The organism is Pseudomonas duriflava, assembly GCF_007830155.1.
Taxonomy (GTDB): domain Bacteria; phylum Pseudomonadota; class Gammaproteobacteria; order Pseudomonadales; family Pseudomonadaceae; genus Chryseomonas; species Chryseomonas duriflava.
Genome location: NZ_VLKY01000006.1, coordinates 229,724 through 287,394, shown reverse-complemented (window position 1 = coordinate 287,394; position 57,671 = coordinate 229,724). Strand labels below are relative to the sequence as shown.

Below are 57,671 nucleotides of genomic sequence, written 5' to 3'. Positions count from 1 at the left end.
TCCTGTTTTTATATCGGCCCCTTTCGCTTTGACTTGAGGAAAATCTCTAACTGCTTGCGCTAAGCGCTTTCCTATCAACTGCTGACAAAGGATTGTCTCGGTGCTTTAGCATCAATCTTCCTACCATCTGAGAACCCACACTATTCAAATGGTTACCATCCATATACACAGGCGTATCGTCCAGCGCGGAATAACAGCGCTCGCTATCGCACAAGGTTTCTTTCGGGTCTAATGTGATAAGAGCAGGATGCTTGCGTTTGAGCTCGGCCAGCAACGCATCGAACCGTGCCTGCCGCTCCGAGATGGCGGCTCGTGGCACAGAGCAATCGTGCCGCGCATCGAACAACCGGTTCTTGATCACGCAGGTATTCTGGCCTACGCCGATTTCCGGGATGCCTTCAATGATGACCGGTATGGCTCCAGACGCCTCAACAATCTTCAGAGCATTCTCTAACCCGGTCCGCAACAGGGCCACACTTTGCTCCGTTGTTGTCAGCGGACCCTGCTGCAGACGATTGAACGCACTTAAACCTGGCTCGTTCATGCCCTGAAGGTACATAGGCCAGCGTCCGCCCATGATGACGTACTTGTACCCTCCGGACCGTATGGCTTCAGTGATGACCGGATGGGTCAACTCGATGGAAGGATCCATTCGGTTACCCGGACGCGTAATGTAGACCTTGTCCAAACCGGGCAGATAAACAGTACCGCTGCGGGTCATATCATACCCACGCAAACCTGCATCCTTGAGCAAGACATCAATCATGCCCAGACTGGCAGCAGCATGGGAATCGCCAACTAACAGGACATCAGGCTTGGGACGCTCAACGTCCCCCAATCTGCACTTTTCGGGCGACCACCGTTGAAGCACTGCCGTACCGAACTCATCGACGAAACAGTTGCCCGGCCGGGTCTCGAAACGCTGATTCACTGCATCGATCATACGCCAGGTTGCCGTATCGTAGCGCTGCGGCAGACCTTGAGTCTGCCAGACTGCCAAGACCAACACAGCTCCCAGACACAGCGGTGTACCGTACAGCAGTGTATAGGTACGAAGAGGCGGAAACTTGTATTTGAACCGGAACGGCAGCTCAACGAACTTCCAGCTAAGAATAGCCACGCCAATCGACAGGATGACCAAGGCGATTTGAGTAGCGGCCTGCCAGGGCAGCTCGATGTAATGGGCAAAGGCGATCAGCGGCCAGTGCCAGAGATACAGTGAATAGGAAATGATTCCGATGAAGACCAGTGGGCGTAGCGACAGCAGACGCCGGGCCATTGTCAGGTGGGACTCACCAGCCCAGATCAATAGAGCGGCTCCCAGACACGGCCAAAGCGCATTTAGGCCAGGAAAGCGACTGCCCTCGCTCAAGGTAAAGCCAGCGCCCAGGATCAGGCCCAGCCCGACCAGCGAGACCGCCTCGCTGGCCAACCGGCCCAGCGCAGGAAGACGCGCGCCATAGAGCGCCAGTACACTGCCGATCAACAGCTCGAACATTCGGGCCGGCAACAGATAATACGCCGCATCAGGACTGGATCGAGCCATCCACTCGGATAGGACAATAGCAGCCAGCAGGCCGACACCCGTCAGATAGGTAAAGGTACGCCGGCTCAGGAAACGGTACCCAAGTACCAGACACACCGGCCACAGGATGTAGTACTGCTCTTCGACAGCCAGTGACCAGGTATGCAGAAGCGGTAACTCATCAGCAGTCGGTGAGAAATACCCTCCGCTGGAATGCCAGAAATAGACATTCGATACCGACAGCAGAGCGGCTATCAGGCTACGGCTGTAATGGGCAAGATCGTTGGGTAAAAGAATCACCAGCGCCATAAGGCTGGTAACCAGGGCAACAACGACAAAGGCTGGCAGCAGCCGTCGCACGCGTCGAACATAAAAGGAGGTAAAACTGAACGCTTGGCTTTCTAACTCCAGTACGGTCTTTTTCGTAATCAGGTAGCCTGAAATCACAAAAAAGACATCTACACCGATATAGCCTCCTGCAAAAAGATCCATACCGACGTGGTTCAGGACCACGAACAAGACGGCAAGGGCCCGAAGACCGTCAATATCCCTGCGATATCCGATATCCATGCAACTCACTCCCGGCTACGTCATTTACTTCATTCCGGTGACTGCATTCGAAGCGACGAACACAGGCGTCTGCTCCTAGAGGCGGATCTGTCGCTCATGCAAAGAAGTGGAGGAGCTGCTCCCACACGCCTGTACTACGCGACTAGCCACCTCGCGGCGTCGCCTTTAGATATCGGACCCAGCCGTCAGTTCCTTTCTATCCCCTTGATTAATAACAATAAATATTGATGAAGCGCACAATTTTATAGAATTTAGGCGCTCTTATATTTGTCACTGATGAAAACGCTTGGGCAGTAACCTTTTCGATAAGCAAGGGTTAGATAAAGGTTTACGTTCGACATCAAAGGTTATAATCGGGTAAGGTATCTTTTTATACATTGACTATCAGATCGCATGACTGTGTTGTCCTTCTGCTGGCTGCCTACGCCGCCATAGCCTTTCCTGCCCTCCCGCCTCATGACTTTCATGAAGCATGCGTGCGCCTGCCTTTCGACAGGTAGCGATTTCATCCTACCCGCACACTTTTCAATGCCTCGACACTGTGGCGTGTCGTACGGGTTGGCTTAACGTTCATTGTTTTCCAGGCTATTACCACTATGCTGCAGACACTCAAGACCCACTGGCTTTACAACCTACGCGGGGATTTACTCGCCGGATTGGTTGTAGCCCTTGCCCTGATCCCAGAGGCCATTGCCTTTTCCATCATTGCCGGGGTCGACCCAAAGATCGGTCTGTACGCTTCGTTCTGTATTGCCGTCACCATTGCCTTTGCAGGTGGACGTCCGGGCATGATCTCCGCAGCAACCGGCGCTACGGCACTCCTGATGGTTACACTGGTACGTGATCATGGTTTGCAATATTTGCTAGCCGCTACCGTCCTCACCGGCCTGTTACAAATCATTGTCGGCTATCTCAGGCTAGGCTCGCTGATGCGCTTCGTGTCACGCTCGGTAGTTACCGGGTTCGTCAATGCCTTGGCCATTCTTATTTTCATGGCTCAGTTGCCGGAACTGACCCACGTGACCTGGCATGTCTATGCTCTGACCGCAGCGGGTCTGGGTATTATTTACCTGTTCCCTTACGTACCTGTAGTAGGCAAGGTCATTCCTTCTCCACTGGTCTGTATCCTGCTTCTAACTGCCGTCTCGATGATAATGGGCCTGGACGTACGTACCGTAGGCGACATGGGCGAGCTGCCTGATAGCCTGCCGGTTTTCCTACTCCCTGACGTGCCGCTCACCCTGGATACGCTACTAATCATCTTTCCTTATTCTGCCGCCATTGCCGTGGTAGGCCTGCTGGAATCGATGATGACCGCGACCATTGTTGACGATCTAACCGATACGCCCAGCGACAAGAACCGTGAATGTAAGGGGCAAGGCGTAGCCAACATCGTGTCCGGTCTGCTGGGAGGCATGGCGGGGTGCGCCATGATCGGACAGTCTGTAATCAACGTGAAATCCGGTGGCCGCTCACGTCTGTCCACCTTGGTCGCGGGCGTGTTTCTGCTGATCCTGGTAGTTTTTCTGGGTGACTGGGTTTCGCAAATTCCCATGGCGGCGCTAGTAGCCGTGATGATCATGGTGTCCATTGGTACCTTCAGTTGGGATTCGATTCGTAACCTGAGTAAGTATCCCCTTTCCACAAACATTGTGATGCTGGTTACCGTGGCCGTAGTGGTATTTACCCATAACCTGGCGTTTGGCGTATTGAGCGGTGTTCTGCTGGCCGCGCTGTTCTTTGCTAACAAGGTCGCGTTTTACTTGCAGATAGAGCCGCGCAAGGAAGGCGACACGCGCATATATGCAGTAAAAGGTCAGGTATTCTTTGCCTCGACGACCCGTTTCACGGCGGCCTTCGATTTCAAGGAAGCGGCTTCGCATGTAGTAATCGACCTTACTCATGCCCACTTCTGGGATATCACGGCTGTGTCGGCGCTGGACAGTATCGTTCTCAAGTTCCGCCGGGAGGGTACGTTAGTCGAGGTGATTGGCCTGAACCAGGCCAGCGCCACGCTGGTCGACCGCTTTGGCGTCCATGACAAGCCAGACGCCCCGGATACGCTACCTGGGCACTAAGCCGACGCCTTTAGCATCAGGCATGCAGGTACAGTCGTTACCTGCATCGTTGGCTCATCAGCTATCCAGGAGGCGTGTAAACAGGCCCCCTGGGTCAGCCAGACTGATCTCAAGCTCCCAACAACAGAGCCAGCGCTGCCCAGGATACTGCCATCTGGCACCCGCGTAGCCACCATCATCCTCATTCGGCAGACGTATCAACCTAGTTCATCGAGCGCCGCCGTGTAGAGCGCAGTCAAACGAACCAAATCACGCGCACCAACCTGAATATGGCTAAACATGCTCTGGTTTCTCCTGTTCGCTTCGTGAAAACTATCAGCAATAGGCATACTGCCTTCCCCCTTTTACTCAGGAGAACGTCATGCCTGTCTGGCTTCTTGCCCTTCCCTTCTTCGCCGGTGCCTGCCTGCCCCTTCAGGCTGGCATCAATGGACAGCTGGCACGCCAGCTCTCTAGTACTTTTGCAGCAGCCACGGTTTCCTTCGCGGTCGGCTTGCTTGCTCTTTGCCTTCTAACAGCCTCACAGCGTGAACTTCCTTCTCTAAGCGCCTTAAAGGATCTCTCATGGTGGCATTGGAGCGGCGGCCTGCTGGGCATGTGCTTTATTGCCGTAGCAGCTTATGCCGGGCCTCGCATTGGCGCCACGCTGTTTATGGCCATCGTAATCGCTGGCCAGCTGGTTATGTCTTTAACCTTGGACCACTTCGGTTGGGCCGGCTTTCGTGAAGCGCCGGTCACCTTGGGCAAGGCGGCCGGCGTGTTATTAATTGGCGGTGGCGTCTGGCTGATTAGCCGTAACTGATTGGTTAATAACAGGTGCGACGCGTCCTCAACGGTTCACGACCTTTGGCGGCAGGGCAATTACCAGTAGACAACTAAGCAACAGGCACGCTGCAAACAACCATAAGGCAATGGCACTGCTCTGGGTCAGGTCCATGACAAAGCCCATCAGGGAATTACTGACCAGACCGGCAATATTGGCCAGCGAGCATGCCAGCGCAAACCCCGTCGCAGCAGCAGTCCCTTTAAGAAAGGTCGCGGGCAGGCTGAAAAATACCGGCACCGCACCGATGACGGCGCCGGATGCGATCGAGAACAGGACAACTAACAGGGTTACGTCATCGGCAAAGAACGTACTTAGAAACAGCGCTGCCGCCCCGACCAGAAACGGCACAATGATGTGCCAGCGACGCTCCCTATAACGGTCGGAGCTGGCTCCGATCACCAGCATGCCAATCAACCCTGCCAGACTGGGAATAGCCGTTAATACGCCAATTTCGAAGGTGTCAGTCACACCGGCACCTTTGATAAAGGTGGGCAGCCAGAAGCCAATGGCATAAGCGCAAAGCAGAATGGAAAAATCGATTCCGCCAAGCATCCAGACCTTGATACTCCAAAAGCCGTCCTTGAACGATGTGCGGGTGCTGGGATTGGAGGCTTCATCCTCGGCTAGACGAGCCTCCAGAATACGTTTCTGTTCATCCGTCAGCCACTTTGCCTCATGGATTCCGTTGGGCAGAACAACGAGCGTAGCCAGTCCGAGCAGAACGGTTGGCGCTGCCTCAAGCAGGAATAGCCACTGCCAGCCTTCCAGACCTGAAACGTCATCGAAACGACTCATGATCCACCCGGAGACCGGAGCGCCAATCAGACTGGACAAGGGTAGGCCGATCATAAACAACGCGATGACGCGACTCCTGCGATAAGACGGAAACCAGCGCGTCAGGTAATACAAGACTCCGGGTAGGAATCCAGCCTCTGCGGCACCCAGCAGAAAGCGGACAAGATAGAAATGCCACGTCTCAGTTACAAACATCGTGGCGCCTGACAGAAGCCCCCAGGTAATCATGATCCGCGCGATCCAGAGTCGTGCCCCTACCCGCTCGAGCACAAGATTACTGGGCACTTCGAACAGGATATAGCCCACAAAGAATAAGCCAGCGCCCAACCCATAGGCAGTCTGGGAGAACTGGAGTTGATCAAGCATCTGTAGCTTGGCGAAACCTATATTGATTCGATCGAGATAGGCCGCCAGGTAGCAGAAGCACAGGAACGGTATGAGGCGCCAGATAACCTTGCGATAAAGCGCTGACTCATCGATAGCCGGGGCGGTAGTAGCCTGCTGGGCTGGGGCATGGGGCATGTACGTGTCCTGATCAATAAGCGCTGTTATCCATATGGCCTCGTACCTGCCACCCTTGTGCAGACACGAGACCCCAGAAGGAAAAATTCTGCCGAGTATTCCTTTTTATATTGCTATAACCACTGAGAGACATGCGGCCCTGGCAGTTCCCCTGGCCGCACCGGGATGTTCTTAATAAACATCCCGCTTGTAGCGACCCTCCTCAAGAAGCTGCTCAACCTGCTCCTCTCCCAACACCTTAATCAACATGGCATGCACGCCTTTTGCCATGCCCTGTAAACTGCCGCACACATACAGCGAAGCCCCTTGCGCGATCCATTTACGCAACTCCTCCGAGGACTCGTACAAGCGATCCTGCACATAAATCTTTTCCGCCTGATCTCGGGAAAAGGCCAGATCCAGACGGGCCAGCTGCCCCTGGTCCCACCAGCGCTCGATGTCTTCCCTGAAGTAGTAATCGTGCTGTGCATTACGCTCACCAAAAATTAGCCAGTTATGCGTATACCCTGCTTCGATTCGGGCTTTCAGTAGGCTGCGTAGTCCTGCCATGCCTGTGCCGTTACCAATCAGAATGACAGGTCGATCATCTGCCGGAATATGAAAAGCCGGGTTGGGACGTATCCGCGCCCATACCACATCGTTGAGTGCTGTATGCAATGTCAGCCCGCCCGAGGCGATGCCCCACTCACCACTGGACTTTTTTTCCTGCCGAACCAGCAGAGTTGCCAGCCCCTCGGCAGGTACCGAAGCAATCGAATATTGCCGTACGGACAAGGGTATAAGAGCCTCGACCAAGGCCTGTGCATGCATGCCAATCAGATGTTGCGGGTTATCAGGCAATAATCGGGCAGCCAGTGCCTGCCCCAGCGTTAAGTCCAGCCCGTCCACGCATACGAGGGTCTGCGGATCGAGCCCTAACGGCGCCAGCCAACAGGCTACGTGCTCCTCAGGATGTCGGGGTAGGATCTCTATCAGATCGCCTGCTGCCCACTGCGCGCCGGAAACAGACTGCAATGCCAACCGGTAGGTACGCCAGCCCTCTCCCTGAGAGTTCAGGCATGTCCGACTCACTAACCGCCATTCCTCTAAAGGCACCGAGGCCGGTGTAGCTAACGGTGCCCCTAGATCAATCAACCCCTGATTCCAGCGGGCTAGCGCTATAGCGTCGTCTCTGTCGACCTCAACGGTTTCGAACAAAGTTTGCGCTCCGCGACTGCCTAACCACGCTTGTAATCGCCTGCCAAATCCACAGAACGCGGGATACTGTCGATCACCTAATGCCAACACGGCGTATTTCAAACGATCCAGCGTTAGGTCTTGGCCCAATAGCCTGCGCTCAAAACGGCGGGCGCTGTCAGGCGCCTCACCATCGCCAAACGTACTGACCACAAATAATGCGCGGTTTGCTTGAGCTAAACGCTCGGCCGTCAACTGTGCCAACGAGAGGACGCTGACAGCCTGTCCTGCCGTTTGTAAGCGATAAGCAGTTTGCCAGGCTAATTGCTCAGCCGTACCGCTCTGGCTCGCGAAGCCAATCAGCCAGTCGCTATTGTGGTCAACGCTTGCCACTACCCCACGTGCGGCACGTATCTCCCGCTTCTTACGACGGCGGTCCAGGTAGAGCAGCCATCCTGTAATAAAGAACAACGGTACAAGCAGACTGGCCAGAAACATAAGAATGCGTCCGGTTAGGCCAAAGTATTCACCCGAATGCAAGACATAAACGCTGGCGAGCAGCTGACTCTTTAGGCTCTTCTCGGTATAGCGCTCGTGACGACGAACCTCGCCCGTCAGCGGATCAATCTCCAGCTGGTTAAAGGCACGCGGATGCGCAGCTCCTTCCAGGCGATAGAGCACGGTAACCGGCTGCCCCTCCGCCGGAGGAAAACGCAGGTTATAGGCCTCTAGACCAGGGCCTGTGGATACCTGCACGCTTGCCCAGAGCTTGTCATAATCGATATCAGTTGATGTTCCTCCTGGTTTCTGGCGACCGGGGCCGTGCTCGCCACGCGACTGCGCGGGGCCATCGCTTAACACATGAATCAGGCCGTTACGGTACCACTCATAGGACCAGAACAATCCAGTCAAAGCGGCCAGGAGATAGAGCGCCAGACACCATGTGCCAGCGACAGAATGCAGGTCCCAGTTAAAACTACGCCCTCTCTTGGCCCAGTCCAGCGTTAACCAGACACGCCAATTCAAGGCTTTTCGAGGCCAGCGCAAATAAAGCCCGGACAAGCAGAAAAAGACCAGCGCCAAGGTGCTAGCCCCTGTGATGGCCTTTCCCGTCTCACCCATTGCGAGGAAACGGTGCAGTTGCAGCATCAACCCAAAAAAAGCGGCCCCTCGCGGCGGTCCTAGTACATCGGCAGTAAACGGGTCCACCAAGCGCATGGGACCCCGCCGCTCGCCTGGAGGCGGCATAAAAAACACGCGCCCTGCTTTTCCGTCCTGTAACTCCATGGCCAGGCCAGTCACACGCTTCTGCTCGGATGCCTCTACGCGACGCACAAGCTCTCCGGGTGACAGAATTCCGGTTCCCTGCGTATCGACCCGAACGCTTTGCGGATTGAGCAGTTGCAAGATCTCGCTCTCAAAGCTGTAGGCGGCGCCTGTAACCCCTACAACAGCCAGAACCAGACCCGCTGTAATGCCCAGAAGCCAGTGCAACTGAAACAGGATCTTTTTCATATCCGTACTATTCGCCTTATCGAGCCGCCGGTTCAACTGAGTGGATCTACCAGAAAAACATTTTCTCTTTGCACAAAAAACCCGACTCACCGGAGCCGGGTTTCAAGACATTGAGTCTTTCTTAGAAGTGGAAGTTAGTGCTTAACAGAACGGTACGCCCCGGAGCAACATGCGCCATGTGAGTACTGAAGACTTGATCGTAGTAACGCTTGTCAGTCAGGTTTTGCACGTTGAGCTGCAGGTCGAAGTGCTTGTTGATGCGGTAGGCGGCCATGGCGTCATAGCGCACATAAGACGGGATATACACCGAGTTGGCTGTATTGCCGAACTGCTGATCAACATAGGTTGCGCCGCCACCAAAGGTGAAGTCTTGCGTCAGGTCATAGGTCGTCCACAGCGTGGCATTGTTTTCCGGCGTTTGCGGCATCTGGTTGCCTACATCGGAGGCCGTCGTTGAACTACGGATCTCGCTGTCTAGATAGGTGTAACCACCAAAGACCTTCCAGTGAGGCGTCAGTTTACCGCTGAAGCCCAGCTCTACCCCTTGTACGCGTTGCTCGCCATCCAATACCTGAGAAACGCTGGCATCGGCGCTGGCTACGCGAGCATTGGTTTTGTCAGTACGGAAGATCGCGGCGTTTAGCGACAGCGCCTCGTTAAAGAAGTCCCACTTCGTCCCGATCTCATAGTTACGGTTACGCTCGGGGTCGAGCCCGTTGTTGGCTGCGGATATGTCCGATAGCCCCTCGCCAGCAGTTTCACCTGATGGATTGCTGGAGGTCGACCACGCAACATAAATGCTGCCGTTGGGCCGCGGTTTATAAACTACACCGGCTTGGTAGTTCCAAAAGTGCGAATTGTTTTCATTGGAGAAGTTACTGCTGGCCGCGCCACGTATACCATTATTGCCAAAGCCACTGCTCTTCACCTGATAGTCGTCATAACGCAGTCCCAGATTCACGGACCATTGCTCGTTGAGCTTCAGGGTATCAAACACATAGGCTGCGCTCGTTTTGATATCCGTATCGGTATACGACGTGCCTTCAGCAATGGTTCCGTCCCAACCGTCGTGATAGGACGGGTTAGACAGGCTGGTGCAGTCACCACTAGTAAACAGTGCCGCATTGGCCAGGCAGTTACTGCCTGTGGCGCTGGACGTGAACGTATAAGGACGGCTGTGAACGTCTTCGTAGCTGAACTCCAAGCCCGTCACCAGCGTATGCTCAACAGAGCCTGTATTGAAAAGCGCTTTCAGATCAGTCTGGTTGACCCAGCCTTCAGAAACCGAATTACGGCTCTTGGGCGAACGATAGACGTAACCATTTACAACGTTACCCTTACTGTCGTCCGGGTTGGTAGCAACATAATCCAATGTTGTACGTACCATCCGGAAACTGTTGGACAAGGTCAGGCTGTCATTCAAGTCATGCTCGATCCGGAACGTGCCACTGTCCGTTGTGCTCTCACGGTAGTCACGGCTCGACCCGTACCAGTTATCCTTGTCAACATGGGCCGGTCGGCTCGGATTGGCCTCACTGCGGTTCACGTTGGTTAGCGGAATGCCATAATCAGGCGTGTCATCCGTTTCCAGGTGGTAATAGGAGAAGGTCGCACGTGTAGGTGTGCCCAGCCCAAAACTGATCGAAGGTGCTACCCCCCAACGGCTGACATCAACACCATCACGACCTGCAACATTGGCGTCGTGCTTCATCAGATTCAGGCGGAAGGCAGCCGAATCGGTCAGTACATGGTTAACATCTAATGTAGTGCGGCGTGTCTGATCGGAACCATAAGTAAAGCCGCCGTCGACGAAATCATGCAGCTTAGGCGTCTTGGAGATCAGGTTAAGGCTGCCGCCAGTCGAGCCAGCACCTGTATAGGCCGAGCCCGGGCCTTTACTGACTTCGATGCTTTCCAGATTAAAGACTTCACGCGTTTGCGAGGCAACGTCGCGCAAACCATCAACGAATGTGTCGCTTTCTGCACTGAAACCGCGAATGAAAGGCCGATCACCCTGGGGGTTACCGCCTTCACCGGCCCCAAAGGTAATGCCAGGGACGGTACGCAGAGCATCAGTCAAGCTTAGTGCACCCGTGTCCTTGATGACTTGGGTCGGAATAACCGTAACAGACTTGGGCGTGTCACGCAGGGGAGCAGTATATTTGGAGGAAGCCGACTCCTTGGTCTGATAGCTGCCAGCATCCGTCTGTTCCCCAACGACGGTAGTACTGCTCAGATCGACCACAGAAGCGTCCTGCGAGGCGCTGCCAGCCTGCTGGGCAAAAGATGTATTCGAAAAAGCGGTAATGGCTACGCCAACGGCCGAAGCCAGAAGCTTGGGCGTAGCGCTTAATTCTAATTGTCGCGTCATTGCTATGATCCCCACAAACGAGGCGGGAAACATACAGGCAAACAGGAATTACTATCAATATCATTAGTGGAAAATTGTACCTATTTTGTTACCTTATGGATGAATAGATACAACCCGTGATATTAAACTTATACAACGTTGAGAACTAATATCATTTAACCACCACATAGCTTTTGAGCCTCCTATGCTGTTAGCGATTCCCCAAGTCTTTACGCTTGAAGAAACAACGCGTATCCGTGAGGCCCTTGAGCAGACGGAATGGGAGGACGGCAAGGCCACGGCTGGCTATCAATCCGCCAGGGCAAAGCACAATTTACAACTTCCCGAGGATCATCCGCTTACCCGCGAAATCGGCGAAGCAATCGTGCATCGCCTGTGGCAGCATCCCCTGTTCATGTCCGCTGCCTTGCCAAACAAGATCTTTCCTCCTCTTATAAATTGCTATACCGCTGGGGGAGCATTCGATTTTCATATCGACAATGCCGTACGCAATGTACGGAACGGCGTTGAACGTGTCCGTACTGACCTATCAACAACCGTGTTTCTCAGCGATCCTGACACCTACGATGGGGGCGAACTCGTTATCCAGGACACGTTTGGAACACAGCGTGTGAAACTGGCAGCCGGCGATGCCGTAATCTACCCCGGAACCAGCCTTCACAAGGTCGAGCCAGTTACGCGAGGGGCACGCTATGCCGCGTTCTTCTGGACTCAAAGCCTGGTACGCGAGGACAGCCAGCGAGCCCTTCTATTCGAAATGGATACAGCCATCCAGAACCTGACACGCGATGTTCCAGACCATCCTTCTCTCGTTCAGCTGACCGGGGCTTACCATAACCTCTTGCGCCGCTGGGTGGATGTCTGACCAATGAGCTATCTTTTGAAGCGCCAGGAAACGTTGACCAGCGATGACCTCCAGGCCGCCTTGGAGTCGGGCAACCCGCGTGAAGCCGCTCGAGTAATCCTCTCTGCAGCCAAGGAAGGACTAGCAGATGGCCAGGCGTTACTTGGTCAAATTTTGCTCGACGGGCATGGCATCCAGAAGGATCCAGCCCTGGCACTTACCTGGTTCAGAATTGCTGCTGACAATGGCCATGTTATGGCACGCAACATGATGGGGCGCTGTTTGGAGCACGGCTGGGGTTGCGAGCCAGACGCAACCGCTGCAGCCCAAGCCTACCGGATGGCTGCCGAACAAGGGCTGGACTGGGGAGTCTATAACTATGCCAACCTACTTGCTACCGGACGCGGCATTCCTCAAGACCCATACAAAGCCTTTCTCTTTTACCGGAGGGCTGCAGAACAAGGTCATGCTAAATCCATGAACCTGGTTGGCCGTTATTATGAAGAAGGCGTGGTTGTAACGGCCGATGTGTCTGCTGCCTTCGACTGGTACAAACGCTCGGCCCTAGGCGGTGATTTTCGAGGTCAATACAGCTACGCCGCCGTACTGGCCAGCCAGGGACAGCTAGACGAGGCCCAGTATTGGCTGTGTGAAGCCTTAAAAGGCGGAAACCTCAAATTTCTCCGCGCGGCCCGCCAGGCCTTAGTAGAGTCAACCCATGAAACGCTGCGGCAGATCGGGCGCGACTATTATCAACGTAGCGTAGAACTGGGCGATGAAACAGACCGTGCAGCCTACGAACAAATCCGCTTACTACACACATTTGTCTAGCTGCATTAGTCATTTGCTAAAAACCCCGCCGAGGCGGGGGTTTTAATACATCAGATATAGAATGCCTTGAGCGGCGGGAAACCGTTGAACTCCACCGCGCTATAGCTGGTGGTATAGGCGCCCGTCGATAACCAGTACAGCCGGTCGCCACTTGCCAAGTTCAACGGCAGGCCATAGCGATAGTGCTCGTACATGATATCGGCGCTGTCGCAGGTAGGACCGGCGATGACCACTTCTTCCATCTCGCCCTTCTTCTCAGTCCAGATCGGAAACTTGATGGACTCGTCCATGGTTTCGATCAGACCGGAAAACTTGCCAACGTCGGTATAGACCCAACGCTCGACAGCTGTGCGTGATTTACGCGATACCAGCACGACTTCGCTCACCAGAATGCCCGCATTGGCAATCAATGACCGGCCAGGCTCTAGGATGATTTCCGGCAGATCATCGCCAAAGTCTTCCTTCAGGAAGCGAATAATCTCGTCGGCATACGTTTCCAGGCTGTTGGTGCGCTGGATGTAGTTAGCCGGGAAACCACCCCCCATGTTGATCATTTGCAGCGTAATGCCGTCTTCTTCCTTCAAACGCTCAAAGATCACTTTGACCTTGGCAACAGCGGCGTCCCACACGTCAATATCCCGCTGTTGAGAGCCTACATGGAACGATACGCCGTATGGAACCAAGCCAAGCTGGTTGGCCAGAATCAGCAGATCCAGCGCCATGTCTGGCTGGCAACCGAATTTGCGCGACAACGGCCAATCAGCAGACGTTGACCCTTCGGTCAGAATGCGTACATAGATTCGCGATCCTGGCGCGGCCTTGGCAATATTACGCAGGTCAGCTTCCGAATCGGTGGCGAACATACGCACACCTTTCTCGTAGAAATAACGGATGTCCTTGGCTTTCTTGATGGTATTGCCGTAACTGATACGGTCTGGACTCACGCCCGTGCTGAGTACCTTGTCCAACTCATAGATCGACGCAATATCGAAGTTAGAGCCTTTATCACGCAGCAACTCGGTAATTTCGATCGCCGGGTTGGCTTTGACAGCGTAATAGATCTTGGCGAACGGGAAATTGTTGACCAGTTCGTCATAGGCTTTGGCAATAGTCGCCTTGTCGATAACAACGAAGGGGGTTTCCTGCTGGTCGGCGAATGCCTTCATCTTTTGGAAGGTTTCGCGAGAATAATAATCTTCGACCTGTATGGACATGCGTCGGACTCCCGATTGGCAGAACAAATGGATTCGTAGGGTGTTGCTGAACGCCTAATCCGTTTCCCCACTTTGGTTCGCCTACTTCCCAAGGCATGTCGCCGAAAGCAAAAAGGTCAACGCGCGGCGGTGCGGTTGACCTTGCTGTCTCGTCGTCAGTACTTGAGCCGGATGGATCGTTTCCAGCATGGACGTTCGGGCGCGCACTTTAGGACTACGCGCTCGCAAGATCAATCAAAATCCCATACGACCGTCTGATTCTTCGAAACCGGAGCGAACCGTTCCTGCATAAACCGACCGGCGCATGAGACCGATGTTCAATATCTCAGACGAGACGCTGGCACGACCCAAAGGGCTGGCGCGGCCCGGCCTGGCTGATATGCGCCCTGTCACGTTACAGAAGCATTAAGGCAGCTTCTTAAGGAAAACATCCAAATTTGTAACCCACCACGCAGGACGAGGCGTGAAAAAAACGTTTCAAGGCGTAAAATCTATCGCGACATTGATTGTCAATCTTAGCCGCCATGCAGTGCCTAACTTAAAGGAAGGCTATGGCCAAATAAATAAGAATGGCTTGTACTTCATAGGGATATTTAGCGTGAATGGCATCAAATTAGACGGCAGTTTGGAATCCTCATCCTTCATCGATACGTTTCAGAACGCCCTCAAGGAGACGTGGGCGGTGTTCTATTCCCATGGCGGTATCATTGCCGAATTCGACAGTGAGCCTGAAGCCCGGGAAGAAGCGGAACGCTGGACTGGGGTGTGCTTCCGCTTGAATGCCGGCTAAGCAAGGAAACCAGGCCTATAGTTTGATACGGCTATAGGCCTGCCGAGCCATGTACTCCATGCCTGCCTGTCTCCATTACAAAGGCAATCCGGCTCTGCTGCGCAGCAACTTGCCGGCACGTCCAGCCTGAATGCTTTTATCTTTCTACTGCTTTATCCAAGACATGCATGGATATGCTGTTGGCCTCCGCAGGGTACCAGCCATGGTCTGGTGTATCTCGCCCAAGATTTTCTCATAGGCATATAACCAATGACTCAAGCCAGGCTTTTTCCACGTCGACTCAAGCAATACGCCTTTCTGGCGTTAACTTCCCTCTTTCTTGCTCCACATGCCCAAGCCGAAACATTTCCGTCCCATCTGATCGGCTTAAACTTTTCGGGAGCCGGCTTTGCCGCTCAGGTATTACCAGGTGTACACGGTACCAATTATTTCTTCCCTGACGACTCCTATTTCAGACGCTGGGGATATCGGGGCGTGCGCGTGGTTCGTCTTCCCATTACCTGGGAGCGTTTGCAACCCCAGCTTAATGGCGAGCTAGACCAGCAGTATGCCGAGCTGATTACCAAGGCTTTGGACTCAGCCAAACGCTACAAGATGCGTGTCGTGCTCGACATTCATAATTATGGACGTTACCGGGACCAGATCGTAGGATCTGATGCAGTTCCCTACTCGGCCTACCAGAACGCCTTGCAACGTGTCGCCAAGGCCTGGAATCAACATCCAGCCCTGCTTGCCTACGACATCATGAACGAGCCCCATGACGTCGGTGATCACTGGGCTTCAGCGGCGCAACATGGCATCGACGGAATACGCTCGGTGGACAAGAGCAGGCCTATTCTTATTGAAGGCAACTCGTGGTCGAGCAGTGCCCGTTGGCCGCAGGTTAACAAGGAACTCCTCGATCTCAAGGACCCGGCGGACAACCTGATCTTTTCAGCACACCTTTATTTCGACGAGGACGGCGGTGGTCGCTACGAGTCCAAGGATACAAGCAAGCTGGACCCGATGATTGGCGTCAAACGCGCAGAGCCCTTTATCGAATGGCTGAAAGCCAATAACAAGAAAGGGCACATCGGTGAGTTCGGCGTGCCGGATGACGACCCACGCTGGCTGGAAGCAATGGACAATCTGCTGAAATACCTCAAGCAGCATTGTGTTCCAGCCACTTACTGGGCAGCCGGCCCGGGCTGGGGTAACTATCCCCTTGCAATCGAGCCTATTAATAACAAGGAGCGTCCACAATGGCGCATCCTGAAAAAATATGTAAAGGACGAAAGCTGTTCGGCAATCGGCCCTAAATAAGCGATGCAGGGTAGCCCGGTAAAGGCTGCCCTTACCTCCTTGCGTTTCGCGCCTATCGGTCATTGATCATTGCCAGGCGAATCAATGGCTTCAGCTTGCTATAATCGCGGGTTTACGAAAACCATCGGACATTCGTCTCCATGACCAAACAGGCTGTCGAAGTCGCCAAACGGCGCACGTTCGCCATCATTTCCCACCCGGACGCCGGTAAGACCACTATCACCGAAAAGCTTCTGCTGATGGGACAGGCCATCGCCGTAGCCGGTACGGTCAAGTCGCGTAAATCCGACCGCCATGCCACCTCCGACTGGATGGAGATGGAAAAGCAGCGTGGTATCTCTATCACCACGTCGGTTATGCAGTTCCCCTACCGGGAGCACATGATCAACCTGCTCGACACCCCCGGCCACGAAGACTTTTCTGAGGACACCTACCGAACCCTGACGGCAGTGGACTCGGCCTTGATGGTGCTCGACGGCGGTAAGGGCGTCGAGCCGCGTACCATCGCCCTGATGGATGTCTGCCGCCTGCGTGATACTCCAATCGTTAGTTTCGTCAACAAGCTGGACCGCGACATTCGCGATCCGATCGAGCTTCTAGACGAGATCGAGGCGGTCTTGAAAATCAAAGCGGCTCCAATCACCTGGCCGATCGGCTCCTATCGAGACTTCAAAGGTGTCTATCACCTGGCGGAAGACAGAATCATTGTCTATACCCCTGGCCATGGCCACGAGCGCACCGAAACCAAGGTTATCGACAAGCTGGACTCGGACGAGGCCCGTGCCCATCTCGCGGACTTGTACGATGATTTCGTCGAGCAGCTGGAGCTAGTCCAAGGGGCCTGCCATGAGTTCAACAACGATGAGTTCCTCAAAGGCCAGATGACACCGGTTTTCTTTGGTACGGCCTTAGGTAACTTTGGTGTGGATCAGGTGCTTGATGCGGTAGTCGACTGGGCACCGCCGCCGCTGTCTCGCGCTTCCAACGAGCGCGATGTGCAGCCCGTGGAAGAGAAATTTACCGGCTTCGTGTTCAAGATCCAGGCGAACATGGATCCGAAACACCGCGACCGGATCGCCTTTATGCGGATTTGTTCGGGCAAGTACGAAAAAGGCATGAAACTGCGCCATGTGCGCCTGGGTAAAGATATCAAGATTGCTGATGCCCTCACCTTCTTCTCGTCCGAGCGCGAGCAATTAGAGGAGGCGTTTGCCGGTGACATCATCGGTTTGCACAATCACGGCACTATTCAGATTGGCGACACGTTTACCGAAGGTGAAAGCCTCGGCTTTACCGGCATCCCCCATTTCGCTCCAGAACTGTTCCGCCGCGTACGCCTGAAGGACCCACTCAAGTCCAAGCAGCTACGCCAAGGTTTGCAGGAACTGGCGGAGGAAGGTGCCACCCAGGTGTTCTTCCCCGAGCGCAACAACGACATCATCCTTGGTGCCGTCGGCGTGCTGCAGTTCGACGTCGTGGCGAGCCGTTTGAAGGAAGAATACAAGGTCGAGTGTGTCTACGAGCCGATCAACGTCTGGTCTGCCCGTTGGATCGAGTGTGCTGACAAGAAAAAGCTCGAGGACTTCAAGAATAAAGCTTTCGAAAATTTGGCCATCGACGGTGGTGGTCATTTGACCTACCTCGCCCCGACCCGTGTCAACCTGAGCCTAATGGAAGAACGCTGGCCCGACGTTAAATTCCGCGCAACGCGGGAGCATCACTAAGGAAGCAAACGAGGCCGATTTGTTATCGGCCTCGTTGCCTTACCCTACGTTACGCTGGTTGCAACGCTTTCTCATATACCGCTTTTCCATCCAGATCCCTTAGAGTCACGGTCAGCTCTCCGCTGTGCCCTTCGATGTTCACTTCACCAAAGAACTGAAAGCCGGATAGCGGCGAGCTATTGGCAACTGGAGGGGCTTTTACGAATACCGCTTCAGGGCCAAACGTCTTGTCCAGAGTATTCGGCCCAAAGGCGCCAGCGTTCAGTGGGCCGGCGACGAATTCCCAAAAGGGCTCGAAGTCTTGAAAGGCCGCCCGGTTCGGGTCGTAGTGGTGCGCCGCGCAATAATGCACATCGGCTGTCAGCCAAACGGTATTCTGGATTTTTGTCTGGCGGATATAGTGCAGCAGGTGGGCAATTTCCAGCTCACGCCCCAACGCCGTACCATCGTTGCCGTTGGCAATCGCCTCCCAACGTGCCTGCCCCGTTGCGTCGGTACCATCCTGTACATTGAGACCGATCGGCATATCTGCCGCGATCACTTTCCATGTTGCCCTGGACTGCTTTAGCTCACGCTTGAGCCAGTCAAGCTGAGTACGCCCCAGAAAAGCCGTTTCCGGTCCCATTTCGGACTGCACGTTAGTGCTGTTGCCGCCTCGGTAGCTGCGCATGTCCAGCACAAAGATATCCAGGCGCGGACCATAACTGATCTTACGGTAGATACGTCCTTCGTCATCGCCCCGCTGCAACCGCATCGGTGCATATTCGAGGTAGGCCTTGCGTGATCGCTGGGCCAGGACATTGATATCCTTTTCGGTATAGCGCTCGTCCAGCACTTTGGTAGAAGACCAGTTATTGGTTGTCTCATGATCATCCCACTGCCAGATCTGCGGTACTTCAGCATTGAAGCGACGCAGGTTTTCATCCATAAGGTTGTAGCGATAGTTACCACGGTATTCGTCTAGCGCTTCAGCTACCTTGCTTTTGGCCTCGGTAGTGATATTGCGCCATACCTTGCCCTCAACCGTAGTCAGTTGTGCCTCGAGCGGACCGTCGGAATAAATGGTGTCTCCACTGTGCAGAAAAAAGTCCGGATGCCGTTGGCGCATCGCTTCATAGATACGCATGCCGCCGATATCAGGATTGATGCCAAACCCCTGGCCGACCGTATCACCGCTCCAGACGAAACGAATATCCGTACGTTTGGCCGGAGCGCTACGCAGATGGCCAAATACCGGCTCGCTCCAGGTGCCGTCCTGCAAACTTTCGAAGCGCACCCGGTAGAAAATCGACTGGTCTGCAGGCAGGCCACGCAAGTCTACCCGCGCCGTGAAATCAGATTGGGCGGTTGCAACAGGCGACACCAGACGCCGCGCATGCCGGAAGCTTTCCCGCGTATCCCACTCTACGATCATGCGGGCGTCGCGGTCGCAGCGGCTCCAAACGATAGCCTGATCACCCTGGATATCACCGGATTGAACGCCTTCAAGCAATTTGGGCCGTTGTTTTGGGCTGGCGATGACGGCTGGCGCCACACTGGGCAGCAATAAACCCACGCCTATTCCCTGAATCAGCCGGCGCCTTCCGCTGTCGATCGTGCTCATGGTTCGCTCCTGTGTGAGTGGAGCGAACCGGTTTAGCCCATCAGCCTGACAGGGCTATGACAGTGCCGCGCCTGCCTACCAGCATGTGAGCTATTTCTCTTTTTTAGCAGACTCTTCAGCTACTTCAGCTGCGCCCAAAAGTTGCTCGGCCAAGGCGTGATACAGCGATGTGGGCGAGATCCAACCGGATACGCCTGTGGACACCAGACAGGCTGCCAGGACGGGAATAGCCATGTCCGGGCTATGAGCCAGTTCCAGAGTAATGACCGTTGAGGTCAAGGGCGTACGGGTTACACCAGCCAGATATGCGGCCATGCCCAGCAACGCACCGGTCTTAAGCGTTACGCCGGGCAGCCAATCCGCTATCCAGGGCGCAAAACTGGCTCCTACCGTCAGCGAAGGTGAAAAAAGTCCTCCGGGAATGCCAGCTAGATAGGAAACAACATTTGCCAGGAATTTCCATACCAGGAAACCATGCCCTGTCAGCGGCTCGCCCTCCAGGATTGCTCGCGTCTCGTCATACCCCGTACCAAACACGTGCTGACCTGACAGGAGCCCCAGCACGGCCATTAACAGACCGCAGATGAAGGCAAAGCGCACCGGGAAGCGGGCACGAACAGCGCCTAATCGGCCCAGCCATCCGCGCTTCGTTGGAATAACCAAACGGGCATAACTGCCACCCAGCAGCCCTCCCAACAGTCCGCACGCTATCACAGCGCTCCATGCGCTTCCCCAAGGCAAGCTCGCGCTGACCACACCAAAATAGCTGTATGGCCCTACTAAGCCGAGCGTTACCATTCCGCCAATGACCACAGCCGTCAGGACCAATCCGCTAAACCGCTGCTCGAAGGTATGACTGAGTTCTTCGATGGCAAAAACCACCCCAGCCAGCGGCGTGTTAAATGCCGCCGCGATACCGGCTGCGCCACCGGCTAGAATCAGGCCTGATACTGTCTTGCGGCCATATAGCCCCAGCCGCCGCCCAAAGGCATACATTAAGGCCGCGCCAACATGTACGGTAGGGCCTTCTCGACCAACTGACCCACCAGCCAGCAGCGCAATGACCGTCAGCCCCATTTTGGCCGCCGCGATAGGCAGCGCCAGTAGTTGGCTACGAAACCTACTTGTAGGCCGCTCCAGGGCTGCAATCACCTGTGGAATACCACTACCTCGCGCAGGGCGTAGCAAGCCTTCGGTCAGCCACACCAGCAGAGCGAACCCGAGCGGTGTAATCAACCACGGCCACCACGCACTTTGGTCCAGCAAGGCCTGAAACAGGCCGAATGCCTTGTCTGCCAACCAGGCAAACGCTAGTGCCGCCAACCCCACGAGCAACGCGCCCATCCAGAAGGCCAGCCGCTGACGCACACTGCGCAATCGTTGTCTTCGAGCACGCCGGACCTGATGCTGTGCTTTACGACACGCGTAATCACTAGGAGAAAAATTAGAAGAATCGGACATGATAAAAATTAGAGCAGCCTGTAAAAAGAATCCCTCACTTTAAAGCAAGGGTCTGCTCTCAATAGACGGTTTTGTCTGCAATACGGTTTTGTCTGAGATAAAAAAATAGGCTTGTCTTCAAGACAAGCCTATTTAACTGAAGCTGTAATGCAATCACGTGAGCTTACGCAGCAGGCACCAATTCCTGTTGCGCTTCGCCCCGCTTGATTACGGCATATACCACTCCGGTCAATACGCTACCTGCTGCGATGGCAGCCAGGTACAGCCAGGCATGATTGATAGCATTAGGAATCAACAGGACGAACAGGCCGCCATGAGGCGCCATCAATTTGCAGTTAAGTAGCATGACCAACCCGCCAGTCAGTGCACCACCCGCGATACTGGCCGGAATCACCCGAAGCGGATCTTTAGCGGCGAATGGAATCGCACCCTCGGATATAAAGCACAGCCCCAAGACAAACGCAGCCTTACCGGCTTCTCGTTCGCTTTGAGCGAACTTACGTCGTGCCAGGACAGTAGCGATTCCCATGCCAATCGCTGGCACCATACCAGCTGCCATTGTGGCCGCCATAGGGCCATAAGTTTTGGAAGCCAATAGACCCACGGTGAAGGCATAGGCGGCCTTGTTGATCGGCCCACCCAGGTCTACACACATCATCGCACCCAATACCACACCCAGGAGTACGGCATTGGAGGTTCCCATGTTTTCCAGGAAGCCTGTCAAAGCTGTCAACGCTTGAGCAACAGGAGCGCCAACGATATAGATCATAGCCAGACCGGTAATCAGGCTCGCCAATAAGGGAATGATCAGAATCGGCTTAAGCGCCTCGACACTCGCCGGCAAGCGGACCCATTGGGCAATCGCCTTCGCCACATAACCAGCAATGAAGCCCGCCACAATGCCGCCAATAAAGCCAGCACCTAGATTACTGGCCAGCAGACCACCAATCATGCCAGGAGCAAGCCCCGGCCGGTCAGCAATAGAGTAAGCGATGTAACCTGCCAGTACGGGTACCATCAGCTTGAAGGCTGCATCACCCCCAATCTGCATCAGTGCTGCTGCCAGCGTGCCCTCTTCCTTGAAGGCTTCGATGCCAAAGACAAAGGACAAGGCGATCAAAAGACCACCTGCCACTACCATCGGCAACATGTAGGAGACCCCGGTCAACAGATGCTTGTAGACGCCCGTCTTTTCTTTCTTCGCACCGGATACATCCTGTGCAGATGCCGTAGACGAAGCATCTCCCCGTAATACTTCACCTTCGGTCAGTGCCCGCTTGAGCGTGGCCTCCGGCTGTTTGAGCGCAACGCCCGTACCACAGCGAAAGACTTTCTTGCCGGCAAACCGGTCCGTATTTACCTCGATATCCGTAGCCAGCAGAACAGCATCCGCGGCAGCAATCGCTTCCTGACTCAAGGGGTTACGTGCCCCAACCGATCCCTGCGTTTCCAGGTCCAGCTGATAGCCCAGCTTTTTGGCAGTCTGTATCAAGGCCTCCGCAGCCATGAACGTATGGGCTACTCCAGTCGGGCAAGCAGTAATAGCAACCAGGCGCGGCTGCTTCGATACAGCTGCCGCCTGGGCCGGCTCGGCACTGGCTTCGTAGACCTTGGCTTCCTGCTCGGCACGTAATAGGAAAGCATCTACGTCCCGCAAGGCTTCCGCTGGCGAAGCCCGGTAGACACGCTTGCCGACGAAACGACGTAAATCAACAGCGCCGGTATGCACAACGATAATGAGCTCGGAGCGTGCGATCTGATCATCGGACAGCATGGTGGCTTCCGGACCATCGTGAATTTCGACGCTGGTGCTCCAGCCACGACGTTGTGCCGCCGCGTCCAGCAGGCGTGCACTGAGCACGCTGGTAACCATGCCGGTTGGGCAGGTAGTAATGATTGAGATATTCATGTGCTGTCCTGAATTATTGTTCTGTGATGGCCTGGACGTGTACGCCCCCGGCCAGCTCCGCCAAACGAGCGGGATCATTGATACCGAAACCAATCTGCGTCACAGCCAGAGCGGCAATGGCCGTCGCGTGACGCAAGGTATCGTCAGGGGACCATCCGGAAAGCAGGCCATGCACCATGCCTGCTAACAGTGAATCCCCCGCGCCTACAGTACTGGCGACCTGTACCGTGGGCGGCGTGGACTGCCATACCTGCGGGCCGAACCAGCGAACACCTGCGCTGCCCTGAGAAATTACAATATGCGCAATCCCCTGAGCCTTTAGCCGCTCAACCAGTGCTGCCTGCTGCTCAGCTGACTCGGCAGGCTCCGAACAAGCCTCTGATAATTCCTCAGTGTTAGGCTTGATCAACCAGGGGCCTGCTGCCAAGCCAGCCCGCAAGGCCGCTCCACTGGTATCCAGCGCTACACGAACGCCCATTGAGTTCAACCGCTGTATCAGGGCAGCCAGCCATTCAGGCGTTACACCACGAGGCAGACTACCAGCTACAACTACCAGATCGTGACCGGGGACGATCTGATCCAGTTTGGCCAGCAGGTCTGCTTGTGCTTCTGCGGTTACTTCCGGGCCGGGCCCGTTGATGTCAGTAACGCAACCGCTCTGCTCGGCCAGCTTGATATTGCTACGCGTCTCGCCAGGCACACGGACAAACGCATCCGCGAAGCCACGCCGGGCAAACAGCGCATCAAATGCCTCGGCATTATCCGCCCCGAGAAAGCCGCTCACAGTCAAGGTATGCCCCAGATCGGCCAGCACTTGGGCTACGTTCAGTCCCTTACCCGCGGCATGAGTAATCACCGCCTCACTGCGGTTTACCTCACCCAGACGCAAATCCAGCAAGCGCACAGTCAGGTCCAGGGCCGGGTTCAGGGTTAATGTCAGAATACGGCTCATTACAAACTCTCCACGCTGGCGCGTACATCATCGGCCGAGGCCAGTCCCAGCGCCTGCCGGGCACAAACTTGGGCTGTACTGAAATCCAGTTCTCGAACGCGCGCCTTGACCAGCGGTACGCTTCGCGCCGAAACACTCAACTCGTCGACCCCTAAGCCCAACAGCAGTGGTACGGCCAGTGGATCAGCCGCCAGCTCACCACATACACCTACCCACTTGCCATGGGCATGTGCAGCCTGCACAGTCATGTCGATCAGACGCAGTACGCTAGGGTGTAAGCCATCGGCCTCGCCGGAAAGCAAGGGATGGCCTCGATCAATCGCCAGGGTGTACTGCGTCAGGTCATTCGTACCGACACTGAAGAAGTCCACTTCCTGTGCCAATACCGGTGCCAGCAGAGCGGCCGATGGCACTTCGATCATGATACCGACCTGCAGGTCCGCAACAGGTATCTCCTGGCGAAGTCGGGCCAGGATGTCTCGGGCCTGCCGCCACTCTTCCACACGCCCCACCATTGGAAACATGATGCGCAGCGGACGCCCGTCGGCAGCACGCAGCAGGGCTCGCAATTGGGTTTCCAACACCTCGGGGCAGCGCAAGGTCAACCGAATTCCGCGTATGCCCAGAAAAGGGTTTTCTTCGGCCGGAATCGGCATATAGGGCAACGGCTTGTCACCACCAACGTCCAGGGTACGCACAACCAGCGGACGGCCATCGAGAGCATCCAGGACCCGACGATAATCACGCTCCTGCTGTGCTTCGTCAGGCGCCGCGTCATGGCTCATGAAGACCAGCTCGGTCCGTAACAGACCAACCGCCTCAGCGCCTTGCTCTACCACAGCGGCTGCATCAGCCGTGTTTCCTAGATTCGCTGCGACTTCAATACGCTTGCCGTCTCGGGTTATCGCCGGCTCGAAGCGTCTGGCTTCGGCCTCCTTACGCTGACGTTCGCGTACTTGGCGCTCGACCTGTACCTGCTCGATACGCGTCGCATCTGGAGCAATTTCCACATGGCCATGATCGCCATCCACCAACAGAGCGGTTTTGGGAGCCAATGCCAGTACACGCGAACCAGCACCGACCACAGCAGGAATACCAAGCGCACGCGAGACGATTGCACTGTGTGAGCTGGCGCCGCCCCGCGCAGTTAGAATCCCACAGACCCGAGCCCGATCCAGCCGGGCCACATCACCCGGCCCAACTTCATCCATAACCAATACATAAGGTTCGTCCGGCTCGCTGGCCAAAGCGACACCACAAATATGCCCCAGCACACGCCGGCCTACGTCGCGCAGATCCGCCGCTCGCTCGGCCAACAAGGCATCTTTCAAGGCTTCCTGTTGAGCAGCCGCCTCATCGATCTGAGCGCTCCAGGCTGCCGCCGCGCTAGCGTTGCGCTTCATCCGCAGCTGAACACCTTCACGCAAATCCGGATCGTCCAGCATCTCCAGATGGGTCAGGAAAATATCGCGAATCGGACCGGCTTCGCTGCGTGTAATCAGTGCGTCGATTTCGGTACGAACCGCCGCCAGCGCGCGCTCTAGGCGCTCCATTTCTACCGCAACGCCTTCACCTTCAGCAGCAAAATCAAAGCGCTGCTCGGCGATCACATACGCTGGCCCCACCGCCAGGCCCGGAGCGGCTGCAATAGCGCTAAAGGTATCGCCTGCTGTCAGTGGCGAGGTATTTTCGCCACGCGCGAGAATATTGGTTTCAATCACTGGAGTAGCTGTCAGCGGAGCCGCTGAGGCAGCACTGATCGGCTCTACCTCTTCACCCAAACCTGCTTCGACGGCCGCGACAAGGTCGGACAATGCCGCCTCGGCATCCGTACCGGGTTCGGCTAAAAACTCCAGCACCTGCCCACGCCGTGCCCCTAATGCCAACAACCGTGACAGGCTTTTAGCGGATACGGGAGCCCCTTCATCTACACGCACACGAATGTCACCGCTTGAAGCTTTGGCTAGACGTGCCAGCTCTTTGGCCGGACGTGCATGCAGACCATGAGCGTTGGGCAGCACAACCCGGGCACTTGGCCAATCAGGCGCTACCTCCCCGCCCAAAGCCTCCAGCACCGCACGGCTGGAGGTCGCGTGACTGAGCTCTTGTCCGCGACCGGCAATCAGCAGCTCACACAAACGCTCTAGCAGGTCCCGATGCGCTTCACCCAGACTTGCCAGGCAGAACAGCCCCTCCAGCGGCTGCCCTTCAAACGTCAACGGCTGCTCAGGCGTCACAAAGGCAAGACCGGGGCGCGTTACCGAGTGATCACTGTGCAACCACCACAAACCATCACCCAGCGGCAGCGGTACATTGGTCTGTAAGGCTCCGGCAAATCCAGTTTCGACACACTGCGTCTGCTTGAGCAGACGAGCCCCCTGCCAGGCCAGCTCCTCCAGATCATTCACCTCGACATGCAAGCGCACCAGTTGATCATCAAGCTCCAGCTCCTGAGGCGCCCCATGCAGTAGCTGCACAATCGCTTCAGCGCTATCGGCACGGCGAATCGCCTCATCGAGTGACTTCTCACCCAGCGCACGGGTCAGCAGCTGCAGAATACGTAGGTGCTCATCGGACTTGGCAGCGATGGCAATCGCCAAATAGGCTGTCTGCCCCTCGCCCCAACTAACGCCTTCGGGAAACTGCATGATTCGCACACCCGTGGTGAATACCTGATCACGGGTCTGTGGCGTACCATGAGGGATCGCAATCCCTTGCCCCAGGTAGGTAGAACCTTGAGCTTCACGCGCACGCAGGCCATCAATATAGCCGGGCGCCACCAGCCCGTCCTGAACCAGCGCCTCGCCCAGCATAGCCAACGCACTGTCCTTGTCCGCCGCCTGCTGTCCCATGCGGATATGCTGCGCATCAAGTTCGAACATCTAAATCCTCCGTGGCACCCGGTGCGCCTCTACAAGACGCCGTGCCTTTCTTGTAATGGTTTTCCCGGCAGTCAGTAGGTAGAAATGACGACCGGGAAGATCTTTGAACAGCGATATGACACTATATTGCTGAAACGTTTCACCAAATCAGAGTGGCACGTTACTCGATAATCGTTGATCCTTGAAGCAGCACACACAATAAAGGTCGATCAGCGGGTTCTGTCCACGAGGCAAAGGGCAAAAAGAGTCCAATATCTCAAGAAAAAAAGGACAGCCGGGATGGCGTTATGCAAGACCGGCATTCCAGACTGCGCGGCCACAAGAGGACTTGTCTTGAAGCTCAGTGATATAGCCCGACTGGCAGGCGTCTCCGTGACGACGGCCAGCTACGTCATCAACGGAAAAGCCGACCAACGGCGCATCAGTCCAGCCACTGTCGCCCGGGTGCAACAGGTGGTTGATCAATACGGCTATCAGCCCGACCAACGTGCAGCCGGACTACGGAGAGGGCAAACGCTTACCCTTGGCTTTATTCTTCCAGACCTGGAGAACCCGAGCTACGCCCGCCTGGCCAAGCAGCTTGAGATCCGTGCTCGCCTACGGGGCTACCAGTTGCTTATTGCCTGCACCGACGACGAGCCGGATACCGAGCGCCAGTTGCTGTCTCTGTTTCGGGCCCGCCGGTGTGACGGCCTGATCACTGCCAGTTGCCTGGCTAATGACGATACGCCCTATCGTCGACTGCAAGCCGAGGGCTTGCCTGTCGTGGCTGTAGACCGGCAGCTCGACCCCACACAGTTCAGCTCGGTTATCAGCGACGATCGTACGGCCAGTACGCTGCTGACCCAGACCCTGCTCGATCATCCGCCCCAAGAGATCGCTCTGATCACTGCACGCCCTGAGTTAGTGATCAGCCGTGAGCGCGAGGCCGGTTTCGAGGCGGCTCTTGCCCACTACACAGGAGTCAAACTGATCCGTTACGGTGAACATTTCAGCCGGGCCTGTGGACGCGAATGTATGCTCGAACTGATGGAAGAGCTGGGCCATATGCCTGAAGCATTGATCACTACGGCTTATGTTCTATTAGAGGGCGTGTTTGATGTACTCCAGAGCCAACCGGACGGCTGGCCGTACCTGCGCCTTGCCACGTTCGGTGATGCGCAGCTGCTCGATTTCGTTCCGCTTAAAGTGAATGGCCTCTCGCAGCAGCATGAGCTCATCGCAGAACAGGCGCTTTCGCTCATGCTGAACGCAATCGAGCATCAACAGTATGCTCCAGGCATTCATGCTATTCCCCGGCAACTGAAAAGACGCTAACCGGAGCGAACAATGCTAATCGACACTCACAATCACCTGGATTATCCCGACTTCGACCATGACCGAGAAACGCTGCTAAATACCTGTGGGCAGCTTGGCGTCAAACGTCAGGTAGTGATTGGTGTTGAACAGTCCCAATGGGCACGGCTATGGGCAACTGTGCTAGCCCATGAAGAACTCTATGCGGCCCTGGCGCTTCACCCCTGCTATCTTCATACCCATGCAGCCGAGCACATCGATGATTTGAAACAGTGGCTAGAGCGCCACGCTTCCCATCCGAAGCTGTGTGCACTCGGCGAGTGCGGCCTCGATTATTACATCGACACGCCCGATAAAGCCCGACAGCAGATAGTATTTGAAGAGCATTTGAAACTTGCCACGGCGTTCGAGCTTCCCGTGCTGCTTCACGTTCGCAGAGCACATGCGGACGTCATCGCCATCCTTAAGCGTTACAAACTCTCACGCGCCGGTATTGTGCATGCCTTTTCCGGCAGTTATGAGGAGGCACGAGAATACCTCAAGCTGGGCTTCAAGCTAGGCTTGGGCGGCGCGCCAACCTGGCCTCAGGCCAACCGCATGCGCAGGGTCTTACCTCGTCTGCCCTTGGACGGCATTGTGTTGGAAACTGACGCTCCTGACATGGCGCCTGCCATGTACCCGGGCATTCGCAACAGCCCTACTCACTTACCAGATATCTGCGCCGCCCTGGCTGAAGTAATTGGCATCACTCCAGACACCTTGGCTCAGGCCAGTACACGCAACGCCTGTGACTTATTCGGCTGGAACCTTTCCGAATAACAGACCTGCCTCATGCTAGGCGGCTCTAAGCAGCGTCCAACACGCTACAACGACGTACCACAAAACCGCTGATCGTACGAGCAACTGCCAGAACACATCCAGGCTCTGGGCACCGTTCTCTCCGCTTGAAAGGAGCGGCACATTTGTTGAAGCACGTCCCGCCTCCGAAAGCAGACGCGCTGCTGGAATATCCCAATTGAACAGATCCGCCAGTACCGCCCGGCTAGCCGCTAAAAAATCACCAACTACAGCAAAGCTACCCGTTAAGATCCTGACCGGAATCCAATCCAGGGTATGCGCCAATTGAAGAGCGTGGCTACGCAAGACGGGATGGGTGGTTTGCTCAGCGGTTAGCACCACCAGGCGGTAAGCCAAAGTCATCAATGGCCCCAGCAGCACATACCAGAAAATAACGGCAAAGAACCCCTGGTAGCCTCGCCATAGCAGTTGATCCTGTACGCGGTTCAATAGTGCTTCTGGCGTCTCGGCCTGCAGCCCTAGCGTTTGCTCGGCACGCAATGCCGCAGCCTCTAGATCACCTCGCTGCCAGCTATCCCTAAAGCCTTCAAGAGCAGCTCGAGGGTCGTGCCGCCCCAAGCTGTACACCAACACAATCACATGAACAGGAAGTACCAGCCAGCCGTACATCACAGGCTGCAAAATCGTTAGAGTCAGCATGAGCAGAATCAGCGGCACCACAAGCAGCACCGTCAAGGCCAGCCAAGACCGCCTAGGCATATGGCGTTCGGTTTCCCGCAGCAATGCCAGCCACCAGCCGTCATACTGAAGACGGGTCCGCCAGGTCGCTGTCCAAGCGATACCCAACATGAGCAGTAATACCAGGAACGTCATGTTTTTTCCTTAACCAGCTCGTTTAGAAAACGGGCCCACTCAAAAAAGGGCCCTGGATCAGTCTTGCGCGCTGGAGCGATATCGGAATGCCCGCAGATACGCTCATACGTTATCTCGGGATACTGTACGCGTAATGCCTGGGTCAGCCGCACCAGTGCCTTGTATTGCTCATTCGTGTACGGCTCAAAATCCGTTCCTTCAAGCTCTATGCCGATCGAAAAATCATTACACCCGGCACGTTCTCCATAACAGGACACACCTGCATGCCAGGCTCGATCATTACACGAAACGAACTGAACAACGCACCCATCGCGTTCGATGAAAAAGTGGGCCGATACCTTGAGCGTGGCTATTTCCTGAAAAAAAGGATGCTCACGGCAGTCGAGTTGATTCTGGAAAAACGCTTCCACCTTACCTGTACCAAACTGGCCAGGCGGTAGGCTGATATTATGAATCACTAGGAGAGAAACGACTTCTCCCTCCGGGCGCTCATTAAAATTAGGTGAAGGGCTACGGCGCGCCTCGCGCCACCATCCCTCTTGAAAGCCTGAACGCATAAGAACTCCTGTGCCACCATTACTGTAATGCAGCCCAAGAGACGAACCAAGCTATGAAAAGCACCCAGCGGAGGCCTTACATCACTCCACCAGTATCGCAGCGCATTCAGCTGCGCTTGAGATTACGCAGATTACCGATTACCGATTCGAGCGCTCGGTCAAACAACAGGGCATCGTCCAGAATACGTAAACGTCCCTGCCCTAAATCCACGGCCAAAGCTTCCCGTGTTTTTTCGAGCACCTTCATGCCTGCCCGGTTAACGAAGATGTAACGCCCCGCCGGCCGAATCACAGCCGCTAGTTTGCAGCGCAACTTATGATCATCCGCTTCGGTCAACTCTATCCAGCTACCAACATGGATAGCCTCAACGGTTCGGAGGGACTCCTCGTCGGGCTGAACACTCTCATCCCTCGGCTCAACCGGCACGTCCGGCAGGGGCCGAACAGCCTCTTCCGCAACCTCGACCATCTGCGCCAGCGTATCGCTGCCAACCTTGACCTCCGAGTGAACCTCATCGGTGCCGCGGATGCCCTGGAAGGTTTGTACGTGCAATGCTTCAAGCTGCGTAAAGAACTCACTGGTCGAAAAGGGATCGAAAGCGGCACTGGTAAGCCCTTCCCTCAAGGCCTTGAGTAGCCTTGGTACCATTTCGAGCAGCTTCTGACGCGCCTCGGCATCTTCATGTGGCTCCACGCTCCAGATCAGGTCATCCATGGTCTGTAATGCTGTATGCCACTCATCCGAACCATGGCCGTGCTTTAGGCAGGTCAGTAGCAGCACCTGGCTCCAGGCTTCGCGAATAACCCGGATGACCACTTGCGGCAGGGTTCGTCCAATCAGTCGCTCACCTAGAGCTGCTTCTACCTGCCGCCGCGCCAGCTCTGCCCGTGCTCGTCCCTCTTCAGCATCACGCGTACGTTGCTCCAGTAACTCACTACGTCGACGCTCGTCACTGATATACGCCAGGAAGTCAGTTAAGAGTTCACTGAAAATTTCGGGATCATCCACAAAGTCGTTCAGTAACCGCTGAACGACCTGCTCGATTTTCTGATACAGGCCATCTCGCTGGAATTCGCTCTGCTCTTCCCAGCCTAATGATGCGGCAGCGATTTCATTGAGTAGTCGCCGTGCTGGATGATTCGGACGGCTGAAGAAGGCCTTGTCCAGCACAGCCACCTTGAGCATGGGAATCTGCAAGCGGGCAATCAAGGCCTTGAGCGAAGCCGGTAGGGTCAGGTCGTCCAGGATAAACTCGAACAGCATCGATACGAGGTTGATGACGTCTTCATCTACCTGGCCGACCACCCGCTTTCGACCACTGCGCGCACTGATCCGCCCTAACGCATCATCCAGCATGCCACGTAAATCGTACTGGTCGTCTACCTGTCCCGGCACTTGCTGCTGCAAGTGGGATAGCAAGCGCATCAAATCATAACTGGTAATGGGATACAGCTCAGCGCCACCCAACTCGGTATTCTGCGCGCCAATATTTCCGCGTCGTACCTGAGCCAACAACCCCTGAATAGTACCGAATAGTTCTTGAGTTTCCTCAGCACCCGGCGCGGTAGCTGCCGTTCGGCCAGTGTATCCCGACGCTGTTCGTGTACCCGTACGAACAGGCGCAACCTTGAGCTGAGGCAGGATACCCGCCCCGATCAACTGCTGGTTGGCCTCGGCATAAACACGGTCCAACCCGTTGAGCACAAACCGCTCGAACAGCTTAAGGATGATCAGCTTGACCTTAATCTCAACGCCTAGCCCGCGACAGGCATCTAGAAAAGCCTCACACAAGGGCCGGGGCGCCAGGGGATTACTGTTCTCGTCTACGGCTCGACTAAGCTGCGTATTGAAGCGGATACATAAATGACTGAGCGCCAAAGAATTACGTGTGACCGCTTTGGCCACCATCGTATCGAGCGCGACGGACTCCTCGAGTTGGTCGTTTTGAACCAAACTCAAATCTTCAAAGGAGATAGCGTCCAGTGGTGCGCTCGGCTTAGACGCTTCTGGCTGAATCAGGCCAGTAAAGCGCTCGAAATACTTCTGTAAAAAACTACGCTCGATATTCTTGCGCTTGAGGCGCAAGTCACGCATGGCCTCGAAGAAAAGGTTCTGCTCGTTGTTGCTCGTGGCACGATCAGCCATTTCGAACAGAGCATCGTCGGCATTGTCGAACAGGTGTTGAAGCGCAGCGTTGAGCCGTTGAGCCGCTTTATCCCGCACCGGCATAAGGGCGGCAGGAATCCGTAACGCAGCATCACTTAGCGTTTTGAAGTGAATCACATTAGCGTCATTCTGCATTGCCCGCCTCCTGCAGCGTACCGCTATGACCAGCCTGCCTGCATACCACGCTACGAGCCTTGAACAACGTCGATTCCATAGTGTTGATAAGAAAGCGCTGCGTTGATCATTATTCGCACGGTAGCCATACCGGCCAACCGCAACCGTCGTATGATATGACCTTGATCACATTTATGGTTGAGCTACAGCGAGTTCCGTATCCTGACGGAATCAGATTAGCTTTAACACATAAAGTTGCCCTTATCCGCTAATCGTACTCGCAGACGGATAGTCAAACCATGGGAATTTATACAATTCGTAACCGAATTGGTGATTAATTTTGGCCGGTCACAAATCTATAAAGAAGAAGAGAAGGCAGCGACAAGAGCGACCTTACCCGTATGGCTTTGCGTAAAAGCTGCTAACGAATCTTTTCTGCTTGAATACAAGTATTAACGGCAAGCCATTCTATTGAAAATGGCCCGCCCCGAGGTTAATCAGGCCTGTCGCGGCTGGCCATTGGAGGCAGAAAGCCCGCCATCTACCGGCAGGTTTACCCCATTGACGAAACGGGCATCTTCACTGGCCAAAAAAGCGATCACATCGGCTACCTCTTCCGGCTCTGCAGGGCGTCCTAGCGGGATGCGCTCCTTGAAGCTGGCCATTAACGCTGCATTGCCCAGCATATCTTCCGTCATTTCGCTTTTGGTCAGGCTGGGGCAAACAGCATTAACCCGTACGCCCTCCTCACCAAAGTCCATTGCCAGCGCACGCGTGAAATTGGTTACCGCGCCCTTGGCCGCGTTGTAGATACTCATACCCCAGTCGCCACCCAACCCAGACACCGAGGAAACATTAACAATACAGCCCTTCTGCTTGATCAGTTCAGGCAATGCGCTGCGGCTACAAAAGAACACGCCATCAAGATCGGTCGACATCACTTTCTGCCAATCCTCGACACCTACCTCTGTGATCTTGCCTTCCGTAGCCGTACCCGCATTATTGACGAGTACATCAAAGCGTCCATATTTTGACACCACATCCTTAACCAGCCGTTCAACCGCCTGGTTATTTGACACATCAGCCGGGTACACATAGCTAATTTCGGCGGGCAGCGTTTGAGCAACCTTTTCCAGCTTCTCCTTTGTACGCCCTACTAACACTACATAAGCGCCTTCCTTGGCAAAACGCCGCGCCGTAGCCGCTCCAATACCTGAGCCTGCCCCTGTTACCAGAACGACTTTGCCAACAAAACGGTTCATAAGCACTCTCCTCTATCAACAGTTTGATGCGCATTGAATAAATAGAAGAAAGGGATACGAAGAGAGTTCCTGGAAATAAGATACTAATGTGGTGAATCATAACTACTAAGCATAAGTATGGTCTGGATGACTAATCACTGAGCTCTAATTGAAGAGAAATGTGACGAGAGCAGGCCGTCCTGCTGTACCGATCCTGCCTACCAAGTAAGAATATGCCGCATTCGATATAAAAGATCGGCTGATCTAGGCTACGCGCTTCTCAACCGATCCGATGTTCGTTGATAATGCCCATGACATAGCTGGGCTGTATCTGAACCTACCGAATAAAGCCCTGGCTTTTGTAGGTAGAGCAGCACAGGTCTTTCACAGAAATTAATCAAATATACTTGTTATTCACTATGCTAAGTCATGCCTGGTAAGTCTTTTTATCTGGGCTATAGCCTCTTTTAGAATCTTACCGCTCAGTCCAGTCAATTAGCTAGAAGGCAGGTCAAGCAACTCACAGTAGCAAACACAGAAAATGCCAATACAAATATTAATGAACCAAGTGAAAATAATACAAAAAAAGAACCTAGTTTATTTAGTCCTTTTTATACTCTTGCAATATGCATAAAATAAAGTAAAAACCCCTGATATCACAGCAATCAGCTTTCCTAGTAAAAGCGGGTCTCCTAAAGAAATAATCAAAGGTTGCAATGGTGGCCAAAAGTTTGACGCCCAGCCTTTATAGGAAAAACTGCTCCAAAAAAATCCACTAAAGAAATGCATGACACCATCCCATTCTTCGAAAACGTCATGCTTTAAAACAACCCAACCCATATTTCTATAGAAAAAAGGAATAATCCAATCCCAAATAAATTTAATAAACCTTTTCTAACCATAATTAATCTATATCAAACTTTGTAAAAGTCACCTGAACGTATCAAAATATATCCATTATCAACTGAAGTAAGAAGCGGGATATCTGCTAAAGCATCGCCATAGGCAAATGTTTCTATTGACCCAAGTCCCTCTCGCCACTTATTTACTCTTTTCAACTTTTCTTCTCCATGACAGTTCTTACCTCGGATCTTTCCCGAAACATAACCATCAGTGTCATTTTCAAGCTTTGTACAGATAACTTCCAAGAACCCCTCTTGCTTTGCCCAAGCACTTAAATACACGTCAATCGAGGCACTTACCAAAACACATCGATGCCCCTGCGCCTGGTGCCATCTGAGACACTCCATACCCTTTGGACGTAGCATGGATGAGATCACTTCTTCGCTAAAGCGTTGGCCTAGTTCAAAGAGATCATTGATCTGGTAACCATCTAAGTAATGCTTGAGCACAATCTGCTTGGCAATGTCATTGCGTAGCAGCTTAGCGAAGTAGGCCGCCAGTACAGGGCTAATTAAGACTAGCTTAGTATAGTAAGCTGGCGTACCGACGACGAATTTGAGAAATGGCATCAGGGTATCGCCAGTCGTCAGAGTACCATCGAAGTCGAAGAACGCCACGGGTACGGTGTCGATGGTAACACTCTGGCTCATAACGACATCCGCTTGAAGATAAGTTCAGGAATATGCTTGATTATCAGCATAATGCCCTGCCAAAACCACGGTAGGTACACCTCGCTCTTACCGTCCTGCATAGCCTTGATAATACCTTTAGCGATCTGCTCGGGTTTGGCCCATAGTAGTCCAGACCTATCGAACTTAGCGGTCATAGGAGTATCGACGAAGCCAGGCTTGATGGTTACCACGTCGACGTTGGCTTTGGCTAACCGGTTGCGTAGCCCTTGAAGGAACAGCGTGAGCATGCCCTTGGCAGCACCATAGACGTAATTGCTCTGCCGCCCTCGGTCACCGGCCACCGAGCTGATCACAGCAATCACCCCGCGTTGTTGATTTTCAAATTCATTAGCCAGCAGGGTTAGCAGGTTGATCACGCTCAAGGCATTAGTCTCGATCTCCTGACGGGTCATTGAAGCGTTCAGTTGGCAGGCCTTTTGGTCCGGCAGGGTGCCATAGGCAATCAGTACACTGTCAATACCACCCAAGATGTGCTCGGCGGCTTCGATAAGATGGGCATGCTGAGCTATATCGGTCAAGTCTGCCACACACCCATAGATACGCTGATGGTCGATAGCTCGCACCTTAAGGTCGTCGATAAGAGCAGTAAGTTTGTCGCGGTTGCGCCCTACACAATAGAGGGAAGCACCCTGGGCAACCAGCTGCCGAGCGGTCTGCTCCGCAATGGCAGAAGTCGCTCCGAAGAGAACTACACGTTTAAGAGAGTTCATAAGGTCACACGCTGCCAGAATCGGGAGGAAAAGCCGGGATCGATGTACTTGTCAAAGGCTTCCCATTGAGGATAGCCGGACTGGAACAGGCTTGCCGGCATACGAGCATCCTTGCCGGGGTAGAGGGCTCCACCAGCCTCACGTACGATAGCATCCAGCCTCTCAAAAAGGCGTAGGGTTTTGTCACCCCGGTTGGGGAAGTCTAAGGCTAAGGTGGTGCCAGGGCGTGGAAAGGACAGCATACCCAATGAGGGCTTGCTCCCAAAGGTCTTGAGTACGGCTAGAAACGAGCCCTCTCCATACCTTGCGATGGTGTCGAGCAACGACGCTATAGCCGCCTCGGCCTCGCAAGGCGGAATCACACACTGGTATTGGTAGAAGCCGTTCCGTCCATAGATGCGATTCCAATTTTGGATGGCATCGAGCGGGTAGAAGTACGGCACATAGTGGGTCAGCACCTGCCGCTTCAGCGGCTGCCAGTAATAGAGGGTATTAAAGGCACGTAGACTCAGGCCGTTAATCATAGAGAACGGAAGATCAACGGGAATTCGCTTGCTGTATTCCTTGAATACTGGCAGCTCGGCCTGGGCTGGTGCATGCTGGCCGGTCAGCAGGATTCCCCGCCCCTGAGCTTTGCCTTGGGCCAAGCAGTCTATCCAGGCCACACTATAGGGCCAGCTTGCCTCAGCTCGCCGATTAAGTGCCCAGAACTCTTCGAGATTAGCGAAACGCTGCGATTCAACCCACATCCAAGGATTATGGATAGGCATCAGCTGAAGTTCGACCCAGCGAATCAAACCGGTCAAACCTAGCCCGCCGATAGTCGCCGAGAACAAGCCAACACTATCCCCGGGACGGCACTCTATTACGCTGCCATCGCTTCGCCATAGCTCCAAAGCACGAACATGATGACCAAAACTACCCATAGCATGGTGATTTTTGCCATGCACGTCGTTGGCCACTGAACCGCCTACTGTGGCAAGCCGTGTACCTGGTGTGCTAGGTAGAAACCAGCCATGAGGTACTACTAGGGCAAGGATCTCGGCTAAAGTCACGCCCGCCTCGCAACATAAAATGCCTTGCTTCCGGTCGAACACGATGAAGCGGTCAAGACCTCTCGTGAGCAGCAGCGTGCCCTGTTCAGTTAGGCAAACATCACCGTAGCTACGGCCGTTTCCGTAGGCTAGCAGCGGCCTAGGTAGAGTATCTAACATGCAGTCTCCACGCTGACTCAGCGCATAGACTGCATTAGGCTTCACTCGTGGCAGGCGATTCCAAGAGCGAGGAGTACTCATGTAATCTCTTCCGTAAGGACTTCTCCATGGCAGCTGCGGATCAGAGCCACCAAGCCAATTACTACAGCGAACCACAGTGTCGCTAAACGGATGAATATCGTCGCTGCGATGGCAACAGGCATTGCTATTCCTACATGGACCAGCAGTGAGACCATTGCTGCCTCAGCACTACCTAGACCACCTGGTAGAAAACTCAAAGCACCGGCCAGCATCGACAATGCATAGACAAAGATAGCAAAGGATAGCGAGATATCGGCGCCGAGCCAGCCTAGCAACCAATAGAAGGCCAGTGCCTCGGTTGCCCAAGCGATTACGCTAATTACGGTGGCCGTAACTAGCAGGCCGGGACAGTAACAACACCGTACGCTTTTCATCACTTCGCTAACATGCGTAATCAGAGCTATTAGTTTGCCCTGACGGGACGAAGCCCAATAGTGCAGCCGGTCCAGCAGCGTCTGACTCGACAGGCAGACCAACATTGCCACGCCCCCTAATGTCCCGGCTAGCACGACACCCGACGCCTCAGGGTACTGAGCCAGCCCCACCAGGGCGAGCAGCACGATGGCTACGAGATCAGAAAGACGCTCGCTTATAAAAGTGGCGAAGGTCGTTGGGAACGGCACCCCTTGCTGCTTGAGGAGCACACTCCGAAAGGCCTCTCCCGCCTTGCCGGGCGTAGTGGTTAGGGCAAAGCCGCTGAGGTAGATCCGCAGGCTCGGTATCCAGGGCACGTAATAGCCCAGCTGTACCAGATAAAGTTGCCAACGGACAAAACGTAGCCCGTAGTTCATTAAGGACATGCAGAGGGTAATAACCGTTCCTACCAGTCCGATCTGCGCGAAGGCGGTAATTACTTCTTTACAGCCAGCCCATAAGGAGAACCCTAAATAAGCGCCAGTCGAGGCTACGATAGAAAAGATCAATGCTCTCAAGCGCCAACCTTTTAAATAATTTTCTACTGACGATATCATGCGAGTACCCATAAGGTAGTGATCACCCAAGCCGCTATCGTCAGTAGTAAATGGCGATCTTGAATCAGATCCTTAGCTGTATCGTTTCCCTTGTCCCGCCGGTGCAGCAGGAAAAGATAGCGGAAAATGCCATAGACTACGAACGGCAACGTGTAAATCAGATTGTCGCTACCGTGAATAGCTATAGTTTGCGGAGATACTGTGTAGAGGCCGTAGGCGATTATCGTGCAGGCGGCGGTCACCGCGATAAACTGTTCAAGCATCTCGTGGCTGTAGTCATCGAGCACACGACGAGTGAAGCTATTGTTAGCCCCTTTAGTGGTCTCAAACATTAGCAACTCGGCACGCCGCTTGGCAAAGCCCAAGAATAGAGTCATCATCAAACCACATAGCAGTAGCCATGAAGACGGTGTGATACCAAGCCCCACCGTGCCGACTAAAATGCGTAACATGAAACCACAAGAAATTAGTGACACGTCGATAATTACAACGTGTTTGAGGCGCCATGAATAAAGGATGTTAATGACGAAGTAGGTTGCTATAAATAGCATGCACCACTCGCTAACTTTCAACGACAGCACAAGCGAGCTCGCCACCAAGCCCACCAGCAAACACTTTGCCGTACCTAATGAGGCAGCCCCGCTGGGCAATGGACGATTACACTTTACGGGGTGAGCTCGATCCGCCTCGATGTCCATGATGTCGTTGAGTATATAGACCGCACTAGCGACGCAGCAGAAAGCTAAAAAAGCCAACAGTGCCTGACTGAGCATCACAAGGCTCCACTGATGGGAAAATAAAGGGCCCAATAGCACAAAGCCATTTTTGAGATACTGATGGGGGCGAGCCAGTTTTATGACTGACAACATATGTAAAACATCTCTGCGGTAGGTGGTGTTTGAATAGAGCATTTTACAAATATATTAAAATCGTAGTTTGTCGTTCAGGCTTATGCTGGTTAGTTTCTCTTATAAAAAACGATTTGTAGGCGCTGACCGAGCCAGCAGCCATACGCCTAATTGCAGCAGAGGAAAGCTACTCTGCCCAAGCACAAACATCTAAGAAAGAGGGAAATAAATAGAATTAAGTTGTTAAATCAGCCGAAGCACAGAAGTCCATATTCGTTTCGTTATAATTTCCTGTTGATCTACCTAGCGGCTGCTTGGCCAGGCTCTGTCTGAAAAATCAGCCTGCATGTGTCGCTCAGTGTTACTAGGGCTTTGAAGCTAATAGCCAGCTTGTCAAAGCGGGTACAGTGCTAACGCATTTCCTTTAGTCGCTTGAATAGCCACTTGATTACGTCATGCTGCCTACAGCTAGGTTTGGTAAACCTTCGAGGCAGGCCTAGCCGAGGCTTTCGAAACATACTGCGCTGGGTAGTCGTGGCTGCATACCCAAGCAATTATGGTAGCGACGTAGCGCCTCACTATCATAGCCTTAGTCCGTAACTATTCTTCTGCAACGCTTACGCTGCCTGCCCTGACGACCAAGAAGCACCTGATCAAGTAGTACCGTGAAGTAGCCTAAGTCAGCCTGTTATCCAGGCGAAAGCGTAAAGCCTAACGAATACCGTTGGTATCACATAGCAAACAGATAGATCTTAGTGCCTATCCCCCACCACGGCTTCGTCCTAGGACATGACCTGCCGGTCGATACTCCACCAATGCGCAAAAGAGTACTTATTATAGCAAAGCTATTTTTTAATCTACTGATACTGCCTAATAAGCTTAAGCAGCTCTTTCATTTTAAAATTTAAAAACCGGACTAACTCTTACTTACCAAGCTACCAGTTATCATATTGCAAGCTTTTTGAGAGCCATCCTTATCACATATATCCTTGATAAATTTTGCCCTTGTTTCATAAACCTTTTCATGAGCCAAACTAGCAAAACCATCTAATGCCTTCACAAAAAAAGCATCGCCCAACTCAACATCCCCCTTACCATAATTAATCAAAGCACGCATTAACATAGAGACAGGATATTCTGGACTATAAAACTCCATAATACTTAAATTACTCAAAGCATCATCATATCTCTCCTGCTTAACGTAAGACTCAACTAAAGAGCCATACACATATCTTAAAAACCATGCATTAGGAACATTATCCCTAACAATTTTTGCGTCATGTAAAGATATGCCTTTCCTTAAGACTTCCTCATGTACCTTATTCTCATCTGAAAGCGAATCCTCCAACAAAACGTTCGCATCTAAAAGTCTTCCCTGTCGAATCAATAATTGTCCTTTAACAGCCTTCATTCTAGAAGAAAGACCTTTCTCCTTTTTTTCTATTTCAGAAAGTGCCTTATCTGCAACTTCCAGCTGCCCAAGAAAGATGGAAGACGCCACATAGTTAAATTGAATAAATTCTACATTAGGGTTTTTACTATAAGCCCATGACCATAATGAAAACTCATTCTGCCAAAGAGGAATAGTCACACGCAAATTCATGGAACACAAAACCAGCCAAAAAACCGGCATAAGTCTTATTAATTTACCGTACCGATTATCCTTAAGTAGCTCGACCGGCTTAAAACTAATAAGCGCCAAAACAAAAAACACTAAAGGCAATGCAACAAATCGCTCATGACCTATATTCCCGCCTATATTAAGAGGTATAATATTTAGAACGGGCAAAAGTGCAATAAAGCCACAAACCGCTAAAAGAGCGCCTTTAGTTCGGCACAAAGCTACAGCTAGAACTCCAGATATAAAAAACAAACCACAAACGATAATGTTTAATACGAGACTAATCCCCTCAAGCTCCCCCATCTGAACAGGATGCATTGGATTTAAATCAGAAAAAGGCCAAATTATCATCCTAAGATAAAAAAGCACAGTATATCCAATGAGCCCGATTCGTTGAAATACGCTTAACCCGCTCTCAACCTCTATATTCGCAACATAAATATCAGGATGAACTTCATACCTAACAAGCAAATACACTAATCCGCTAAAAAAAACACCTAAAAACAAAAAAACAAAAGATTTTCTAAAAATATTTTTTAGAAATATTAAAAATCTTTCTCCCGCCCCATAATTCACAAATAGCCAAACAGCCAAAATCAAAGGAAAAGTCACTGCCATTTCTTTTGACATAGAGGCGCAAAAAAAACTAAATGAAACCGCAACTACCCGTATCCATCCTTTTAGCCAAGTAGAAAAAACCAATCCTAGTAAGAAAAAGAGGGTAACTAGTAAATCAAATCTCCCCGCAACCCATACTGTGGACTCTATAAGAGCGGGATGCATACCATATATTACGATAGCTATAGCCGCCCGCTGATAAGCTTCTACGCTATGCTTACAAGACCTATCAACAGAAACCTTGTACGAAAGCAACCCTACTAAAATGCAATTTGCTAGCAATATTAAAAGATTAACAATATGAGAAACTGACGGATTTACATCGAAAATCTTGAACTCGCAAATGAAGCTTAAAAGTACTGCCGGACGAAAATAAGTAGTACCCGGCAAAATAGACTGACTAATAGAACCCCATAAATCCACTGGATCTCTAAGTGCAGAACTATCTAAAAATAACGTCGTATCGTCCCAAACATAATCATAGCTATGCACCGGAACATAAAATAGAGTTATTACCAAAAGTGCAAGTATTGGAGAAAATTTAGAAAAATAATTTTTCATAAAAATCCAAAAAAAAGCCCCTTATAAGGGGCTTTTTTTAAAAATTAACGACACTCGGAAGGTACATACTTAGCATTAGCGCTATTACTTACTGCGCAGGTCCAAGTAATAACATCACTCGGAACTGTACCTGCACTAATAGCTGAGCCACCTGAAGAAGGTGTTAAGGTAAAAACAACACCCTGAGCAGCTGAAGTCATTGTCACGGTAATTGCGCCATTTGCACCAACAGCTACAGAAGAAACGTTTTTAGTACCACTTGAATTGAAAGTCCATCCAGTACTTAAAGGAGAAGTAGCATTAGCAGCATTTTCTGCAACTAAAGTTTTAGCAGCAGCTGCCTGCGTTAGCCCTTCACTTACTCGAGCACGAACTGTGTAATCTTGATAAGCAGGTAGTGCAATAGCCGCTAGAATACCAATGATCGCCACTACGATCATCAATTCAATCAGTGTAAAACCTTTTTGAGCTTTCATGCGTGTCTCCGATAGAAGAAGTAGGCTCAACGTGCCTGACGAGACATAAGCATTCCGCGTGCCAAATTAGGAAAGCCCGCTATTTATGTGAAATAGCTCGCCTGCCGCTTCGCCTGCATGGCAGCTATTGACAAGAATTGTCACTTTAAAATGAGCCGTTTGATGTAGTCTTGTGGGCCTGCTATAAGGCAAGCATCTCTGTGATTGCCCAGGCTGTTTCTCATGACTGATTTCCCTCCTCTGTCCGGTCTTGCTCGCCAGCTCGTATTGGCCGAACTGCTCGATGAGAAAACAGCACAAAGTGCTGTAGCCCAGGCCAAACGCAGCCAAACGCCATTGGTGAGTTATCTCGTTCAAAATCGCTTAGTCAAAAGCCGCCCTCTGGCTGAATTAGCTGCGGAGCAATTCGGCTTGGCTTTTCTAGACTTGAGCGCGCTTGATAAGGAAAGCCTCCCCAAAGAAGTAGTTAGCGAAAAGCTGATGCAGCAGCATCACTTTCTCCCCCTCGCCAAGCGCGGAAATAAGCTTTATATCGGCCTTTCTGACCCAACCAATCAGCAGGCCATCAATGATGTGCAATTCAGCACTGGCCTTACCGCCGAGCCTATCCTGGTAGAGGATGACAAGCTTCATGACGCTATTGACCGTTACCTAGATAACGGCACAGGCGGTCTGGATATGGGTGATATTGATCTCGACGTTGAGATCGATGCTGGAGAAGAGAAAAAGCAAGAAGCCTCTGCAACCGATGCCGATGATGCGCCTGTTGTGCGCTTCGTTAATAAGATGCTACTGGATGCCATCAAACGCGGCTCATCGGACCTGCACTTCGAGCCCTATGAACGGATCTATCGGGTGCGCTTTCGTACCGATGGCGTCATGCATGAAGTAGCTCGCCCGCCTATTCAACTGGCACCTCGCATATCAGCCCGCCTGAAGGTCATGTCGAGCATGGATATTTCCGAGCGGCGCAAGCCACAGGACGGACGCGTCAAACTCAAGGTATCCAAGACCAAATCCATCGACTTTCGTGTGAATACTCTCCCCACCCTTTGGGGCGAAAAGATCGTAATGCGAATTCTTGACCCTTCCAGCGCTCAGATGGGCATTGATGCTTTGGGTTACGAAGAAGGTCAAAAAGCGTTGTATATGGACGCTTTAAGTCAGCCCCAGGGTATGATTCTGGTCACCGGCCCGACCGGTTCGGGCAAGACAGTATCGCTGTATACCGGTCTGAATATCCTCAATACGGAAGACATCAATATTTCTACAGCGGAAGATCCGGTAGAAATTAACCTGGAAGGTATCAATCAGGTTAACGTTAACCCGCGTCAAGGAATGGACTTTGCCCAGGCGCTTCGAGCATTTTTGCGTCAGGATCCTGACGTTATCATGGTGGGCGAGATCCGCGACTTAGAAACAGCTGAAATCGCCATCAAAGCCGCCCAAACCGGCCATATGGTAATGTCGACCCTTCATACAAACAGCGCCGCAGAAACCCTAACACGCCTGCGTAATATGGGCGTTCCTGCGTTCAACATCGCTACCTCGGTCAATCTGATCATTGCCCAGCGGCTGGCACGCAAACTCTGCCCTAAATGTAAAAAGCCTCATGATGTACCAAGAGAAACACTGCTTTCTGAAGGCTTCCCCGCAGACCAGATTGGCAAATTTACACTTTACTCCCCTATAGGCTGTGACGATTGCAATAAGGGCTACCGAGGCCGTATTGGTATTTATGAGGTGGTTAAGATCACCCCAGCCTTACAAAATCTGATTATGGAAGAAGGCAATTCTATCGCCATTGCCCGTAAGGCTCGCGAAGAAGGTTTCAACGATTTACGGACGTCCGGTCTGCTTAAGGCGATGCAAGGCGTCACAAGCCTGGAAGAAATCAACCGCGTTACCAAAGATTGATACTTTCTGGCTCAAAGCTTGCAAAGGTTGCCGTGACATTCACTTGAACGTGAGCGGGCCCTCTTACCTGAACACAGGTTAAAAGCGGTCCTCTCCTGCAACCTGAAGAGCCGCATGCATGGCCGATAAAGCGTTGAAAATGAGCGCCTTTACCTGGGAAGGCACGGACCGTAAAGGTGTCAAGGTAAAAGGCGAAATGAGCGGGCTAAATCCCGCCTTGGTCAAGGCCCAACTGCGCAAGCAGGGCGTTAACCCAACCCGTGTACGCAAAAAATCTATTTCGATACTGAGCCGCGGCAAAAAGATCAAGCCGTTGGACATTGCCCTGTTCACGCGCCAGCTGGCAACCATGCTGGGTGCAGGTGTTCCTCTGCTGCACTCGTTTGACATTATTAGCGAGGGCTTCGACAACCCGAACATGCGCAAACTGGTCGATGACATCAAACAGGAAGTAGCAGCTGGTAATAGCTTGTCCAGTTCGCTGCGCAAAAAGCCGCAATATTTTGACGACTTGTACTGCAACCTGGTTGATGCTGGTGAGCAATCAGGCTCATTGGAAACCCTGCTGGACCGTGTTGCAACTTACAAGGAAAAAACCGAGCAACTAAAGAAAAAGATCAAAAAGGCCATGACCTACCCGGCTGCTGTTGTGGTAGTAGCGATCATCGTATCGGCCATCCTATTGATCAAGGTCGTTCCACAATTCCAGTCGGTGTTTGAAGGGTTTGGTGCAGAGTTGCCTGCATTTACTATGATGGTGATTGCTCTCTCCGAAATGCTTCAGGCTTGGTGGTACATCGTCCTGTTTGCATTCTTTATTGCAGGGTACGCTTTCCGGATGGCGCATGTGCGCTCCGAGAAATTCCGTGATGCCGTGGATCGCTTCGTACTGAAGATTCCGGTGGTTGGCCAGATTCTGTATAAATCAGCTATTGCCCGCTATGCCCGTACGCTGTCCACTACATTTGCTGCTGGCGTGCCACTCGTGGATGCGTTGGACTCTGTTTCAGGAGCTACCGGCAACGTGGTATTCCGCAATGCCGTGGACCGAATCAAACAGGACGTATCGACGGGTATGCAGCTGAACTTCTCGATGCGCAATACCGCCGTCTTTACCTCCATGGCTGTTCAGATGACCGCCATTGGTGAAGAATCCGGCGCGCTGGATGAGATGCTGGATAAAGTGGCTACGTTCTATGAGGAAGAAGTCGACAATATGGTCGACAGCCTTACAAGCCTGATGGAGCCCATGATTATGGCCGTCCTGGGGGTTCTGGTTGGCGGCCTGATCATCGCGATGTACCTGCCGATCTTCCAACTGGGCTCAGTGGTGTGATGGAGGCGATTGATCTTTTAGGCAGCTATCCGTTGGCCTACCTGAGCGGTGCTTTGATCTTGGGCCTGCTGGTAGGCAGCTTTTTAAATGTAGTTGTTCATCGGCTTCCACTCATGCTGGAGCGTGAGTGGATCGCCCAGTCTCGCGAAATGCTGGGCTTGCCCGCCGAGGCATCGGGCGCACCGTATACCTTGTCGCGCCCTGGTTCGCACTGCCCTCACTGCAACCATAAAATTCGACCATGGGAAAATATTCCCCTGCTCAGCTACCTACTCCTGCGTGGTCGCTGCTCCCATTGTAAGACTACTATCAGCCTTCGTTATCCCCTGGTTGAGTTAACGTGCGGCCTGCTTTCCTTCGTAGTGGTCTGGCACTTTGGCTTTACCTGGCAGGCAGGCAGCGCTCTGCTTCTTACCTGGAGCTTGCTGGCGATGAGCCTGATCGACGCCGATCACCAGCTTCTTCCGGATATATTAGTACTGCCCATGCTGTGGCTGGGCCTGATCGCCAATCAGTTCGAGCTGTTTACCAACCTGCCGGATGCCGTATGGGGCGCCGCGGCTGGCTATCTCAGTCTTTGGTCGGTCTATCAGGTGTTCCGCCTCGTAACAGGCAAGGAAGGCATGGGCTTTGGCGATTTCAAACTCTTGGCCATGCTTGGCGCCTGGGGTGGCTGGCAAATCCTGCCGTTGACCATCTTGCTTTCATCTTTGGTTGGCGCCGTTCTTGGCATCATTTTGCTAAAACGGCGTAATGCCGAAAGCGGCACGCCTATTCCTTTTGGCCCTTATTTAGCAATTGCAGGGTGGATTGCATTGCTCTGGGGTGATCAAATAACCGGCATGTATCTTCAATTTGCCGGATTCTAATGACTACACCCTGGATCCTTGGCCTGACAGGCGGGATCGGCAGCGGCAAAAGCGCAGCAGCCGAACATTTCAGTACTCTTGGCATCCATACAGTGGATGCCGATCAGGTAGCACGCTGGGTTGTTGAGCCAGGCCGGCCTGCACTCGAGCAGATTGCCCATCGGTTCGGCGTTGATATTCTCTTACCGGATGGCCGACTTGATCGCCCCGCCCTACGTGCCCGCATTTTTTCCGCACCGGATGAGCGTCGCTGGCTGGAGCAATTGCTACATCCCTTGATTCGCCAGGAAACTATCCGCATGTTAGGTGAAGCGACCTCACCTTACGCCATTCTGGTTTCGCCACTTCTAATCGAGTCAGGGCAAATCCAGATGACGCAGCGGGTTCTTGTTATTGATGCGCCTGAAGCTCTCCAGCTTGAGCGCGCTATTCGCCGCGATCAAGCCAGCGAGGCACAAATTCGCGCCATCATCGCGGCGCAACTCGCACGCGATGAACGCCTGCGCCAAGCTGATGACGTGATCGTCAATAATGACGGCCTCGCTCACTTGAATGAGCAGGTAGAGCGCCTACACCGTTTTTATTTAACCCTCCAAGGAGGCAAGCATGCCTAAGCCACCCTTGTCAGTGAATTGCCCGACTTGCGGCGCACCTGTGGAATGGAGCGAACAAAGCCCAAATCGGCCTTTCTGCTCGGACCGCTGCAAATTAATTGATCTAGGCGCCTGGGCCTCGGAAGAGCATGCTATTCCGGGCAATGAGCTAGAGGATGATTTGTTTTCCGACGACCTTCCTCCACGCGAACATTGAGCCCGACGCACCTGCCCCGCTACGTCAGTTGTTGACACTACTCACCCACGCTCATGCTTTTCAATTACATAAAACTCGCTGAGTCAGGCTCAATGAAAAAAGCAGAAGCTTGAAATAGCTTCTGCTTTTAGGAAAAGGCATCGCCTATTGAGCCCTCTACCTATGCTCGTAAAAAAATTACTTCGATTTTGCCTGTAAAGCATCCTTTAACGCTTCTTCCGAATCGAATTCGCGCTGCCCCACGAAACGACCATGATCGAGCATAACCCAAAGGACTTTTTCCTTATCGCCTGGATAGCGAGGAGCCACGCGCCCCTTTCGGTCCAGAAGCACTCTATAGGAATATCCTTTCATGGCCGGAATTGCGAAGAGTGTTGAAATCATTGAGGGCATGTGGCTGATATCAGCCATAAGCATAATTTTCCGAGCCTCTAGAAACCCTTCAGACTGCTCCTTGAGCGCCGCATGGACAAGACTTGCTCCTTTCATACTTCGTGCTACAAGCAGAACCTGTAAATCGTCATTAAATGTATAAGGCTGTTCGAACTGATCAAGCAATGTCCAAGGCGCTAGACGCTGGCCAGGCTCAAGCGCCAGAGCGAGTCCCGGCATAGCGAAGAGAAACAGCACCCAGAAGCGCCAAGTGCGCATAGATCCTCCAAATAGACGATTTACGGAACGATTATGGCCGCTACGGCTTGCTATAAGGGAGTCCCTTTCTATCAATCCCATGACAGGCCACAGCATAGGAATATCGTATCTATACAGCTCCACTAATATTGCAAAGCGAGAATTATTATCATTAGTAACAGCACCATTTCGCCTTGAGCCTATCCTGCATCATAATGCTCACTCTAAGGGCATCCAAGTGATGCGGCTTTCTGATTGAAGAAATCCCCAAGCCAGGCGTCATAGTAATACCTTGCAACCAGGTTCAGATTAATGATTCCACTTAAGGAATTACTGGCCGCCGTGCCTCAGCAGGGCGTAGTCCAATGGATAGGTGTACGTCCCGCCTTACGGGCAGACATGATTGTAGTAGAGGAAGTAGAGGCCCGTCGCGAGGCAGGCCTGACAGGTGATCATGCTCGCCCGAGCCCGCGCAATTCGCGGCAGGTTACATTTATCCAATGGGAACACTTGGCCGTTGTCAGTGCGCTTATCGGACGACCGCTTGAACCTCAGGATCTACGCCGCAATATAGCAGTATCAGGTATCAACCTTTTTAGCCTTAAAAACCGTCAGTTCCAGATTGGTGATGCGCTTTTCGAAACGACGGGCTGGTGCCAGCCCTGCTCCCGCCTGGAAGAACGATTAGGTAAAGGCACGTTTCAAGCTATGCGCGGCCATGGCGGTATCACCGCACGCGCACTCAACGGCGGAGTTATCCGGCTTGGCGACTCATTAACTGTTGTCGAATGACGGGCAAGTCGATGTATCTACCGAACCTACTTACTACACCGCTTTTGACGAGTTGCTCGTGTTACATCACACACCTTCACGGCCCGCATTCAGTTATCGAATTCCCACTCTATGAGTATCAAGCACTATGACACATCGCATTGTAATCGTAGGCGGCGGCGCTGGCGGCCTAGAGCTGGCCACTCGCCTAGGTCGTACGCTCGGTAAGCACCAGAAGGCTTGCATCACACTAGTGGATGCCAACCTGACACACATCTGGAAGCCACTGATGCATGAGATTGCGGCAGGATCTCTCAACTCATCGGCAGATGAATTGAATTACGTTGCGCAAGCCAAGTGGAATCACTTTCAATTTCAGATAGGGCGAATGACCGGACTGGATAGAACCAGCAAACAGATTCGCCTGGCAGCGATAACAGATGAAAAGGGTAAGGAAATTCTGGCTGAACGAACCCTGCCCTACGATACCTTAGTGATCTCGATCGGCAGTAACACCAACGACTTTGGCACGCCAGGCGCTGCCGAGCATTGTCTATTCCTCGATACCCGCGCCCAGGCCGAGCGTTTTCATCAGCGATTGTTAAATCACTATCTACACGCACAAGCCAGTACAGAAAATGCTGCTCCTATCGATGTAGCGATCGTGGGTGCGGGAGCAACTGGTGTCGAGCTGGCTGCCGAACTGCGTAACGCTGCTCATCAATTAGTTTCTTACGGACTGGACCGTATTCAGCCGGACGATTTGCGCATCACCATCATCGAAGCAGGCCCCCGCGTTTTACCTGCTCTGCCTGAGCGTATTGGTGAGCCTGTTGCTCAACAATTAAAAAAGCTTGGTGTTCGCCTCATAACCGGCGCAGCTGTAAGCTCGATTACGGAAGACGGTTTAACGACCAAAGACGGCGAATTCATTCCTGCCACACTAAAAGTCTGGGCTGCAGGCATTCGCGCACCGGCCTTCTTGGCAGACCTAGACGGACTAGAAAGCAATCGGATCAACCAGTTAGTGGTCCGCCCTACCCTGCAAACTACACGTGACGATGACATTTTCGCTTTTGGTGATTGCGCTGCTTGCCCAATGTCCGGCGAAGATAACCGCAATGTTCCTCCACGGGCGCAGGCCGCCCATCAGCAAGCGTCTCTACTCGTCAAGTCTATGAAGGCTCGTTTAAAAGGTGAGGCACTGCCTGAGTATCACTACAAGGATTATGGTTCGTTAATTTCCTTGTCGCGCTATTCGGCAGTAGGCAATCTAATGGGTAATCTGACCGGAAATATCATGCTTGAAGGCTGGCTGGCACGGATGTTCTATGTGTCCCTGTATCGCCTGCATCAACGCGCACTATACGGTAATTTCCGCACGTTGCTTCTGCTGATCAATGATCACCTGGGCCATACCCTGCGCCCACGTCTCAAACTGCATTAAATAAAGACCATAGCGCTATCGGCTTCATGCGACGCCGATAGCCTGACTAATTTACTAACCTTTTAACATTTAAAGCTTTAGACGCCATAAAGATTAGCGACACAAGCTGCTAGAGATAAGCACACAGGCTTAAACAGCCGAATCGCAAGAATAAGGTAGTAAACAGAAAGGGAAATCTAGATTAAGCTTACTATCTGCTCATGCCTTAAGGATCAAGCATTTTACAGAAAGATACTTTAGAGGAGAGTAACAAGTAATAAGTGGTGGGTCGTGTAGGATTCGAACCTACGACCAATTGGTTAAAAGCCAACTGCTCTACCGACTGAGCTAACGACCCACTTAATGGTCGGGGTAGGGGGATTCGAACTCCCGACATCCTGCTCCCAAAGCAGGCGCGCTACCGGGCTGCGCTATACCCCGACAAGGAAGTTGGCTCCGCGACCTGGACTCGAACCAGGGACCCAATGATTAACAGTCATTTGCTCTACCGACTGAGCTATCGCGGAACATCACATCTTCCATCTCACCTTCAGCTTTCAGTGTTTAGCTGCGTTGCTGCAGGTGAGGTGCGCCATTTTACGGATATCGTTTTCCCTGTCAACACCTCAAACCAAACTTTTTTTAAAAAATCATAGAGTTAATGAAAGTAGCCTGTTGGCAGGCGGGGCATCACGCAATACCCCGCCTATTCCATAGCCAGATGATTAGGCGAACACAATCTCATCATCAACTACGTTCGCCTCGATACGACTACCCGGCACGAACTGCCCCGATAGAATCTGTTGGGCCAGCGGATTCTCGATCCAGCGCTGGACAGCACGCTTCAGCGGGCGTGCGCCATAAACGGGGTCGTACCCCACCGCTACCAGCTTATCCATCGCCTCCTGCGACAAGGCTAAGTCCAACTCCCGCTCAGCCAGACGCTGGCGTAAACGACCAAGCTGGATCTCAGCAATACCGGCAATCTGATCACGGCCCAGCGGCTCGAACACGACCACCTCATCGATCCGGTTGATAAACTCCGGACGGAAATGTGCTGACACCGCATCCATGACGGCAGCACGCTGCGCCTCAGGATCGCCGACCAGCTCTTGAATTTGAGCCGATCCGAGATTTGAGGTCATAACCACGACCGTATTACGGAAGTCGACCGTACGGCCCTGGCTATCAGTCAGGCGTCCATCATCAAGCACTTGAAGCAGGATGTTGAATACATCCGGATGCGCCTTTTCCACCTCATCCAGCAAGATGACCGAGTAAGGCTTGCGCCGCACCGCTTCCGTCAGATATCCCCCCTCCTCGTAACCAACATAGCCCGGGGGAGCCCCAATCAAACGTGCCACAGAATGTTTTTCCATGAACTCGGACATGTCGATCCGAACCATAGCCTCTTCGGTGTCGAACAGGAACTCCGCCAGGGATTTGCACAGCTCTGTTTTACCGACCCCTGTTGGCCCCAAAAACAGGAAGGAGCCACTAGGACGATTTGGGTCAGACAATCCTGCCCGGGAACGGCGAACGGCATTAGCCACGGCGGTTACCGCTTCATTCTGGCCAATAACACGCTTATGCAACGCATCTTCCATGCGCAAGAGTTTGTCACGCTCGCCTTCCAGCATTTTGCTCACCGGAATTCCTGTCCACTTGGACACAACCTCAGCAATTTCATCTTCAGTGACCTTATTGCGCAGCAGCTGATTGGCTGGCTTCTCATGCTGATCCACCATCTGTAAGCTTCGCTCAAGATCAGGAATCACGCCGTACTGCAACTCGGCCATACGGTTCAGGTCGCCTTTACGGCGTGCCAACTCCAACTCCTGCTTGGCTTGCTCAATCCTTCCCTGCAACTGTGCTGATCCCTGCACCTCCGCCTTTTCGGCTTTCCAGATTTCTTCCAGATCGGCATATTCCTGTTCAAGCCGGGCAATGTCGTCTTTTAGTTTTTCCAGACGCTTCAGCGCAGCCTCGTCATCCTCTTTCTTGAGTGCTTCCCGCTCAACTTTAAGCTGAATCAGACGACGCTCCAGACGATCAAGGGGCTCCGGCTTGGAGTCGATTTCCATCCGGATACGGCTAGCTGCCTCGTCAATCAGGTCAATAGCCTTGTCGGGCAACTGGCGATCCGTGATATAGCGATGCGACAGCTTGGCAGCAGCGATAATGGCACCGTCGGTAATGGCCACCTTATGGTGAACTTCATACCGCTCCTTGAGGCCACGCAGGATAGCAATGGTATCCTCCTCGCTCGGCTCATCGACCAGCACTTTCTGGAAGCGCCGTTCCAGAGCAGCATCTTTTTCAATGTACTTGCGGTATTCGTCCAATGTCGTGGCGCCAACGCAGTGCAGCTCACCACGCGCTAAAGCTGGCTTTAACATGTTTCCAGCATCCATGGCACCTTCCGCTTTGCCAGCGCCGACCATGGTATGCAGCTCATCGATAAAAAGAATGACCCGACCTTCCTGCTTGGAAAGCTCATTCAGAACGCTCTTTAGGCGTTCTTCAAACTCCCCACGGAATTTAGCGCCAGCAATCAAGGACCCCATATCTAACGCCAGCAACCGTTTATCTCTCAAACCGTCAGGTACTTCGCCATTAACTATACGTTGAGCCAGCCCCTCGACAATGGCGGTTTTACCTACCCCGGGCTCACCGATCAGCACAGGATTGTTCTTGGTCCGTCGCTGCAGGACCTGAATGGTACGGCGAATTTCGTCGTCACGGCCGATGACCGGGTCCAACTTACTGTCTTCGGCGCGCTTGGTCAGATCGATCGTATATTTATCCAGTGCCTGCCGCGATTCCTCGGCATTCGGGTCATTCACCGCCTCGCCGCCACGCAGATTATTGACGGCATTTTCCAAAGCTTTTCTGGAAACGCCCTGCCCCAACAGCAGTTTGCCTAGCTTGGTGTTCTCATCCATGGCAGCCAGCAGGACCAGTTCACTCGAGATAAACTGATCACCCTTCTGCTGGGCCAGCCGGTCAGCTTGATTCAACAGACGGGCCAGATCCTGAGACAGACTCACATCTCCAGTAGGATTTTGAATTTTGGGAAGCCCATCCATTTCCTTGGTAAGCGCCTGACGCAGCGCTTGAATATCAAACCCTACCTGGCGCAGCAGGGGCAGGATGGATCCTCCCTGCTGATCAAGCAGAGCCGAAAATAGATGTACTGGCTCAATAGCCGGATGGTCATGACCGACCGCCAGGGATTGAGCATCGGCCAATGCGACTTGCAACTTACTGGTTAAGCGGTCGATTCGCATAAAAATGTCCTTTGAATAGGAAATACGGGTAGGCGCGACATATACGCGCCGGTAACGATTACCCGTCGAGATGCCTCTTACATAAGGACAGTTTTTAACGATTCAAGCACTCCGCTCTTGACTCACATCAGTAGTTGGAGTTAATCAACCGTCACGTCAACCAGATCAAGCTGGCCATGCGCCCTGTTTGCGGAGAGCGGCGATAGGAGAAAAAACGGTCTTCATCTGTATAAGTACACAGACCGCCGCCATAGACAGCATGGATGCCCTGCTGAGCCAGACGCAACCGCGCCAGCTGGTAGAGATCTGCCATAAAGCGCCCCTGATTGAGACTAGGGCGAAATGCCGCCTCAGCAGAAGCCTGCTCACGTATAAAGGCTGCCTTGACCTCAGGCCCTACTTCGAACGCATCCGGCCCGATTGCAGGCCCTAACCAGACCAAGATATCGTCTGGCGGAGAGTCTAATGTGGCCACTGTCGCTTCGAGAATACCATTGACCAGCCCGCGCCATCCGGCGTGAGCAGCGGCCACACGGCTACCGGCACGATTGCAGAATAAGACAGGAAGACAGTCTGCAGTCATGATGGTAGCGGCCACGCCGGGGGTAGACGTCCAGACCGCATCCGCCTCAAGAATCCTGTCAGGCTGGGCCTCAACCACGGACAAACCGTGTACCTGACGCAACCAGGCCGGCTGACACCCTAGCGTAGAGACCAGTCGCTGACGGTTTTCCAAGACAGCACCTGGATCGTCCTGCACATGATCGCCAAGATTCAAGCTTGCATAGGCTCCCTGGCTGACACCGCCTAGCCGTGTTGTCGCGCAGCTCCGCACGTTAGCAGGCGCCGGCCACTCGGGAATCAGCCAGTTCTCATTCATCCGGTGAAGGCCTCACGATCCTGTCTAAGCAAACTAAGCAGCCAGACCAGATCCTCTGGCAGAGGCGATTCCCAGCTCAACCGCTCGCCTGTCACAGGGTGCTCTAGCTCAAGGAAGCGAGCATGCAAGGCTTGTCGTGGGAACTCACGCAAAGTCTTTACTAATGTTGGATTGGTCGCGGGCGGAATACGGAAACGCCCGCTATAAACTGGATCACCAACCAAGGGATAGCCGATATGCGTCATATGCACACGAATCTGATGCGTTCGCCCGGTTTCCAGCTTCACGCGCACATGGGTATAGGCACGGAACCGCTCGAGTACACGGTAATGACTGACAGCTGGCTTCCCGCCTGTTACAACGGCCATTTGTTGGCGACGCTGGGAATGTCTACCGATCGGAGCATCCACCGTACCGCCTGAAACCACGACACCAGACACAATGGCTTCATAAATACGGCTGACCGAGCGTTCCTGCAACTGTGCAACCAGGTGTGTATGTGCTTCAAGCGTCTTGGCAACAACCATGAGCCCTGTGGTGTCCTTGTCCAGGCGATGCACTATGCCTGCCCGTGGGACGTTGGCCAATGCCGGAACATGATGGAGCAAGGCATTGAGCAGTGTGCCGTCGGCATGTCCTGCCGCGGGATGGACAACTAACCCGGCGGGCTTGTCTAGAACTAGCAGGTGGTCGTCTTCATGCACTATATTCAGCTCGATATCCTGAGCCACCCAATCGCCTTGCGCTTCCCGCTGGGCATTCAGGGACAAGACAGCACCACTGTGAACTGTATCGCGTGGCCGAAGGACGGCACCATCGACCGTCAAGGCGCCTTCCTTGATCCAGGTTGCCAACCGTGATCGGGAATATTCGGAAAAAAGTTGTGCGGCCACTTGATCGAGGCGTTGACCGCCGAGCTCTGAAGGAACTTCGGCACTGAGTTGAATAATATCGGACATGAGTAGCCAACAAAGGCAGTGTAGCTTTTGGTTTCGGCTACACGCTGTGGTTAAATACGGAAACTTTTTGCCCTGGCATGTCATACATGCCGGATGTTCATCATAACAGGACGGTTCCGGCTCCGTCAGCCGACCGTCTCAGGGAACGCAAAGCCGCCATGCAATTGAAGCACCTGCTGCTGATCGCCAGCCTAGCCCTTACCGCTGCCTGTTCCTCAAACACGCCTGAAGTAGCGGAGAACCTGAGCGAAACCGATCTGTACCGGCAAGCCCAGGAAGATTTGAATAACAACAACTATAACCAGGCGGTCAGCAAGCTGCGCGCATTGGAGTCGCGTTATCCGTTTGGTCGCTACGCTGAACAGTCTCAACTCGAGCTTATCTACGCAAATTACAAGAATGGCGAACCCGAGGCCGCCCGCACTGCTGCCGACCGCTTTATTCGTCTACACCCGCAACATCCCAATGTCGACTATGCGTACTACATGAAAGGTGTCGCGTCGTTCGAACAGGATCGCAGCCTGCTGGCCCGCTTCCTCCCGCTGGATCTGACCAAGCGAGATCCTGGAGCAGCGCGCGATTCCTTTAACGATTTTGCTCAATTCACCAGCCGCTTCCCGAACAGTTCCTACGCTCCTGACGCCAAGGCCCGCATGACATACCTGCGCAACCTGCTGGCAGCCTATGAGATTCACGTGGCCGACTATTACATGTTGCGTAAGGCTTACGTCGCAGCCGCCAACCGTGGACGCTATGTCGTGGAAAACTTCCAGGGCACACCCGCTGTAGGCGATGGCCTTGCCATCATGGTCGAGGCCTATCAGCACATGGGATTGAATGATCTGGCAGCCACTAGCCTCGAAACACTGAAAATGAACTATCCAGACAATCCCAGCCTGGACAATGGTACATTCGTGCCCAAGCAACGCTCTGAAGATGATCGCTCTTGGCTTGCCCGTGCAACCCTTGGCCTTATCGACCGGCCGAATGAGCCACTACCGCCCGGCCAAACTCGAGCCTCTCAGGATATCGAGCGTCAATACGAAGAGGCCAAGCGTGAGATTCCGCCAGAATTACTGCCTGAAAACCACTCTGAAGCTACTACACCCAGCGACACGCCCAAGCGCTCCTGGTTTAGTCGGCTAACGTTTGGATTATTTGACTGAATGAATCTGTTAGAGCAAAGGAGGCCTAGGCCTCCTTTGCTTTTTATAGCGATATATCTACTGACATAACCGGAAGCTTTAGCTTTCACCTCAATAGAAATGTCACTCCCTCTTCGGCCATCACAGCATAAATCTGTGCGTCCTATGCGAGGTTGGCTAAACTGTTCCCTCCCGCCTAATTAGAGACGATCATGGGTTTGTTTCGTTTATTATTCTGGATAGCCTTGATTCTGGCCATTATCTGGCTATGGCGCAGAGTGGCACGATCCAAGCGGCAGCGCTCTAAGCGCTCCCGAACTCTACAGACTCATACCATGGTTCGCTGTCACTTCTGCCGCGTCCATGTCCCTCAAGATAAAGCGCTATCGCATGGCAATCACTGGTATTGCTGCAACGATCATCTGGAGAAAAGCCTGACTCGTGACCAGTGACTTACTACTGCCTACCCTGCAGGATGGCCGCATATTAAGGCTCTATCACTATTATCGAATCATTGTCGGCCTGATCTTTTTTTTGCTGACAACGACTAATCTTGACGCCAACTTACTCAATGTTAACGAGAACGGCCATTTTTTCCATGTAAGCTGGGCTTATCTAGGCTGTAACGTGCTCGCGGCGTTTTTGCCTCCGCTTCGCAAGCAGAATCATGTTTTCCTACTTGCCTTATTCGACGTGCTGCTGCTTTCGTACTTGATGTACTGCGCAGGCGGAACCTCTAGTGGGATCGGCAACCTCGTCATCATTACCGTTTCAATCGCTAACATTTTGCTGCGCGGCCGTATAGGCATTCTCTTGGCCGCTCTGGCAACCCTGGTGCTGATTTACGCCACCTTTTACCGAACGCTGCTATTTCCAAATGGAAGTACTCAGTATGTTCAAGCAGGTGGGCTGGGCGCACTGTGTTTCGCCGCCGCGTTCCTGGTCCAGAGTCTTGTTGGAAGACTCATGAAAAGCCAGACGCTGGCCGAGGAGCGCGCCACTGTCGT

At 53.2% G+C, this 57,671-nt stretch carries 45 protein-coding genes and 3 tRNA genes (1 of these 48 cut by a window edge); 19 read left to right on the top strand and 29 right to left on the bottom strand.

The genetic code is table 11. The annotated features are described in order from the left end of the window. Positions 1 to 46: 46 nt before the first annotated feature. The gene (locus IQ22_RS10985; protein ID WP_145141665.1) at positions 47 to 2,095 is read right to left on the bottom strand and encodes an acyltransferase family protein; all 2,049 of its coding nucleotides are present in this window, start codon (positions 2,093 to 2,095) and stop codon (positions 47 to 49) included. Between the two features lie 596 nt (positions 2,096 to 2,691). Here IQ22_RS10985 and IQ22_RS10980 point away from each other — a divergent pair. After that, positions 2,692 to 4,173, top strand: coding sequence for a SulP family inorganic anion transporter (locus tag IQ22_RS10980; RefSeq protein ID WP_145141663.1), 1,482 nt, complete (start codon positions 2,692 to 2,694; stop codon positions 4,171 to 4,173). A gap of 197 nt (positions 4,174 to 4,370) precedes the next feature. On the opposite strand, the gene IQ22_RS23840 is transcribed toward IQ22_RS10980, so the two are convergent. Further along, positions 4,371 to 4,502, bottom strand: coding sequence for a VOC family protein (locus IQ22_RS23840; protein ID WP_280177091.1), 132 nt, complete (start codon positions 4,500 to 4,502; stop codon positions 4,371 to 4,373). A gap of 32 nt (positions 4,503 to 4,534) precedes the next feature. Between IQ22_RS23840 and IQ22_RS10970 the strand changes: the two genes are divergently transcribed. Next, complete coding sequence (locus IQ22_RS10970) at positions 4,535 to 4,975, top strand: DMT family transporter (RefSeq protein WP_145141661.1); 441 nt, start codon at positions 4,535 to 4,537, stop codon at positions 4,973 to 4,975. Positions 4,976 to 5,002: 27 nt separating this feature from the next. On the opposite strand, the gene IQ22_RS10965 is transcribed toward IQ22_RS10970, so the two are convergent. The 3 genes from IQ22_RS10965 to IQ22_RS10955 form a co-directional block, all read right to left on the bottom strand. Further along, positions 5,003 to 6,316: an MFS transporter gene (locus IQ22_RS10965; RefSeq protein ID WP_145141659.1), complete on the bottom strand. Its 1,314-nt coding sequence runs from the start codon at positions 6,314 to 6,316 to the stop codon at positions 5,003 to 5,005. Between the two features lie 171 nt (positions 6,317 to 6,487). Continuing rightward, positions 6,488 to 9,007 (bottom strand): sulfite reductase flavoprotein subunit alpha, encoded by a 2,520-nt coding sequence (locus IQ22_RS10960; RefSeq protein ID WP_145141657.1) that lies wholly within the window; start codon positions 9,005 to 9,007, stop codon positions 6,488 to 6,490. 121 nt (positions 9,008 to 9,128) lie between these two features. Continuing rightward, on the bottom strand, positions 9,129 to 11,378 hold the full coding sequence (locus tag IQ22_RS10955; RefSeq protein ID WP_145141655.1) for a TonB-dependent receptor: 2,250 nt from the start codon (positions 11,376 to 11,378) through the stop codon (positions 9,129 to 9,131). 184 nt (positions 11,379 to 11,562) lie between these two features. On the opposite strand from IQ22_RS10955, the gene IQ22_RS10950 reads away from it, so the two are divergent. Together IQ22_RS10950 and IQ22_RS10945 are read left to right on the top strand one after the other, a co-directional pair. Beyond that, positions 11,563 to 12,243, top strand: coding sequence for a Fe2+-dependent dioxygenase (locus IQ22_RS10950; RefSeq protein WP_145141653.1), 681 nt, complete (start codon positions 11,563 to 11,565; stop codon positions 12,241 to 12,243). Between the two features lie 3 nt (positions 12,244 to 12,246). Then, positions 12,247 to 13,053: a tetratricopeptide repeat protein gene (locus IQ22_RS10945; protein ID WP_145141651.1), complete on the top strand. Its 807-nt coding sequence runs from the start codon at positions 12,247 to 12,249 to the stop codon at positions 13,051 to 13,053. A gap of 50 nt (positions 13,054 to 13,103) precedes the next feature. Here the strand turns inward: IQ22_RS10945 and IQ22_RS10940 are convergent, their stop codons facing one another. After that, complete coding sequence (locus IQ22_RS10940) at positions 13,104 to 14,267, bottom strand: type III PLP-dependent enzyme (RefSeq protein WP_145141649.1); 1,164 nt, start codon at positions 14,265 to 14,267, stop codon at positions 13,104 to 13,106. A 463-nt stretch (positions 14,268 to 14,730) separates the two neighbouring features. Here IQ22_RS10940 and IQ22_RS10935 point away from each other — a divergent pair, with 463 nt between their 5' ends. The 3 genes from IQ22_RS10935 to IQ22_RS10925 all read left to right on the top strand — a co-directional run bounded on the left by IQ22_RS10935 (position 14,731) and on the right by IQ22_RS10925 (position 18,083). After that, the gene (locus tag IQ22_RS10935; RefSeq protein WP_145141647.1) at positions 14,731 to 15,057 is read left to right on the top strand and encodes a hypothetical protein; all 327 of its coding nucleotides are present in this window, start codon (positions 14,731 to 14,733) and stop codon (positions 15,055 to 15,057) included. A 249-nt stretch (positions 15,058 to 15,306) separates the two neighbouring features. After that, positions 15,307 to 16,359 carry a glycoside hydrolase family 5 protein gene (locus IQ22_RS10930; RefSeq protein WP_145141645.1) on the top strand — a complete coding sequence of 351 codons (1,053 nt, stop codon included), beginning with the start codon at positions 15,307 to 15,309 and terminating at the stop codon, positions 16,357 to 16,359. 140 nt (positions 16,360 to 16,499) lie between these two features. Then, positions 16,500 to 18,083 (top strand): peptide chain release factor 3, encoded by a 1,584-nt coding sequence (locus IQ22_RS10925; RefSeq protein ID WP_145141643.1) that lies wholly within the window; start codon positions 16,500 to 16,502, stop codon positions 18,081 to 18,083. A 49-nt stretch (positions 18,084 to 18,132) separates the two neighbouring features. On the opposite strand, the gene IQ22_RS10920 is transcribed toward IQ22_RS10925, so the two are convergent. The 5 genes from IQ22_RS10920 to ptsP all read right to left on the bottom strand — a co-directional run bounded on the left by IQ22_RS10920 (position 18,133) and on the right by ptsP (position 26,890). Next, positions 18,133 to 19,686, bottom strand: coding sequence for an alkaline phosphatase D family protein (locus tag IQ22_RS10920; RefSeq protein ID WP_145141641.1), 1,554 nt, complete (start codon positions 19,684 to 19,686; stop codon positions 18,133 to 18,135). Positions 19,687 to 19,776: 90 nt separating this feature from the next. Next, a complete protein-coding gene (locus IQ22_RS10915; protein ID WP_145141639.1) occupies positions 19,777 to 21,147 on the bottom strand; it encodes a chloride channel protein in 1,371 nt (456 codons plus the stop codon). A gap of 163 nt (positions 21,148 to 21,310) precedes the next feature. Continuing rightward, on the bottom strand, positions 21,311 to 23,056 hold the full coding sequence (locus tag IQ22_RS10910; RefSeq protein WP_145141637.1) for a fructose-specific PTS transporter subunit EIIC: 1,746 nt from the start codon (positions 23,054 to 23,056) through the stop codon (positions 21,311 to 21,313). A 13-nt stretch (positions 23,057 to 23,069) separates the two neighbouring features. Next, positions 23,070 to 24,008, bottom strand: a complete 939-nt coding sequence (gene pfkB / locus IQ22_RS10905; RefSeq protein WP_145141635.1) for a 1-phosphofructokinase — start codon at positions 24,006 to 24,008, stop codon at positions 23,070 to 23,072. Then, a complete protein-coding gene (gene ptsP / locus IQ22_RS10900; RefSeq protein ID WP_145141633.1) occupies positions 24,008 to 26,890 on the bottom strand; it encodes a phosphoenolpyruvate--protein phosphotransferase in 2,883 nt (960 codons plus the stop codon). Before ptsP ends, pfkB begins: the two co-directional genes overlap by 1 nt. 333 nt (positions 26,891 to 27,223) lie before the next feature. Here ptsP and cra point away from each other — a divergent pair, with 333 nt between their 5' ends. Beyond that, a complete protein-coding gene (cra, locus tag IQ22_RS10895) occupies positions 27,224 to 28,207 on the top strand; it encodes a catabolite repressor/activator (protein ID WP_145141631.1) in 984 nt (327 codons plus the stop codon). A gap of 12 nt (positions 28,208 to 28,219) precedes the next feature. Further along, positions 28,220 to 29,005, top strand: coding sequence for a TatD family hydrolase (locus IQ22_RS10890; RefSeq protein WP_145141629.1), 786 nt, complete (start codon positions 28,220 to 28,222; stop codon positions 29,003 to 29,005). A 15-nt stretch (positions 29,006 to 29,020) separates the two neighbouring features. Here IQ22_RS10890 and ampE read toward each other — a convergent pair whose 3' ends face one another. The 11 genes from ampE to IQ22_RS10835 form a co-directional block, all read right to left on the bottom strand. After that, positions 29,021 to 29,857 (bottom strand): regulatory signaling modulator protein AmpE, encoded by an 837-nt coding sequence (gene ampE, locus IQ22_RS10885; protein ID WP_145141627.1) that lies wholly within the window; start codon positions 29,855 to 29,857, stop codon positions 29,021 to 29,023. Next, positions 29,854 to 30,414 (bottom strand): 1,6-anhydro-N-acetylmuramyl-L-alanine amidase AmpD, encoded by a 561-nt coding sequence (ampD, locus tag IQ22_RS10880; RefSeq protein ID WP_145141625.1) that lies wholly within the window; start codon positions 30,412 to 30,414, stop codon positions 29,854 to 29,856. The genes ampE and ampD overlap by 4 nt, the downstream gene beginning before the upstream one ends. Before the next feature lie 106 nt (positions 30,415 to 30,520). Then, positions 30,521 to 32,716, bottom strand: coding sequence for a DUF1631 domain-containing protein (locus IQ22_RS10875; RefSeq protein WP_145141623.1), 2,196 nt, complete (start codon positions 32,714 to 32,716; stop codon positions 30,521 to 30,523). A gap of 476 nt (positions 32,717 to 33,192) precedes the next feature. Next, positions 33,193 to 33,957 (bottom strand): meso-2,3-butanediol dehydrogenase, encoded by a 765-nt coding sequence (gene budC / locus IQ22_RS10870; RefSeq protein ID WP_145141621.1) that lies wholly within the window; start codon positions 33,955 to 33,957, stop codon positions 33,193 to 33,195. A gap of 893 nt (positions 33,958 to 34,850) precedes the next feature. Beyond that, the gene (locus IQ22_RS10865) at positions 34,851 to 35,489 is read right to left on the bottom strand and encodes an HAD-IB family hydrolase (RefSeq protein WP_145141619.1); all 639 of its coding nucleotides are present in this window, start codon (positions 35,487 to 35,489) and stop codon (positions 34,851 to 34,853) included. Beyond that, positions 35,486 to 36,241, bottom strand: coding sequence for an SDR family oxidoreductase (locus tag IQ22_RS10860; RefSeq protein ID WP_145141617.1), 756 nt, complete (start codon positions 36,239 to 36,241; stop codon positions 35,486 to 35,488). The genes IQ22_RS10865 and IQ22_RS10860 overlap by 4 nt, the downstream gene beginning before the upstream one ends. Further along, positions 36,238 to 37,536, bottom strand: coding sequence for an FAD-binding oxidoreductase (locus IQ22_RS10855; RefSeq protein WP_145141615.1), 1,299 nt, complete (start codon positions 37,534 to 37,536; stop codon positions 36,238 to 36,240). Before IQ22_RS10855 ends, IQ22_RS10860 begins: the two co-directional genes overlap by 4 nt. Next, the gene (locus IQ22_RS10850; RefSeq protein ID WP_145141613.1) at positions 37,533 to 38,507 is read right to left on the bottom strand and encodes a lysylphosphatidylglycerol synthase transmembrane domain-containing protein; all 975 of its coding nucleotides are present in this window, start codon (positions 38,505 to 38,507) and stop codon (positions 37,533 to 37,535) included. Before IQ22_RS10850 ends, IQ22_RS10855 begins: the two co-directional genes overlap by 4 nt. Beyond that, positions 38,504 to 39,376 (bottom strand): decaprenyl-phosphate phosphoribosyltransferase, encoded by an 873-nt coding sequence (locus IQ22_RS10845; protein ID WP_145141611.1) that lies wholly within the window; start codon positions 39,374 to 39,376, stop codon positions 38,504 to 38,506. The genes IQ22_RS10850 and IQ22_RS10845 overlap by 4 nt, the downstream gene beginning before the upstream one ends. Before the next feature lie 895 nt (positions 39,377 to 40,271). Then, entirely contained in the window at positions 40,272 to 42,155 is a 1,884-nt protein-coding gene (locus IQ22_RS10840; protein ID WP_145141609.1) for a tetratricopeptide repeat protein, read from the bottom strand. Positions 42,156 to 42,199: 44 nt separating this feature from the next. Beyond that, positions 42,200 to 42,631, bottom strand: a complete 432-nt coding sequence (locus IQ22_RS10835) for a pilin (RefSeq protein WP_145141607.1) — start codon at positions 42,629 to 42,631, stop codon at positions 42,200 to 42,202. A 222-nt stretch (positions 42,632 to 42,853) separates the two neighbouring features. Here IQ22_RS10835 and pilB point away from each other — a divergent pair, with 222 nt between their 5' ends. From pilB to yacG, 5 genes are all read left to right on the top strand, one after another. Continuing rightward, positions 42,854 to 44,548, top strand: a complete 1,695-nt coding sequence (gene pilB / locus IQ22_RS10830) for a type IV-A pilus assembly ATPase PilB (protein WP_145141605.1) — start codon at positions 42,854 to 42,856, stop codon at positions 44,546 to 44,548. Between the two features lie 118 nt (positions 44,549 to 44,666). Then, entirely contained in the window at positions 44,667 to 45,884 is a 1,218-nt protein-coding gene (locus IQ22_RS10825; RefSeq protein ID WP_145141603.1) for a type II secretion system F family protein, read from the top strand. Next, positions 45,884 to 46,753, top strand: a complete 870-nt coding sequence (locus IQ22_RS10820) for a prepilin peptidase (RefSeq protein WP_145141601.1) — start codon at positions 45,884 to 45,886, stop codon at positions 46,751 to 46,753. Before IQ22_RS10825 ends, IQ22_RS10820 begins: the two co-directional genes overlap by 1 nt. Then, positions 46,753 to 47,367, top strand: coding sequence for a dephospho-CoA kinase (gene coaE, locus IQ22_RS10815; RefSeq protein ID WP_145141599.1), 615 nt, complete (start codon positions 46,753 to 46,755; stop codon positions 47,365 to 47,367). Before IQ22_RS10820 ends, coaE begins: the two co-directional genes overlap by 1 nt. Then, the gene (gene yacG / locus IQ22_RS10810) at positions 47,360 to 47,563 is read left to right on the top strand and encodes a DNA gyrase inhibitor YacG (RefSeq protein ID WP_145141597.1); all 204 of its coding nucleotides are present in this window, start codon (positions 47,360 to 47,362) and stop codon (positions 47,561 to 47,563) included. The genes coaE and yacG overlap by 8 nt, the downstream gene beginning before the upstream one ends. Positions 47,564 to 47,740: 177 nt before the next feature. On the opposite strand, the gene IQ22_RS10805 is transcribed toward yacG, so the two are convergent. Next, complete coding sequence (locus IQ22_RS10805; RefSeq protein ID WP_145141595.1) at positions 47,741 to 48,214, bottom strand: FAD/FMN-containing dehydrogenase; 474 nt, start codon at positions 48,212 to 48,214, stop codon at positions 47,741 to 47,743. Between the two features lie 291 nt (positions 48,215 to 48,505). Between IQ22_RS10805 and IQ22_RS10800 the strand changes: the two genes are divergently transcribed. Together IQ22_RS10800 and IQ22_RS10795 are read left to right on the top strand one after the other, a co-directional pair. Next, positions 48,506 to 48,985: an MOSC domain-containing protein gene (locus tag IQ22_RS10800; protein WP_145141593.1), complete on the top strand. Its 480-nt coding sequence runs from the start codon at positions 48,506 to 48,508 to the stop codon at positions 48,983 to 48,985. A gap of 127 nt (positions 48,986 to 49,112) precedes the next feature. Next, positions 49,113 to 50,411 carry an NAD(P)/FAD-dependent oxidoreductase gene (locus tag IQ22_RS10795; RefSeq protein ID WP_145141591.1) on the top strand — a complete coding sequence of 433 codons (1,299 nt, stop codon included), beginning with the start codon at positions 49,113 to 49,115 and terminating at the stop codon, positions 50,409 to 50,411. Positions 50,412 to 50,672: 261 nt separating this feature from the next. On the opposite strand, the gene IQ22_RS10790 is transcribed toward IQ22_RS10795, so the two are convergent. The 6 genes from IQ22_RS10790 to rluD all read right to left on the bottom strand — a co-directional run bounded on the left by IQ22_RS10790 (position 50,673) and on the right by rluD (position 55,519). Continuing rightward, positions 50,673 to 50,748: transfer RNA gene (locus tag IQ22_RS10790), tRNA-Lys, on the bottom strand. 6 nt (positions 50,749 to 50,754) lie between these two features. Next, positions 50,755 to 50,831 (bottom strand) — tRNA-Pro (locus tag IQ22_RS10785). 10 nt (positions 50,832 to 50,841) lie between these two features. Then, a tRNA-Asn gene (locus tag IQ22_RS10780) sits at positions 50,842 to 50,917 on the bottom strand. Positions 50,918 to 51,115: 198 nt separating this feature from the next. After that, complete coding sequence (gene clpB / locus IQ22_RS10775; protein WP_145141589.1) at positions 51,116 to 53,680, bottom strand: ATP-dependent chaperone ClpB; 2,565 nt, start codon at positions 53,678 to 53,680, stop codon at positions 51,116 to 51,118. Positions 53,681 to 53,831: 151 nt separating this feature from the next. Beyond that, on the bottom strand, positions 53,832 to 54,560 hold the full coding sequence (pgeF, locus tag IQ22_RS10770) for a peptidoglycan editing factor PgeF (protein ID WP_145141587.1): 729 nt from the start codon (positions 54,558 to 54,560) through the stop codon (positions 53,832 to 53,834). Further along, positions 54,557 to 55,519, bottom strand: a complete 963-nt coding sequence (gene rluD, locus IQ22_RS10765; protein ID WP_145141585.1) for a 23S rRNA pseudouridine(1911/1915/1917) synthase RluD — start codon at positions 55,517 to 55,519, stop codon at positions 54,557 to 54,559. The genes pgeF and rluD overlap by 4 nt, the downstream gene beginning before the upstream one ends. Before the next feature lie 158 nt (positions 55,520 to 55,677). Here rluD and IQ22_RS10760 point away from each other — a divergent pair, with 158 nt between their 5' ends. The 3 genes from IQ22_RS10760 to IQ22_RS10750 form a co-directional block, all read left to right on the top strand. Next, positions 55,678 to 56,685 (top strand): outer membrane protein assembly factor BamD, encoded by a 1,008-nt coding sequence (locus IQ22_RS10760; protein WP_145141583.1) that lies wholly within the window; start codon positions 55,678 to 55,680, stop codon positions 56,683 to 56,685. Positions 56,686 to 56,876: 191 nt separating this feature from the next. Continuing rightward, complete coding sequence (locus IQ22_RS10755) at positions 56,877 to 57,116, top strand: PP0621 family protein (protein WP_145141581.1); 240 nt, start codon at positions 56,877 to 56,879, stop codon at positions 57,114 to 57,116. Beyond that, positions 57,106 to 57,671 carry the 5' portion of a two-component system sensor histidine kinase NtrB gene (locus IQ22_RS10750; RefSeq protein WP_145141579.1) on the top strand. It continues 1,018 nt past the right edge of the window, so only the first 566 of its 1,584 coding nucleotides appear in the window; its start codon is at positions 57,106 to 57,108; its stop codon lies beyond the right edge, outside the window. The genes IQ22_RS10755 and IQ22_RS10750 overlap by 11 nt, the downstream gene beginning before the upstream one ends.

Coding starts and splice junctions, on each gene's coding strand:
- IQ22_RS10985 (WP_145141665.1), bottom strand. CDS start 2,095: ATGGATATCGGATATCGCAGGGATATTGACGGTCTTCGGGCCCTTGCC.
- IQ22_RS10980 (WP_145141663.1), top strand. CDS start 2,692: ATGCTGCAGACACTCAAGACCCACTGGCTTTACAACCTACGCGGGGAT.
- IQ22_RS23840 (WP_280177091.1), bottom strand. CDS start 4,502: ATGCCTATTGCTGATAGTTTTCACGAAGCGAACAGGAGAAACCAGAGC.
- IQ22_RS10970 (WP_145141661.1), top strand. CDS start 4,535: ATGCCTGTCTGGCTTCTTGCCCTTCCCTTCTTCGCCGGTGCCTGCCTG.
- IQ22_RS10965 (WP_145141659.1), bottom strand. CDS start 6,316: ATGCCCCATGCCCCAGCCCAGCAGGCTACTACCGCCCCGGCTATCGAT.
- IQ22_RS10960 (WP_145141657.1), bottom strand. CDS start 9,007: ATGAAAAAGATCCTGTTTCAGTTGCACTGGCTTCTGGGCATTACAGCG.
- IQ22_RS10955 (WP_145141655.1), bottom strand. CDS start 11,378: ATGACGCGACAATTAGAATTAAGCGCTACGCCCAAGCTTCTGGCTTCG.
- IQ22_RS10950 (WP_145141653.1), top strand. CDS start 11,563: ATGCTGTTAGCGATTCCCCAAGTCTTTACGCTTGAAGAAACAACGCGT.
- IQ22_RS10945 (WP_145141651.1), top strand. CDS start 12,247: ATGAGCTATCTTTTGAAGCGCCAGGAAACGTTGACCAGCGATGACCTC.
- IQ22_RS10940 (WP_145141649.1), bottom strand. CDS start 14,267: ATGTCCATACAGGTCGAAGATTATTATTCTCGCGAAACCTTCCAAAAG.
- IQ22_RS10930 (WP_145141645.1), top strand. CDS start 15,307: ATGACTCAAGCCAGGCTTTTTCCACGTCGACTCAAGCAATACGCCTTT.
- IQ22_RS10925 (WP_145141643.1), top strand. CDS start 16,500: ATGACCAAACAGGCTGTCGAAGTCGCCAAACGGCGCACGTTCGCCATC.
- IQ22_RS10920 (WP_145141641.1), bottom strand. CDS start 19,686: ATGAGCACGATCGACAGCGGAAGGCGCCGGCTGATTCAGGGAATAGGC.
- IQ22_RS10915 (WP_145141639.1), bottom strand. CDS start 21,147: ATGTCCGATTCTTCTAATTTTTCTCCTAGTGATTACGCGTGTCGTAAA.
- IQ22_RS10910 (WP_145141637.1), bottom strand. CDS start 23,056: ATGAATATCTCAATCATTACTACCTGCCCAACCGGCATGGTTACCAGC.
- pfkB (WP_145141635.1), bottom strand. CDS start 24,008: ATGAGCCGTATTCTGACATTAACCCTGAACCCGGCCCTGGACCTGACT.
- ptsP (WP_145141633.1), bottom strand. CDS start 26,890: ATGTTCGAACTTGATGCGCAGCATATCCGCATGGGACAGCAGGCGGCG.
- IQ22_RS10890 (WP_145141629.1), top strand. CDS start 28,220: ATGCTAATCGACACTCACAATCACCTGGATTATCCCGACTTCGACCAT.
- ampE (WP_145141627.1), bottom strand. CDS start 29,857: ATGACGTTCCTGGTATTACTGCTCATGTTGGGTATCGCTTGGACAGCG.
- ampD (WP_145141625.1), bottom strand. CDS start 30,414: ATGCGTTCAGGCTTTCAAGAGGGATGGTGGCGCGAGGCGCGCCGTAGC.
- IQ22_RS10875 (WP_145141623.1), bottom strand. CDS start 32,716: ATGCAGAATGACGCTAATGTGATTCACTTCAAAACGCTAAGTGATGCT.
- budC (WP_145141621.1), bottom strand. CDS start 33,957: ATGAACCGTTTTGTTGGCAAAGTCGTTCTGGTAACAGGGGCAGGCTCA.
- IQ22_RS10865 (WP_145141619.1), bottom strand. CDS start 35,489: ATGAGCCAGAGTGTTACCATCGACACCGTACCCGTGGCGTTCTTCGAC.
- IQ22_RS10860 (WP_145141617.1), bottom strand. CDS start 36,241: ATGAACTCTCTTAAACGTGTAGTTCTCTTCGGAGCGACTTCTGCCATT.
- IQ22_RS10855 (WP_145141615.1), bottom strand. CDS start 37,536: ATGAGTACTCCTCGCTCTTGGAATCGCCTGCCACGAGTGAAGCCTAAT.
- IQ22_RS10850 (WP_145141613.1), bottom strand. CDS start 38,507: ATGATATCGTCAGTAGAAAATTATTTAAAAGGTTGGCGCTTGAGAGCA.
- IQ22_RS10845 (WP_145141611.1), bottom strand. CDS start 39,376: ATGTTGTCAGTCATAAAACTGGCTCGCCCCCATCAGTATCTCAAAAAT.
- IQ22_RS10840 (WP_145141609.1), bottom strand. CDS start 42,155: ATGAAAAATTATTTTTCTAAATTTTCTCCAATACTTGCACTTTTGGTA.
- IQ22_RS10835 (WP_145141607.1), bottom strand. CDS start 42,631: ATGAAAGCTCAAAAAGGTTTTACACTGATTGAATTGATGATCGTAGTG.
- pilB (WP_145141605.1), top strand. CDS start 42,854: ATGACTGATTTCCCTCCTCTGTCCGGTCTTGCTCGCCAGCTCGTATTG.
- IQ22_RS10825 (WP_145141603.1), top strand. CDS start 44,667: ATGGCCGATAAAGCGTTGAAAATGAGCGCCTTTACCTGGGAAGGCACG.
- IQ22_RS10820 (WP_145141601.1), top strand. CDS start 45,884: ATGGAGGCGATTGATCTTTTAGGCAGCTATCCGTTGGCCTACCTGAGC.
- coaE (WP_145141599.1), top strand. CDS start 46,753: ATGACTACACCCTGGATCCTTGGCCTGACAGGCGGGATCGGCAGCGGC.
- yacG (WP_145141597.1), top strand. CDS start 47,360: ATGCCTAAGCCACCCTTGTCAGTGAATTGCCCGACTTGCGGCGCACCT.
- IQ22_RS10805 (WP_145141595.1), bottom strand. CDS start 48,214: ATGCGCACTTGGCGCTTCTGGGTGCTGTTTCTCTTCGCTATGCCGGGA.
- IQ22_RS10800 (WP_145141593.1), top strand. CDS start 48,506: ATGATTCCACTTAAGGAATTACTGGCCGCCGTGCCTCAGCAGGGCGTA.
- IQ22_RS10795 (WP_145141591.1), top strand. CDS start 49,113: ATGACACATCGCATTGTAATCGTAGGCGGCGGCGCTGGCGGCCTAGAG.
- clpB (WP_145141589.1), bottom strand. CDS start 53,680: ATGCGAATCGACCGCTTAACCAGTAAGTTGCAAGTCGCATTGGCCGAT.
- pgeF (WP_145141587.1), bottom strand. CDS start 54,560: ATGAATGAGAACTGGCTGATTCCCGAGTGGCCGGCGCCTGCTAACGTG.
- rluD (WP_145141585.1), bottom strand. CDS start 55,519: ATGTCCGATATTATTCAACTCAGTGCCGAAGTTCCTTCAGAGCTCGGC.
- IQ22_RS10760 (WP_145141583.1), top strand. CDS start 55,678: ATGCAATTGAAGCACCTGCTGCTGATCGCCAGCCTAGCCCTTACCGCT.
- IQ22_RS10755 (WP_145141581.1), top strand. CDS start 56,877: ATGGGTTTGTTTCGTTTATTATTCTGGATAGCCTTGATTCTGGCCATT.